At 71.3% G+C, this 55,607-nt stretch carries 51 protein-coding genes and 3 pseudogenes (2 of these 54 running past the window's edge); 22 read left to right on the top strand and 32 right to left on the bottom strand.

The window, feature by feature from the left end:
• Both A6A29_RS08090 and A6A29_RS08085 read right to left on the bottom strand, forming a co-directional pair.
• A protein-coding gene (locus tag A6A29_RS08090) for a sugar ABC transporter substrate-binding protein (protein WP_073719283.1) crosses the window boundary here: on the bottom strand, window positions 1-832 show its 5' portion. 167 nt of this gene lie to the left of the window's left edge; only the first 832 of its 999 coding nucleotides appear in the window; its start codon is at window positions 830-832; its stop codon lies off the left edge, out of view.
• Between the two features lie 218 nt (window positions 833-1,050).
• Window positions 1,051-1,809: a GntR family transcriptional regulator gene (locus A6A29_RS08085; protein WP_073719282.1), complete on the bottom strand. Its 759-nt coding sequence runs from the start codon at window positions 1,807-1,809 to the stop codon at window positions 1,051-1,053.
• Window positions 1,810-1,930: 121 nt separating this feature from the next.
• On the opposite strand from A6A29_RS08085, the gene A6A29_RS08080 reads away from it, so the two are divergent.
• Complete coding sequence (locus tag A6A29_RS08080) at window positions 1,931-2,944, top strand: Gfo/Idh/MocA family protein (RefSeq protein WP_073719281.1); 1,014 nt, start codon at window positions 1,931-1,933, stop codon at window positions 2,942-2,944.
• A 110-nt stretch (window positions 2,945-3,054) separates the two neighbouring features.
• Here the strand turns inward: A6A29_RS08080 and A6A29_RS08075 are convergent, their stop codons facing one another.
• The 4 genes from A6A29_RS08075 to A6A29_RS08060 all read right to left on the bottom strand — a co-directional run bounded on the left by A6A29_RS08075 (window position 3,055) and on the right by A6A29_RS08060 (window position 7,610).
• Window positions 3,055-4,251 (bottom strand): cytochrome P450 family protein, encoded by a 1,197-nt coding sequence (locus A6A29_RS08075; RefSeq protein ID WP_073719280.1) that lies wholly within the window; start codon window positions 4,249-4,251, stop codon window positions 3,055-3,057.
• A 136-nt stretch (window positions 4,252-4,387) separates the two neighbouring features.
• Window positions 4,388-5,560 carry a cytochrome P450 family protein gene (locus tag A6A29_RS08070; protein WP_073719279.1) on the bottom strand — a complete coding sequence of 391 codons (1,173 nt, stop codon included), beginning with the start codon at window positions 5,558-5,560 and terminating at the stop codon, window positions 4,388-4,390.
• Window positions 5,561-5,587: 27 nt separating this feature from the next.
• Window positions 5,588-6,319 carry a response regulator transcription factor gene (locus A6A29_RS08065; RefSeq protein WP_073719367.1) on the bottom strand — a complete coding sequence of 244 codons (732 nt, stop codon included), beginning with the start codon at window positions 6,317-6,319 and terminating at the stop codon, window positions 5,588-5,590.
• 70 nt (window positions 6,320-6,389) lie between these two features.
• Window positions 6,390-7,610: a sensor histidine kinase gene (locus A6A29_RS08060; protein WP_073719278.1), complete on the bottom strand. Its 1,221-nt coding sequence runs from the start codon at window positions 7,608-7,610 to the stop codon at window positions 6,390-6,392.
• Window positions 7,611-7,755: 145 nt separating this feature from the next.
• Here A6A29_RS08060 and A6A29_RS08055 point away from each other — a divergent pair, with 145 nt between their 5' ends.
• Entirely contained in the window at window positions 7,756-7,959 is a 204-nt protein-coding gene (locus tag A6A29_RS08055) for a hypothetical protein (RefSeq protein WP_073719277.1), read from the top strand.
• Window positions 7,960-8,023: 64 nt separating this feature from the next.
• Here A6A29_RS08055 and A6A29_RS08050 read toward each other — a convergent pair.
• A pseudogene (locus tag A6A29_RS08050) lies at window positions 8,024-8,952 on the bottom strand (DMT family transporter).
• A gap of 193 nt (window positions 8,953-9,145) precedes the next feature.
• Here A6A29_RS08050 and A6A29_RS08045 point away from each other — a divergent pair.
• A complete protein-coding gene (locus A6A29_RS08045; RefSeq protein ID WP_241838375.1) occupies window positions 9,146-9,853 on the top strand; it encodes a TetR/AcrR family transcriptional regulator in 708 nt (235 codons plus the stop codon).
• 9 nt (window positions 9,854-9,862) lie between these two features.
• On the opposite strand, the gene A6A29_RS08040 is transcribed toward A6A29_RS08045, so the two are convergent.
• A complete protein-coding gene (locus tag A6A29_RS08040; protein ID WP_073719276.1) occupies window positions 9,863-10,486 on the bottom strand; it encodes a dihydrofolate reductase family protein in 624 nt (207 codons plus the stop codon).
• A gap of 281 nt (window positions 10,487-10,767) precedes the next feature.
• Here A6A29_RS08040 and A6A29_RS08035 point away from each other — a divergent pair, with 281 nt between their 5' ends.
• Window positions 10,768-11,529 (top strand): SDR family NAD(P)-dependent oxidoreductase, encoded by a 762-nt coding sequence (locus tag A6A29_RS08035; protein WP_073719275.1) that lies wholly within the window; start codon window positions 10,768-10,770, stop codon window positions 11,527-11,529.
• A 481-nt stretch (window positions 11,530-12,010) separates the two neighbouring features.
• Window positions 12,011-12,226 (top strand): annotated as a pseudogene (locus tag A6A29_RS46310) (aldo/keto reductase); the annotation flags it as partial.
• Window positions 12,227-12,241: 15 nt separating this feature from the next.
• Here the strand turns inward: A6A29_RS46310 and A6A29_RS08025 are convergent.
• The 3 genes from A6A29_RS08025 to allB form a co-directional block, all read right to left on the bottom strand.
• Window positions 12,242-12,571, bottom strand: a complete 330-nt coding sequence (locus A6A29_RS08025; protein ID WP_073719273.1) for a putative quinol monooxygenase — start codon at window positions 12,569-12,571, stop codon at window positions 12,242-12,244.
• A 132-nt stretch (window positions 12,572-12,703) separates the two neighbouring features.
• A complete protein-coding gene (gene alc, locus A6A29_RS08020) occupies window positions 12,704-13,831 on the bottom strand; it encodes an allantoicase (protein ID WP_073719272.1) in 1,128 nt (375 codons plus the stop codon).
• A gap of 2 nt (window positions 13,832-13,833) precedes the next feature.
• Entirely contained in the window at window positions 13,834-15,177 is a 1,344-nt protein-coding gene (gene allB, locus A6A29_RS08015) for an allantoinase AllB (protein WP_073719271.1), read from the bottom strand.
• A gap of 301 nt (window positions 15,178-15,478) precedes the next feature.
• Between allB and A6A29_RS08010 the strand changes: the two genes are divergently transcribed.
• A complete protein-coding gene (locus A6A29_RS08010; protein ID WP_073719270.1) occupies window positions 15,479-16,279 on the top strand; it encodes an IclR family transcriptional regulator in 801 nt (266 codons plus the stop codon).
• Between the two features lie 171 nt (window positions 16,280-16,450).
• On the opposite strand, the gene A6A29_RS08005 is transcribed toward A6A29_RS08010, so the two are convergent.
• Together A6A29_RS08005 and A6A29_RS08000 are read right to left on the bottom strand one after the other, a co-directional pair.
• Entirely contained in the window at window positions 16,451-17,143 is a 693-nt protein-coding gene (locus A6A29_RS08005; RefSeq protein ID WP_073719269.1) for an ABC transporter ATP-binding protein, read from the bottom strand.
• Window positions 17,140-18,228, bottom strand: a complete 1,089-nt coding sequence (locus tag A6A29_RS08000; RefSeq protein WP_073719268.1) for an ABC transporter permease — start codon at window positions 18,226-18,228, stop codon at window positions 17,140-17,142. The genes A6A29_RS08005 and A6A29_RS08000 overlap by 4 nt, the downstream gene beginning before the upstream one ends.
• A 110-nt stretch (window positions 18,229-18,338) precedes the next feature.
• On the opposite strand from A6A29_RS08000, the gene A6A29_RS07995 reads away from it, so the two are divergent.
• Window positions 18,339-19,541 (top strand): sensor histidine kinase, encoded by a 1,203-nt coding sequence (locus A6A29_RS07995; RefSeq protein WP_073719267.1) that lies wholly within the window; start codon window positions 18,339-18,341, stop codon window positions 19,539-19,541.
• Window positions 19,538-20,194, top strand: a complete 657-nt coding sequence (locus A6A29_RS07990) for a response regulator (RefSeq protein ID WP_073719266.1) — start codon at window positions 19,538-19,540, stop codon at window positions 20,192-20,194. The genes A6A29_RS07995 and A6A29_RS07990 overlap by 4 nt, the downstream gene beginning before the upstream one ends.
• Before the next feature lie 137 nt (window positions 20,195-20,331).
• Here the strand turns inward: A6A29_RS07990 and A6A29_RS07985 are convergent, their stop codons facing one another.
• Window positions 20,332-20,646, bottom strand: a complete 315-nt coding sequence (locus A6A29_RS07985) for a DUF5955 family protein (RefSeq protein WP_073719265.1) — start codon at window positions 20,644-20,646, stop codon at window positions 20,332-20,334.
• 190 nt (window positions 20,647-20,836) lie between these two features.
• Here A6A29_RS07985 and A6A29_RS07980 point away from each other — a divergent pair, with 190 nt between their 5' ends.
• Together A6A29_RS07980 and aceB are read left to right on the top strand one after the other, a co-directional pair.
• Complete coding sequence (locus A6A29_RS07980) at window positions 20,837-21,442, top strand: nucleotidyltransferase family protein (RefSeq protein WP_073719264.1); 606 nt, start codon at window positions 20,837-20,839, stop codon at window positions 21,440-21,442.
• Between the two features lie 245 nt (window positions 21,443-21,687).
• Window positions 21,688-23,307: a malate synthase A gene (aceB, locus tag A6A29_RS07975; protein WP_073719263.1), complete on the top strand. Its 1,620-nt coding sequence runs from the start codon at window positions 21,688-21,690 to the stop codon at window positions 23,305-23,307.
• Window positions 23,308-23,447: 140 nt separating this feature from the next.
• Here aceB and A6A29_RS07970 read toward each other — a convergent pair whose 3' ends face one another.
• Window positions 23,448-24,722: an extracellular solute-binding protein gene (locus A6A29_RS07970; RefSeq protein ID WP_241838374.1), complete on the bottom strand. Its 1,275-nt coding sequence runs from the start codon at window positions 24,720-24,722 to the stop codon at window positions 23,448-23,450.
• Window positions 24,723-24,829: 107 nt separating this feature from the next.
• Between A6A29_RS07970 and A6A29_RS07965 the strand changes: the two genes are divergently transcribed.
• A complete protein-coding gene (locus A6A29_RS07965) occupies window positions 24,830-25,459 on the top strand; it encodes a TetR/AcrR family transcriptional regulator (RefSeq protein WP_073719261.1) in 630 nt (209 codons plus the stop codon).
• 105 nt (window positions 25,460-25,564) lie between these two features.
• Here the strand turns inward: A6A29_RS07965 and A6A29_RS07960 are convergent, their stop codons facing one another.
• From A6A29_RS07960 to A6A29_RS07950, 3 genes are all read right to left on the bottom strand, one after another.
• Entirely contained in the window at window positions 25,565-27,085 is a 1,521-nt protein-coding gene (locus A6A29_RS07960; RefSeq protein WP_073719260.1) for a YfcC family protein, read from the bottom strand.
• The gene (locus tag A6A29_RS07955) at window positions 27,082-28,434 is read right to left on the bottom strand and encodes a M20/M25/M40 family metallo-hydrolase (protein WP_073719259.1); all 1,353 of its coding nucleotides are present in this window, start codon (window positions 28,432-28,434) and stop codon (window positions 27,082-27,084) included. The genes A6A29_RS07960 and A6A29_RS07955 overlap by 4 nt, the downstream gene beginning before the upstream one ends.
• A gap of 90 nt (window positions 28,435-28,524) precedes the next feature.
• Window positions 28,525-29,517: a fibronectin type III domain-containing protein gene (locus A6A29_RS07950; protein WP_073719258.1), complete on the bottom strand. Its 993-nt coding sequence runs from the start codon at window positions 29,515-29,517 to the stop codon at window positions 28,525-28,527.
• Between the two features lie 195 nt (window positions 29,518-29,712).
• Between A6A29_RS07950 and A6A29_RS07945 the strand changes: the two genes are divergently transcribed.
• Window positions 29,713-30,324, top strand: a complete 612-nt coding sequence (locus A6A29_RS07945) for a TIGR03086 family metal-binding protein (RefSeq protein WP_073719365.1) — start codon at window positions 29,713-29,715, stop codon at window positions 30,322-30,324.
• Window positions 30,325-30,326: 2 nt separating this feature from the next.
• On the opposite strand, the gene A6A29_RS07940 is transcribed toward A6A29_RS07945, so the two are convergent.
• Together A6A29_RS07940 and A6A29_RS07935 are read right to left on the bottom strand one after the other, a co-directional pair.
• Entirely contained in the window at window positions 30,327-32,510 is a 2,184-nt protein-coding gene (locus A6A29_RS07940) for a hypothetical protein (RefSeq protein ID WP_241838373.1), read from the bottom strand.
• 106 nt (window positions 32,511-32,616) lie between these two features.
• Window positions 32,617-33,300, bottom strand: coding sequence for an alpha/beta fold hydrolase (locus A6A29_RS07935; protein WP_073719256.1), 684 nt, complete (start codon window positions 33,298-33,300; stop codon window positions 32,617-32,619).
• A 65-nt stretch (window positions 33,301-33,365) separates the two neighbouring features.
• Between A6A29_RS07935 and A6A29_RS07930 the strand changes: the two genes are divergently transcribed.
• The 3 genes from A6A29_RS07930 (at window position 33,366) to A6A29_RS07920 (ending at window position 35,784) form a co-directional block, all read left to right on the top strand.
• A complete protein-coding gene (locus A6A29_RS07930; protein ID WP_274535791.1) occupies window positions 33,366-34,175 on the top strand; it encodes a chitosanase in 810 nt (269 codons plus the stop codon).
• A gap of 199 nt (window positions 34,176-34,374) precedes the next feature.
• On the top strand, window positions 34,375-34,680 hold the full coding sequence (locus A6A29_RS07925) for an SH3 domain-containing protein (RefSeq protein ID WP_241838372.1): 306 nt from the start codon (window positions 34,375-34,377) through the stop codon (window positions 34,678-34,680).
• A 210-nt stretch (window positions 34,681-34,890) separates the two neighbouring features.
• Window positions 34,891-35,784 (top strand): chitosanase, encoded by an 894-nt coding sequence (locus A6A29_RS07920; RefSeq protein ID WP_073719255.1) that lies wholly within the window; start codon window positions 34,891-34,893, stop codon window positions 35,782-35,784.
• Window positions 35,785-35,927: 143 nt separating this feature from the next.
• Here the strand turns inward: A6A29_RS07920 and A6A29_RS07915 are convergent, their stop codons facing one another.
• The 9 genes and pseudogenes from A6A29_RS07915 to A6A29_RS42940 all read right to left on the bottom strand — a co-directional run.
• Window positions 35,928-37,346, bottom strand: coding sequence for a nucleobase:cation symporter-2 family protein (locus tag A6A29_RS07915; RefSeq protein ID WP_107468161.1), 1,419 nt, complete (start codon window positions 37,344-37,346; stop codon window positions 35,928-35,930).
• A gap of 376 nt (window positions 37,347-37,722) precedes the next feature.
• Entirely contained in the window at window positions 37,723-39,111 is a 1,389-nt protein-coding gene (locus A6A29_RS07910) for an 8-oxoguanine deaminase (protein WP_073719253.1), read from the bottom strand.
• Window positions 39,112-39,156: 45 nt separating this feature from the next.
• Window positions 39,157-40,557 carry a nucleobase:cation symporter-2 family protein gene (locus tag A6A29_RS07905; protein ID WP_073719252.1) on the bottom strand — a complete coding sequence of 467 codons (1,401 nt, stop codon included), beginning with the start codon at window positions 40,555-40,557 and terminating at the stop codon, window positions 39,157-39,159.
• A gap of 68 nt (window positions 40,558-40,625) precedes the next feature.
• Window positions 40,626-41,549, bottom strand: coding sequence for a factor-independent urate hydroxylase (gene pucL, locus A6A29_RS07900; protein ID WP_073719251.1), 924 nt, complete (start codon window positions 41,547-41,549; stop codon window positions 40,626-40,628).
• A 5-nt stretch (window positions 41,550-41,554) separates the two neighbouring features.
• Window positions 41,555-41,944, bottom strand: coding sequence for a hydroxyisourate hydrolase (uraH, locus tag A6A29_RS07895; protein WP_073719250.1), 390 nt, complete (start codon window positions 41,942-41,944; stop codon window positions 41,555-41,557).
• Between the two features lie 20 nt (window positions 41,945-41,964).
• Window positions 41,965-42,471 (bottom strand): 2-oxo-4-hydroxy-4-carboxy-5-ureidoimidazoline decarboxylase, encoded by a 507-nt coding sequence (uraD, locus tag A6A29_RS07890; RefSeq protein WP_073719249.1) that lies wholly within the window; start codon window positions 42,469-42,471, stop codon window positions 41,965-41,967.
• 155 nt (window positions 42,472-42,626) lie between these two features.
• Window positions 42,627-43,028: a helix-turn-helix domain-containing protein gene (locus A6A29_RS07885; protein WP_073719248.1), complete on the bottom strand. Its 402-nt coding sequence runs from the start codon at window positions 43,026-43,028 to the stop codon at window positions 42,627-42,629.
• Complete coding sequence (locus A6A29_RS07880; RefSeq protein WP_073719362.1) at window positions 43,025-43,276, bottom strand: hypothetical protein; 252 nt, start codon at window positions 43,274-43,276, stop codon at window positions 43,025-43,027. The genes A6A29_RS07885 and A6A29_RS07880 overlap by 4 nt, the downstream gene beginning before the upstream one ends.
• Window positions 43,277-43,386: 110 nt before the next feature.
• A pseudogene (locus A6A29_RS42940) lies at window positions 43,387-43,723 on the bottom strand (lactonase family protein); the annotation flags it as partial.
• 189 nt (window positions 43,724-43,912) lie between these two features.
• Between A6A29_RS42940 and A6A29_RS07865 the strand changes: the two are divergent.
• The 3 genes from A6A29_RS07865 to A6A29_RS07855 all read left to right on the top strand — a co-directional run bounded on the left by A6A29_RS07865 (window position 43,913) and on the right by A6A29_RS07855 (window position 47,325).
• The gene (locus A6A29_RS07865; RefSeq protein WP_073719246.1) at window positions 43,913-44,734 is read left to right on the top strand and encodes a TIM barrel protein; all 822 of its coding nucleotides are present in this window, start codon (window positions 43,913-43,915) and stop codon (window positions 44,732-44,734) included.
• Window positions 44,735-44,783: 49 nt separating this feature from the next.
• Window positions 44,784-45,677 carry a 2-hydroxy-3-oxopropionate reductase gene (locus A6A29_RS07860; RefSeq protein WP_073719245.1) on the top strand — a complete coding sequence of 298 codons (894 nt, stop codon included), beginning with the start codon at window positions 44,784-44,786 and terminating at the stop codon, window positions 45,675-45,677.
• Window positions 45,678-45,867: 190 nt separating this feature from the next.
• On the top strand, window positions 45,868-47,325 hold the full coding sequence (locus A6A29_RS07855) for a catalase (RefSeq protein WP_073719244.1): 1,458 nt from the start codon (window positions 45,868-45,870) through the stop codon (window positions 47,323-47,325).
• Between the two features lie 738 nt (window positions 47,326-48,063).
• On the opposite strand, the gene gcl is transcribed toward A6A29_RS07855, so the two are convergent.
• Window positions 48,064-49,848 carry a glyoxylate carboligase gene (gene gcl, locus A6A29_RS07850; RefSeq protein WP_073719243.1) on the bottom strand — a complete coding sequence of 595 codons (1,785 nt, stop codon included), beginning with the start codon at window positions 49,846-49,848 and terminating at the stop codon, window positions 48,064-48,066.
• A gap of 260 nt (window positions 49,849-50,108) precedes the next feature.
• On the opposite strand from gcl, the gene A6A29_RS07845 reads away from it, so the two are divergent.
• The 3 genes from A6A29_RS07845 to A6A29_RS07835 all read left to right on the top strand — a co-directional run bounded on the left by A6A29_RS07845 (window position 50,109) and on the right by A6A29_RS07835 (window position 51,841).
• Window positions 50,109-50,861, top strand: coding sequence for a hypothetical protein (locus A6A29_RS07845; protein ID WP_073719242.1), 753 nt, complete (start codon window positions 50,109-50,111; stop codon window positions 50,859-50,861).
• 100 nt (window positions 50,862-50,961) lie between these two features.
• A complete protein-coding gene (locus tag A6A29_RS07840; protein WP_073719241.1) occupies window positions 50,962-51,480 on the top strand; it encodes a GNAT family N-acetyltransferase in 519 nt (172 codons plus the stop codon).
• Window positions 51,481-51,610: 130 nt separating this feature from the next.
• Window positions 51,611-51,841: a hypothetical protein gene (locus A6A29_RS07835; protein ID WP_073719240.1), complete on the top strand. Its 231-nt coding sequence runs from the start codon at window positions 51,611-51,613 to the stop codon at window positions 51,839-51,841.
• A 63-nt stretch (window positions 51,842-51,904) separates the two neighbouring features.
• On the opposite strand, the gene A6A29_RS07830 is transcribed toward A6A29_RS07835, so the two are convergent.
• Both A6A29_RS07830 and A6A29_RS07825 read right to left on the bottom strand, forming a co-directional pair.
• On the bottom strand, window positions 51,905-53,512 hold the full coding sequence (locus A6A29_RS07830) for an AMP-binding protein (RefSeq protein ID WP_073719239.1): 1,608 nt from the start codon (window positions 53,510-53,512) through the stop codon (window positions 51,905-51,907).
• Window positions 53,509-55,230 (bottom strand): AMP-binding protein, encoded by a 1,722-nt coding sequence (locus A6A29_RS07825; protein ID WP_073719238.1) that lies wholly within the window; start codon window positions 55,228-55,230, stop codon window positions 53,509-53,511. Before A6A29_RS07825 ends, A6A29_RS07830 begins: the two co-directional genes overlap by 4 nt.
• 110 nt (window positions 55,231-55,340) lie before the next feature.
• Here A6A29_RS07825 and A6A29_RS07820 point away from each other — a divergent pair, with 110 nt between their 5' ends.
• A protein-coding gene (locus tag A6A29_RS07820) for a response regulator transcription factor (RefSeq protein ID WP_073719237.1) crosses the window boundary here: on the top strand, window positions 55,341-55,607 show its start. It continues 576 nt past the right edge of the window; 267 of the gene's 843 nt are visible here — the first part of the coding sequence; the start codon lies at window positions 55,341-55,343; its stop codon lies beyond the right edge, outside the window.

Genomic DNA, 55,607 nt, shown 5'->3' with positions numbered 1-55,607 from the left:
CGACGGCGAAGCCGACCTCCTCGGCCTTGAGGCGCCCGACCACTTCGGCGTTGAGGTCGAAGGTGTCGACCTCCGCGGTGGAACCGGAGCCCTTCTTGGCCTTGACGGAGGCGGCGGCGAAGGGGGCGCCGAGGGTGACGATCGCGTCGATGCCCGTGTCCGCCTGGAGCTTGGCCTCGATGGAGGAGGTGGCGGCGGGCATGTTGGTGCCTTCGACGTTGAGGTTCTCGACGGTCCCGCCGAAGGTCTTGGCCACTCCGGCGCAGCGCTCTTCGAGTGACACGTTGCCCTGTTCGTGGATGACGCAGACGGCCTTCTTCCGGCCGCGCGCGTTCAGCTCGCTGCCGACGGCCTCGCCCGCCACGGCCTCGTCCTGCCCGATGTGGCCCAGTGCGCCGACCTCGGTGGAGAACCGTGCCCCGGAGTTGATCGTGACGACGGGGATGCCCGCTCTCACGGCCTTGGCGACGACGGCCTTGACCGCTTCGGGTTTGGCGAGGGTGACGACGATGCCGTCGACCTTCTGGTCGATGGCGGCCTGGACGAGCTGGGCCTGTTCCCTGCCCTCCTTGTTCGCGGAGTACAGGAATTCGACGTTGTCCTTGGCCGCGGCCTGTTCGGCACCGTTCTGGACGATGTCCCAGAAGGTGTCGCCCTCCCCCGAGTGCGTCACCATCGCGATCTTCATCCGGGGCGTGGAGACCGTCCTGCCGCCGCCCCCGCCGCCGCTGCCGGAGGTGTCCTCGGAGTTCTTTCCGCCGGAGCCGCTGCATCCGGCGACGGTGAGGGCGACTGCGGCGATCAGGACTGCTGCCGTGCGAGTCGTACGCAAGGTGGGTCCGCCTTCTCTCCCCGGCCGCCGGAGTGCGGCTGGAGGAGTTCTAGCGGCGTTGTATGACCACCGTCAATAGTTGGTCCGAACATGACACCGGGCTACGGAGCCGAGCGGGCCGGGCCAGACAGGTCCGGCCTGGTCTGGTCTGGTCGGCCTGGTCGGGTCTGGTCGGCCTGGTCGGGCCGGGTCGGTCGGATCGGTCGGGTCGGTCGCGGTCAGGAGCGTACGAGCAGCTGGAACTCGAACGCGTACCGCGCGGCCCGGTAGACGTGCGAGCCGAACTCGACCGTCCGGCCGGTGTCGTCGAAGGTGGTCCGCTCCATCGTGAGCAGCGGCGCGCCCGTCGCCTCGTGGAGTTCGTCGGCCTCCCGCGCGGTGGCGGCGCGCGCGCCGATGGACTGGCGGGCGCTGTGCAGGGTGATGCCCGACAGGCGCATCATCCGGTACAGCCCGGTGGCCTCCAACTGCTCGGTACCGAGGGCGAGCAGGCCCGGGGGCAGGTGGTTGCGCAGCAGTGCCACCGGCTCGTCGTGCGCGTACCGCAGCCGCTCGACGAGGTGGACCTCGCTGCCCTCCGCGACGCCGAGGGCGGCGGCGACCTCGGCACCGGCGGGTTCGAGGGTGTTGCGCAGGACGCGGGTCGCGGGGCGCTGACCGGCCGCCTCCAGGTCGTCGTAGAGCGAGCTGAGCTCCAGCGGACGCCGGACCTTGCTGTGCACGATCTGGGTACCGACGCCCCGGCGGCGCACCATCAGCCCCTTGTCCACGAGCGACTGGATCGCCTGGCGCACGGTGGGCCGGGACAGGCCGAGGCGGGAGGCGAGCTCGATCTCGTTGCCGAGCAGGGTGCCGGGGGCCAGCCGGCCCTGTTCGACGGCCGCCTCCAGTTGTTGCGCCAGCTGGAAGTAGAGCGGCACCGGGCTGGTGCGGTCCACGCTCAGCGGGAGCGGCTGGTCGGTTCCTCGTTCGGTCACGGGCCGAGCGTAGTTCGATTGTCCGGACAAAACCATGGTGGCCGGTGCAGCGGGAGAACGGTCCCTCATTTGTCAGGACAAACGCTTGACATGACGAAGGGGCGAACGTCACCTTTAGGCCATGCGCATCGGACTGATCGGAACGGGACGTATCGGCAGTTTCCATGCGGAGACGCTGAGCCGTCACTCCGCCGTGGACTCACTGGTGGTGGCGGACGCCGATCGGGACCGGGCGGCCGGGGTCGCCGCGCGGACCGGGGCCGGAGCCGTCGCGGTGGACGAGATGTTCGCCTCCGGCGCGGACGGCGGTGTCGACGCGCTGGTGATCGCCTCGGCGACCTCCGCCCACGCGGGTCTCATCGAACGGGCCGCCCGCGCCGGGCTCCCCGCGTTCTGCGAGAAGCCGATCGCCCTCGATCTGCCCGGCACCCTGGGTGCCCTGGCGGCGGTCGAATCGGCGGGATCCGTACTCCAGCTGGGATTCATGCGGCGCTTCGACGCGGGGTTCGCCGCGGCCCGCGCCGCCGTACGGGAGGGGCGGCTCGGGCGGCTGCACACCGTGCGCGCGATCACCTCGGACGCGGCGCCGCCGCCCGCCGCCTATCTCCCGCTCTCCGGCGGCCTGTACCGGGACTGCCTGGTCCATGACTTCGACATGCTGCGGTGGGTGACGGGCCGCGAGGTGACCGAGGTGTACGCCATGGGGTCGGACGCCGGGCCCGCGATGTTCCGCGAGGCGGGCGATGTCGACACGGCCGCGGTCCTGCTGACCCTGGACGACGGGACGCTCGCCACGGCCACGGCCACCCGGTGCAACGGCGCCGGATACGACGTACGGATGGAACTGGCGGGCGAACGCGATCAGCTCGCGGTCGGCCTCGACGACCGCACCCCGCTCACCTCGGCGGAACCGCAGGGCCCCGCCGCCCCGCCGAAGCCCTGGCCGGGTTTCCTGGAACGGTTCGCGCCGGCGTACGAGGCGGAGCTGGACGCGTTCCTCAAGGTGGCGCGGGGGGAGCTGGCCAATCCGTGCGACGGGCGGGAGGCGCTGCACGCGCTGCGGATCGCGGAGGCGTGCGAGGTGTCACGCCGCGAACGCCGGCCGGTGAGCCTGCGGGAGATCCCCGGGGACTGACCGACCGGCGTCCGCGGGCCGTCACCTACGGCGGGCCGTCACCCGCCCGCCCGGCGTCACCCGCCCGCCCGGCGCCGCCGGGCCGGGGGCCCCGCACACAGGGCGGGCCGTCACCAGGCCACCGGCAGGGTGAGCGGCCCCCGCATCAGCATCCCGGTACGCCAGCTCAGCGTCGCCGGGTCCGCGGCCAGCCGCAGGTCCGGGCAGCGCTCCAGCAGCGACCTGATGGCGATCCGGGCCTCGATACGGGCCAGCGGCGCGCCCAGGCAGTAGTGGATGCCATGGCCGAACGCGACATGGCCGCGGGCGTCCCGCGTGATGTCGAAGCGGTCCGCCTCCGCGTACCGGGCGGGGTCGCGGTTGGCGTCCGACATCGCCACGAGGACCAGCTCCCCGCCGCCCGGTATGACCGTGCCGCCGACCTCGATCGGCTCGGTGGTGAAGCGGTACGTGGGGGTCTCGACGGGTCCCTCGAAGCGCAGGATCTCCTCGACCGCGTTGTCGATGAGGCCGAAGTCCGCGCGCAGAGCCTTCAGTTGATCCGGATAGGCGAGCAGATTGTGTATGCCGTTGGTGATGAGGTTGACGGTGGTCTCGTGCCCCGCGATGAGCAGCAGCCAGGCCATGCCCATCAGCTCGTCACCGGAGAGCCGGTCACCGTCGCCGTCCGACGTGTGGATCAGCGCGCTGATCAGGTCGTCGCCCGGCTGCTCGCGCTTGCCGGCCAGGAGCCGGGTCATATAGGCGGTCATCTCCGCCGTCGCGTTGGCGCGGGACTCGGCCGCGGCGGCCGAGAAGGCGAGGTTGGACCACTCCCGGAACGCCGTCCGGTCCAGGAACGGCACCCCCAGCAGTTCGCAGATGACGGACATCGGCAGCGGGAAGGACAGCCCCTCCACGAGGTCGGCGCTCCGGCCCTCCGGTGCGAGCATCGCGTCCAGGAGCTCGTCCGTCATCTCCTGGATACGCGGCGCGAGTGCTTCCATGCGACGCGGGGTGAACTCCTTGGTCACCAGCTTTCTCAGCCGGGTGTGGTCGGGCGCGTCGCTGCTGAGCATGGTGGTACCGGCGGAGACCTTGGACACGCCCAGCGCGGGCGAGGCGTTCTGCCACTGCTTGGACAGGCGCTGGTCGGCGAGGAGTTCGCGCCCCACGTCGTAGCCGACGACGAGCCAGGCAGGAGTGCCCTCGGGTATGCGGACCCGGTGGACGGGTCCCCGGGCCCGCAGTCGCGCGTACACGGGGTAGGGGTCGCGAACGAAGTCCTCGCCGAGTGCGGCGAGGTCAACCATGGCTTCGGTGGTCAACACGGTTCCTTTCCGTATGACATGGCGATTGGCTGCACGAATTGCTTGGCAATTGGCTTGGCAATTGGCTTGGCGGATGATCTGGTGGATGGCTTACCTGATCGCACGGGCCGTGGGCGGCGCGTACGGGGCGACGTCACCAGCGCACCGGCAGCCGCCGCACACCCCGCAGCAGCAGGCCGGGCACCCACTCGGGCTCCCCGCCGTCCGGGTCGCGTGCGAGGCCGGGGCAGCGCTCCAGCAGTGCCCGGATCGCGATCCGGGCCTCCATCCGGGCCAGCGGCGCGCCCAGGCAGAAGTGCACCCCGTGTCCGAAGGCCAGATGTCCCTGGGTGTCGCGGCGGATGTCGAAGGTGTCCGGGTCCGGGAACCGGCCGGGGTCACGGCCGCCGGAGCCCAGCGCCACGACCACCACTTCGTCCGCCGGGATGACGGTGGAGCCGATCGTCACCGGTTCGCGGGTGAACCGCAGCGTGGCCGTCTCCACCGGGCCGTCGTACCGCAGCGTCTCCTCGATCGCACCGTCGATCAGACCGGGGTCGGCCCGGAGCAGGGCCAGTTGTGCCGGATGGTCGAGCAGTGCCCGTACCCCGTTGGAGATCAGATTGACCGTCGTCTCGTGGCCCGCGACGAGCAACAGGAAGGCCATGCCCACCAGTTCGTCGGGCGACAGCCCGTCGCCGCCCTCGTCGCGCGCCCGGATCAGCGCGCTCATCAGGTCGTCGCCCGGCGAGCATCGCTTGTCCTCGATGAGTTCGACCAGATAGTCGCCCATGGCGCCGACCGCGTCGTCCTCCTTCTGCTCCGGGGTCGGCGAGACGACTCCGTTCGACAGCAGGCGAAAGGCGTCCCGGTCCAGGTCCGGCACCCCGAGCAGCTCGCAGATGACGGTCATCGGCAGCGGAAAGGCGAGCGTGTCGATGAGATCGGCGCTGCCGGTGGCGGGCATCGCGTCGAGCAGTTCCGCGGTGATCTCCTCGACGCGCGGGCGCAGCGCCTCGATCCGCCGGGAGGTGAACTCACGGGCGACGAGCCTGCGCAGCCGGGTGTGCCGGGGTGCGTCCAGCTCCAGCATGTTCGTGCTGATCGCGCTGTCCCCGTCCGGCCAACGCCCCGTCGGCCGCCAGTCCTTGTTGAAGCGCGGGTCCGCGAGGGCCGCCCGGCCCTCGTCGTACCCGACGATCAGCCACGCCCGTTCGAGTTGATCGGTGCGAATGGCGTGCACGGGCCCCTCGACGCGCAGTTTCGCGTAGTACGGATACGGATTCGCCATGAAGTCCGGCACATCACGCAGATCGATCACGGACATGGTCCGCCCCCTTCAGGTCCGGTCCGGTCAGCGTATGCCGACCCCGTCCCCACCGTTCTCGTCGAGCAGCCCGGCGTCGTGCACCAACAGTGCGATCTGGACACGGTTGTTGAGGTCGAGTTTGGCGAGAATCCGGGACACGTGCGTCTTCACGGTGGCCACGCTCAGATACAGCGATCCCGCGATCTCCGCGTTGGACCCGCCGCTTCCGACGGCGAGGGCGACCTCGCGTTCCCGCTCGGCCAGATCGTCGAACCGCCTGCGCGCCCGGTCCGCGCGGCTGCCGCGGTCGTCCGGTGCGCCGCCCGCGGCACGTTTCATCAACTGCCGTGTGACAGCGGGCGAGAGGACCGGATCACCGGCGGCCACCCGCCGGACCGACTCGACGATCTGCGCGGGCGGGGTGTCTTTCAGGACAAATCCCGCGGCTCCCGCGCGAATGGCCCGCAGTACCTGTTCATCGGCGTGGAAGGTGGTCAGGACGACGACCTCGGGGGCCGAGGGGCGGCGGCGGAGCTCCTCGGTCGCGGTGAGCCCGTCCATGCCGGGCATCCGGATGTCCATCAGCACCACATCGGGGCGCAGCCGGTCGATCAGTGCGGCGACCTCGTGGCCGTCGGCGCCCTCCCCCACGATGTCGATGTCGTCGGCGCCGCCGAGCATCAGCGTGAGCCCGGCCCGGACGAGCGGGTCGTCGTCGACGATGAGCAGCCGGACCGGTTGCGCCACCGGGGGCGTGGGAGACATCGGGGTGTTCATGAGGGCCACCGTAGCCAGCTCCGGCGGCGGTCCCGCACACAGCCCGCGGCCGCTCCCCGCGGTCGCGGCATCACGCGGCGGGCCACGGCAGTCGGGCGCGGACGGCGAACCCGCCGTCGGCCTCGTGCCCATGGTCCAGGTGGCCACCGGTGAGCGTGGCGCGTTCGGTGAGCCCGATGAGCCCCTGTCCGGAGCCGGGCACCCGCTCGAAGGGTTCGGTGGGGGCCGGGTTGCGGACTTCGATCGTGAGCCCCTCGCCCGGCCCGCCGGTCACGGTGACGGTGACCTCGGCGCCCGGCGCGTGCTTGCGCGCGTTGGTGAGGCACTCCTGCGCGATGCGGTAGACGGTGCGGCCGGTGGCCGCGGGGGCGGTGGCGGGGTCGGCCACCCGGTTGTCGAGGGTGACCTTCATTCCGGCCGGCCGGGACTCGGCGATCAGGGCGTCCAGGGTGACGAGGGTGGGCTGCGGCCGGTGGCTCTCGTCGCCCTCCCCGGGCGCTCGGAGTACGCCGATGATCTCGCGGAGGTCCTGGAGCGCCTCGTGGGCGCTGTCCCGGATGACTCCGGCGGCCCGGCCGACCTCGGCCGGGGGTGCGTCGGGCCGGAATTCGAGTGCTCCGGCGTGCACGCTGAGCAGGGTCAGCCGGTGGGCGAGGACATCGTGCATTTCGCGGGCGATGGCCTCGCGGGCCAGCCGCTGGGCCTGTTCCGCGCGCAGTTCGGCCTCGGCCTCCGCCCGGCGCGCCCGTTCCCGCAGGGTGACGACGAGCTGACGTCTGAACCGTACGACCATGCCCCAGCTGAGCACCAGCAGGGTGAGCAGCACGCCGATGATCGTCGAGGCGAGGTAGGAGGTCTCCGGGTCCGGGCGCAGATAGGGCTGCAGCGGAGCCACGGCGAGGGCGAGGGCGCCGACGACCGCGGTGGGTCTGAACGGCCGGTGCACGGCCAGGCTGAACAGGGCGACCAGCAGGGCGCCCGCCGCGACCGGCTCCACGATGCCGACGGCGATCATGGCCACCGCCAGCCCGACGGGCCAGCGCCGCCGCACCCAGAGGGCGCAGCACGCGGCCGCGCCGATCAGCGAGTCCACGAAGACGACCGTGTCCGGCGTGGTGTGGTCGGCGTCGATCGCGCCGACCACGAGCATGCCGACGAACGCGGCGCACAGGAAGGCCGCGATGTCGACGGCCCAGTCCCGCACGGTGCGGCGTGACCGTGCCCGGTCGTCGGGCAGCTCTGATTCGGCCATCGCCGACGGCAGCAGCCAGCGGTACTCGGTGCGGGTCATATCGATAAATCTATGCGGGTGAGCGGCCCCGACGGGCCTGCCGGGGGCAGGAAGCGACCAAAGTCGTACGGTCCGCGACTTTCGGCGCGCGGGCGACGACCGGTGGCCGACGCGGGGGCGGTGGCACGGGCGGGAGGCTCGGCCCATGAAGAAAATCGTCGAAACGGTCGGGTTCCTCGTCTTCGCCCAGGGCGCCGCCGGGCTCCTCTACGAATGGACCGGCTGGTTCCGGCTGTGGACGGTGGTGCGGCGGCTCGACTTCATGAGCGAGTACGGGGTGTTCGTCAATATCGTGCTGGTGGTGACGGGGGCCGCGGTGATGATCGCGGCGGACTCGATCAGGACATGACCCCGGACGGCGCCCACGGCCGCATCCCGGATGCCGTGGCACACCGCGCCTCGGGCACGAGCGGTCAGGAGGCGGCCGGTGCTCCCTCCGCGCTGCGCCGTCCCCACGCCGTGCCGGCCAGCACCAGCAGCGCGCCGGACAGACCGAGGACACCGAGCCGCTCGCCGCCGATCGTGATGCCCACGGCGGCGGCCCACAGCGGCTCCGTACCGAGCAGCAGGCTGACGCGGGAGGGCGAGGTGCGGCGTACGGACCACATCTGCACGAAGAACGCGAAGAGCGTACAGAACACGGACAGGAAGATCAGCCCGGCCCACTCCCGGGCACCGAAGTCCGCCGCGACGACCAGGGCGCGGAACCGGTGCCCGGAACAGCGGCGAGGACGGCGAAGACCGCGACGGCGCCGCCGAGCTGGACGGTGGTCAGGGAGAGGGAATCCGCTTCCTGGACCGCCTTGATACGGGCCATGGCCAGGACATGGACGGTCCGGGCGAGAGCGGCCAGCAGCATCAGGAGGTCACCGGTCGACGGGCTGGTGAACCCGCCCCCCTGGGTCAGGAGCACCACACCCGCGACGGAGAGCCCCGCCGCGGCAAGGAAGTGGGCGGGCGGCCTGACCCGGGTCACCGCGGCCTCGGCGAGCGGGGTGAAGATCATCGTGAGGCTGATGATCAGTCCCGCGTTGGTCGCCGAGGTGTGCACCACTCCATAGGTCTCCAGCAGGAAGATCCCGCTGAGCACGAGGCCGAGCAGCCCGGCACCGCGCCACTGCCCGGCGCTCAGCGCCCGCAGCCCCCGCCACCCGGCGACGGCCAGGACCGGCAGCACGATCGCGAAGCGCAGGACGAGGACGGCGACGACGGTGTGGGTCGTGGTGATGCCCTTGGCCGCGAGATAGCTGGCGCCCCAGACGACGGCGACCAGCAGTACGGGCAGGTCGGTGAGCCAGGCGCGGCGCGGCGGCGCGAGGACGGGCACGGCGACAGAGGACACCTGATTCTCCTGGTTCTCCACAGCGGGAAACGATGTGGAGACCTCGCCAGCTCACACGCGGAGCGGTCACGGTACCGGGCGGGAACCGCCGACGGGAACACCATTCTCAGCGGCCGGTCTCCTGGACCGGGCGCCCCTACCGGTGGCGCTCCTAGAATGACGCCTCCCGCCCTTCGACGCACGGAGTTGGCACATGACTGGATCGCGGCCGGACGATCGGCCCGAGCAGACCGGACGGGCCGGACAGACCGAGCGGACCCTCCCGACCGGGCAGACCGAGCGGACCGGGAAGGAGAGCGGGACCCGGCAGCTGATTCTCGGGCGCGCGGCGGCGGTCGCCTCGACACAGGGCCTGGCGGGAATCTCGCTCAGAGGGCTGGCCACGGACCTGAAACTGAGCACGAGCGGCGTGTTCGCCCTCTTCGGCTCTCAGGAGGAGCTTCAACTCGCCACCGTCCAGAACGCCGTCACGATCTACGTCGACCATGTACTGAAACCCGCCAGGGCCTTACCGGCCGGTCTGGGGCGCTTATGGCGGCTGTGCGAGAGCTGGATCGCCTACTCCCGGGGGCGGGTGTTTCCCGGCGGCTGCTTCTTCTACTCCACCATCGCCGAATTCGACGCCCTGGAGGGCCGGGTGCACGACGCACTGGTGTCCGCGCAGACCGGCTGGGTCACCTTCGTCGAGCAGACGGTCGAGGAGGCCCGCGCCCTCGGCGAACTCGCCGAGGACACGGACGTCTCCCAACTGGCCTTCGAGATCATCGCGTTCCTCGAACTGGCCAACGCGGAGTCGGTGCTGCACGACAACACGATCGGCTACACGAAGGCGGCGCGGGCGATCCTCGGACGCCTGCGCGCCTGCGCGACGGACGAGTCCCTGCTGCCGCCGCCACCCTGACGCAACGGCTCACTCGTCGAGGGCGAACGATCCGTAGCGCGCCCGGCCACCGGGGCGGTAGGTGTGGATCGCGACGCCGGTGGAGGTCGTGCGTGCGGCCGTCAGTTCGAACGCGGTCGGCAGTGCACCCTCCGCGAAGAGGCGGCGACCGGTGCCGAGGACGACGGGGAAGAACAGCAGGTTGTACTCGTCGATGAGATCGAGTGCCATCAGCTCCTGGGCGAGCCGGACGCTGCCGTGGATCTGGAGCTCACCGTCCCCGATCCGCTCCTTCAGACCGGTCACCTCGGCCGCGAGGTCCCCGTCGACAACAGTGGTGTGCTCCCACTTCGGGTCCTTGAGCGTCGAGGAGACGACGTACTTCGGCAGCCCGTTGAGCCGGGCCGCCACCGGGTCCCCCTCATCGGTGACCTTGGGCCAGTGCGCCGCGAAGATGTCATACGTGCGCCGTCCGAGCAGGAAGGCCACCGGGCGCTCGAACACCTCGCTGATGAACTGGCCCATGCTTTCGTCCGCGAACGGCACGATCCAGCCTCCCTGCCCGAAGCCGCCGCCCCTGTCCTCGTCGGGGCCTCCAGGTCCCTGGATGACTCCGTCGAGCGTCAGGAAAGTGGTGAGAGTCAGTTTGGCCATGCCCGTGCTCCTTCTGATCGCGCACCGGGCCCCGTCGACAGGGCCGGCGCCTGCTCACTCATGACCCCACTCTCGCCCGTAACTCATCGGCTCACCTGTCGAGCGGAGCGAAGGGGTCCGTACCCGCGTACCGGCGCGCTTCCAAAGTGGCTGTCCGTTTCCCGCCGGTGTCCGGGCCGCCGGAGGACTTTCCTTGTCCTTGTCGCCGCAGGACGTGGTCAACACGACGTCGTGGTCTGCGCGACGCCACTCCCCTATCGCCCATCGGCAAGGAATCCCGCATGTCCAGCACCACCGGCTCCACTGACATCACCACCACCAGGACCGCGCTCGTCACCGGCGGCAGCCGCGGCATCGGCGCCGCCACCGCCCTGCGGCTCGCGCAGGAAGGAGTCGACGTGGCCGTGACGTACGTACAGGACGAGGAGGCGGCCCTGGCGGTCGTCCGGAAGATCGAGGGCTACGGGCGCCGGGGGATCGCCCTGCGCTGCGACGCGGCGGACGCCGAGGCCGCCGCCGAAGCCGTGAACCGTGCGGCGGACGCACTGGGACGGCTCGACATCCTCGTCAACAACGCGGGCATCGGCGTCCTCGGCCCCATCGCCACGCTCAGCACGGCGGACGTCGACCGGGTGCTGGCCGTGAACGTACGCGCGGTGTTCCTCGCCTGCCGGACCGCTGCCGAGCGGCTGGCCGACGGGGGCCGTGTCATCACCGTCGGCACGGCTCTCAGCCGGTACGCGGGCGGCCCCGGCGGCACGCTCTACGCGATGAGCAAGTCCGCGCTGTCCGGTCTCACCAAGCCGCTCGCCAGGGAACTCGGACCGCGCGGCATCACGGTGAACCTGATCCAGCCCGGTCCGGTCGACACGGACCTGAATCCGGCCGACGGCCCGTTCGCCGAGGGCCAGCGCTCGGCGACCGCGCTCGCCCGGTTCGGCACGACGGATGAAGTCGCCTCCCTGATCGCCTACTTGGCGAGCTCCGAGGCGGGGTACGTCACCGGGACCGAGGTCGTGGTGGACGGCGGCCACGCGGCCTGACGGGCTCGGGCGCCTTCCGTACCGGGCGCGGCCCCGGCCCGCGCCCGGTACGGAAGGCATGTGCGCCGCTGCTCATCACCCACGACCTCGCGGCCGCCGAGCGGATCGCCGACCGGCCCGGACCGTGCGCCATGCGGACCCGGGCGCCGCGCGGACCTCGGCGCGATCCGGACCCCGGCCTTCCGTCAGCGGCCGGGGTCCGCTCCCGTCGCAGATCGCACACATCGCTGGTCTCCGCGTGGATCAGCCGCGGTCCTGACCCCCATGCGCTCACCTCGCCATGCCGCACATGCCCCGTTCCGGTACCCGCCCTACCCTGGTCAGGGACGGAAGCCGAACGGGAAGAGAGATCATGACGCGGACTCCGGCCCGCCCCCTGAACGACGGCCGCACCCTCCCCGCGGTCGGCCTCGGTACCTGGCTGCTGGACGACGACGCCGCCGAGAAGGCGGTGGCCGGGGCCCTGGGCCTCGGCCACCGGCTCGCCGCCGCCCACGGGGTGACCCCCGGCCAGGTGGTGCTCCGCTGGCACACCCAGCTCGGTGCGGTGCCGATCCCGAAGTCGGCGGACCCCGGCCGGCAGCGCGAGAACCTGGACCTGTTCGGGTTCGAGCTGACGCCCCGGGAGATGGCACGGGTCGCCGCCGGTCCGCAGCGGCGGTTCGGCGGCGACCCCGATGTGCACGAGGAGTTCTGAGCCTCCCCGGAAGGGTCAGCGGTTGCGCGGGGTGACCTCCGCCATCCGCGACCAGCCGTCGCCCGGCACCTCGACGTTGATGATCTCCGGAACCTCGGCGACCAGCTCCGACATCGTCTCGATCGCCGCCGTGAAGTGATCGGACTTCACGTGCATCGCACCGGCGTCCGCGTCGGCGAAGGCTTCCAGCAGCACGAACTGGTTCGGGTTCTCGACGCTGAAGGACCACTCGAAGAACACGTTGCCCGGTTCCGAGCGGGTGGCGACGGTGAACTCCTCCAGCGCGGGAAGCCAGTTGTCGCGCTCGGCGACGAGGACGGTGAACTTGACGGCGATGAAGATCATGGCAACTCCTGGTCGGGACGTCCGAGAGTGCGGCGCCGCGCCCCACGGGCACCTCGCCGCACCTCGACCAGGGTGACACAAGCCCTCGTATCCGGACTCATCGGGCACACCGGAGCACCGGACGGCTGATGCTCAGCCGCCCAGCTCCTCGTGCCGGGCGGCCAGCCGGGCCGCCCCCTCCTCGGTGAGGGAGCCGAAGAGCCGCAGCCGGGAGATGCCGCCGTCGGGGAAGATGTCGATCCGGACGCGGGTGCCCCGGACGGCTTGGTCCAGGACGAAGCGGTGGTTGGTGTCGGGCTGGAGCCGGGTCCTGGGCAGGATCTCGGTCCACTCGCCGTCGCCGTCGTCCCCGTCCTGGACCGAAAGGCTCGCCCAGCCCGCCGAGTTGCCCTTGAGACAGGCGGTGTCGATCTCCACGGCCCGGATCTCCGCCCGGGCGGCGAGCGCGTAGCGGATCCAGTCGTTGCCCTTGTCGCGCCGGCGCCGGGTCTCCCAGCCGTCGTCCATCTTGCGGGAGCGGCCCGGCTGGATGGTGTGGGTGGCCGGGGAGTAGAAGCGGTCGGAGGCGTCCTCGACCTGCCCGCCGTTCTCCAGGGCCGCGAGGTCGAAGGTGCCGAGGGCGGCCAGCCAGGCGGGGTCCGGGGCGACTTCGCCGTACACGCGGAGCCGGGCGATTCCGCCGTCCGGGTGCTGGTTGACCCGCAGGTGGGTGAAGCGGGCTCCGGCGTCGACCGCGAACCCGTTGGCGGCGTGGCCGCCGACGGCCGTACGGGGAACGAGCGTTGTCCACTTCACGTCGGGGGCGAGCAGTTCCCCGGGGGACGGGGAACCGGCGACGGAGGCCGCTTCGACGGAGACCGCCTGCGGGTAGTTGCCGCGGAAGTGGGCGGTGTCGACGACGATCCCCCGGACGACACCGGGCGCGCCGAGCCGCACCAGTGCCCAGTCGTGGTCCTCGTCGGTGGGGTGCGGCTCCGCGGCGCTCACGCCGCGCCGGCGGCGGGTCTCCCAGCCGTCCATGATCTTGCCCTTGTGCCCGAAGTGCTCCGGGTCGAACTCGGCGGGCTCCGGCTTCAGCAGATTCTCGCGCTCGGCGAAGAACTCGTCGTTGGCGGCGATCACTCCGGCGCCGAGCCGCCGGTCGGCGAGGTCGACGAGATGGCTGAAGGGGAAGTCGGCGGTGCGGTGGTCGGCGTACGGGTCGCCGCCCGCGTAGGGGCTCGCGTCGCCGGTGAAGTGCGGTATCGCCGCGTCCGTCATGGTCAGTGGGTCCTTTCCAGGAGGCGGCCGGTGGGTTCGGCGAGTACGCCGTCCGCCGCTATGCGGACACCACGCAGCCAGGTGGACTTCACGACGCCGTGCAAGGCCCTGCCCGCGTAGGCGGTGACCTGGTTGCGGTGGAAGAGTTCGGCCGGGTCGACGGTGAAGGTCTCCTCGGGGGCGAGGACGGCGAAGTCGGCGTCGCGTCCGGCCTCGATGGCGCCCTTGCGGGTCAGTCCGGCCAGGGCCGCGGGGGCCGCCGACATCCAGCGGGCCACGTCGTCGAGGGAGTGGCCACGCCTGCGGGCCTCGCTCCAGATGGCGGGCAGGCCGAGCTGGAGGGAGGAGATGCCGCCCCACGCGGAGGCGAAGTCGGGAGTCTTCAGCTCGGTGGTGCAGGGCGAGTGGTCGGAGACGATGCAGTCGATGGTGCCGTCGGCGAGCCCGTCCCACAGCGCGTCCTGGTTGGCGGCCTCCCGGATGGGCGGGCAGCACTTGAACTCCGTTGCCCCGTCCGGGACTTCCTCGGCCGTGAGGGTGAGGAAGTGCGGGCAGGACTCGACCGTGACGCGCACGCCCTCGCGCTTGGCGGCGGCGATGAGCGGCAGGGCGTCGCTGGAGGAGAGGTGCAGGACGTGGATACGGGCGTTCAGCCGCTCGGCCTGGGCGATCAGGGTCTCGATCGCGGTGTTCTCGGCGTCGCGCGGGCGGGAGGCGAGGAAGTCGGCGTACGCGGGGCCGCCTCGCTGCGGCGCGGCGGCCAGCTGGTGCGGGTCCTCGGCGTGGACGATGAGCAGACCGCCGAATCCGGCGATCTCGGCCATGGAGCAGGCCAGTTGCTCCTGGTCCAGCTCCGGGAACTCCTCGACGCCCGAGGGCGACAGGAAGCACTTGAAGCCGAAGACCCCGGCCTCGTACAGCGGTCGCAGGTCATTGGTGTTGGACGGGATCGCGCCGCCCCAGAAGCCGGTGTCGATGTGCGCCTTGGGGGCGGCGACCCGCTGCTTGACGCGCAGGTGGTCGACGGTGGTGGTCGGCGGGAGGGAGTTGAGCGGCATGTCCAGGAGGGTGGTGATGCCGCCCGCCGCGGCTGCCCGGGTGGCGGTGAAGAAGCCTTCCCACTCCGTGCGGCCGGGGTCGTTCACATGGACGTGCGTGTCGACGAGTCCGGGCAGCAGGACATCGTCGCCGAAGTCCTCCAGCCGGGCGCCGGCGGGCGGCTCGGCGTCGTACGGCAGGACCGCCTCGATCGTCCCACCGGCGACGGCGACCGACGCGGGGCGCGTGCCATCGGGGGTGACGACGCGCGTCGAGCGCAGTATCAGGTTCACGTCCGGACCGGACACCCGTGCTCCTCACTCAAGAATTCAACGAACTGTTGAAGGAGTCTTCACTCGGGAATCCGCTCCGTCAAGACCCCGCTCGCCCCGTCGCCCCTACTGGAGATTTCCACAAAGTAGAAGGAAAATTTCGGAGGGCGGAACGTAGCATGGAACAACGGCGCCCTCGCCGCACCTCGGGCCCGAACGTCGGCACCAGGACAAAACAGGCTCTGACCGGCAAGGACGCCGCACCGGGAGCAGTGGGCCGATCGGGAACAGCCCGGTAGGCTGCTGCCTTGCCTTCCGCTTCGAAAGGACCGTTGACGTGCCGTCGTCCCACGCCAGCACATCCGACTCCAAGCCCACCGGTTCCAGCGGTGGGGTGCAGTCCCTTGAGCGCGCCTTCGATCTGCTGGAACGGATGGCCGACGCCGGGGGCGAGGTCGGGCTGAGCGAGCTCTCCGCGAGCAGCGGGCTTCCGCTGCCCACCATTCACCGGCTGATGCGCACGCTGGTCGTCTGTGGCTACGTACGCCAGCAGCCCAATCGCCGCTACGCGCTCGGCCCGCGCCTGATCCGGCTCGGCGAGTCCGCGTCCCGGCTGCTCGGTACCTGGGCCCGCCCGTACCTCCAGCGCCTGGTCGAGGAGACCGGCGAGACCGCGAACATGGCGCTGCTCGACGGCGACGAGATCGTGTACGTCGCCCAGGTGCCCTCCAAGCACTCGATGCGCATGTTCACCGAGGTGGGCCGCCGGGTGCTCCCCCACTCCACGGGGGTGGGCAAGGCGCTGCTCGCGAACACGCCCGCCGACGAGGTACGGGCGCTGCTCGCGCGCACCGGGATGCCGGCCGCCACCGAGAAGACGATCACCACCGCCGACGGCTTCCTCGAAGCGCTGGAGCAGGTGCGCAGGGCCGGTTACGCGGTGGACGACAACGAGCAGGAGATCGGGGTCCGCTGCCTGGCGGTGTCCGTGCCCAACTCCCCCACCTCGGCCGCGATCTCCATCTCGGGCCCGGCGGGACGGGTGACGGAGACGGCGACGGAGCGGATCGTGCCGATCCTCCAGCAGGTCGCGAAGGAACTCTCGACGGCGCTGGCGAGCAGCGGCTCGGCCGGCTGAGACCGGGAACCCGGGCCGGGCCCGGGTTCCCGGTCCGCCGGAGAACGGCCGGTCCCTGCCCAAGGCGGCCGGTCCCGCCCGGAACCGCCGGTCCTTGCCAGGCGGCCGGTCCCCGCCAGCAACCGCCGGGCCTTCCCTGCCGGTCCCCGCCCCGCAACGGCCGGTCCCCGCTCAGACGGCGGGCACGGCGGGCACCCGCGCGGTCAGCCGCCCGTCGTCCATCGCCACCGTCCGGTCCGTCCGGTCCAGGTGCGCCCGGTCGTGCGTGACCAGCACCGTGGCCGTGGACCGTTCCCGGGTCAGGGCCGTCAGCAGATCGAGCACGGCCGCGCCCCGTTCGTGGTCGAGTGCGCTGGTCGGCTCGTCGACGAGCAGGACCGCCGGGTCGTTCATCAGGGCACGGGCGATATTGACCCGCTGGCGCTGACCGCCCGACAGTTGGTGCGGGCGGCGGTGCGCCTGATCGGCGAGTCCGACCGCGTCGAGCAGTTCGAGGGCGCGGCCACGGGCGGTCCGCGCCGCCCGGCCCGACAGATGCGTCATCACCTGGAGCTGTTCGGCGGCGGTCAGTGAGGGCAGCAGGTTGGGCTGCTGGAAGACGATCCCGATCCGCTCCCGGCGCAGGGCCGCCAGATCGGCGCGGCCGAGTCCCTCGATCCGGGTGCCGGCGACGACGACCCGGCCCTCGTCCGGGGTGACCAGGGTGGCGGCCACCGCGAGCAGGCTGGACTTCCCGGAACCGGAGGGCCCGACGACCGCGGTGAGCGAGCCCGCGGGAACCTCCAGCGAGACCCGGTCCAGTGCGGTGAGCCTGCCGTCGCCGTCCGGGTAGGTGAGGGTGACATCGGACAGGGTGAGGGTCATCGGGCACTCCCGAGCGCGGTGAGCGGGTCGACGGCGGTGATCCGCCGGATGGACAGGGCCGCCCCGAGCGCGCCGAGGACGATCATGACGGCCGCCGGTACGAGGACGGTCGAGGCGTCCAGGACGAACGGCACGGCACCCCCGCTGATCAGGGCGCCGACGCCGGCGGCGAGCGCGGTGCCCAGTCCCGTACCGAGGGCGAGCATCACGACGGCCTGCCCGAGCGCGTCCCGCAGCAGATACGGGGTCGAGGCGCCGAGCGCCTTCAGTACGGCCACATCGCCGCCGCGCTGGATCGTCCAGACGGTGAAGAAGGCGCCGATGACCAGGGCGGAGATGGCGAAGAGGAACCCGCGCATCAGCTGGAGGGAGCCGTTCTCGGCCTGGTAGGACCCGATCGCGGTGAGGGAACCGTCGAGGGTGAGCGTGCTGGTGCCCGCCGCCTCGTCCCCGGCCGCCAGGTCGGCGCCACCCGTCGTGGTCAGGGCGATGACCGTGGCCGCTTCGTCCGGTCCGCGCCCGTCGTGCCCGATCCGCTGCCAGTCGTCGAGAGAGGCCCAGACGACGGGCGTATGGCTGTACGAGGCGTCTCCCGCGACGGCGGCGACGGTCTCGTCCATGCCGCCGATCCTGATCCGGTCACCCGCTCCGGCGCCGAGGTCCTCGGCGGCCCGCTCGGAGAGGACCACCTCTCCCGGGGCGACGCGGGCTCCGGGGGGCGCGAGCCCACCGGACGGCTCGACACCGAAGACCGACACGGCGGCCGTACGGTCGCCGGGGGCGGCGGCGTTCAGGGTCCGGATGCCCAGGGGCTGCGCGGCGGTGACACCGGGCCGCCCGGCCCAGCTCCGCCAGGCCGGCTCCCGGACGGTCGAATCGGTGAAGGACACCGACCGGCCGTCGGGCGGCGCGGCGAACGCGAGGTGGTCGGCGTTCAGCCCGGTGACGGCCGAGGTGTTCTCCCGGGCGAGCCCGGCCGTCAGACCGGACAGCAGGCCCACGAGCAGCGTGATCAGCACCACCACCGAGCCCATGAGCGCGAACCGGCCCTTGGCGAACCGTAGATCTCTCCATGCGACGAACATGGCTCCAGCCTCGGGCCGCGGGCCCGGGGAAACATCGCGCGGTGGAGGGGCCAGACATCAACCTTTCGATTGACCGGCCACACACGGAGCGCGTCTACGCTGGACGGACCATGGATTCGCCCACCCCCACCCCGGTCGCCGCCGCCCTCAAGCTGTGCCTGCACGCGCTGCTGCTGGGGCTGCTCGTGCTCGCCGCGGCCCGCGCGCTCGGTGACCCGGCCGCACACGCCCCGGCGGTCGTCGTCATGGCGGCGGTGATGGCCGCGGTGTACGCGGCGGGCGTCCTGGCCCCCGGCGTACAGCCCCGGACCCGGGCCGCCGCGCTCTGGCTGGCCGCGCTCGGCGCGGTGTGGGTGGCGCTGCTCGCACTGTCGCCGGACGCCCTGTGGGTGGCCTTCCCGCTCTACTTCCTCCAGCTCCATCTGCTGCCGTCGCGCTGGGGGCCGGCCGCCGTCACGGTCACCGCCGGGGCCGCGATCACCAGTTTTGTGGTGCACGAGCAGGCGATCAACCCCGGCGCGTTCATCGGGCCGCTGCTCGGGGCGGCGGTCGCGGTCGCCACCGTGTTCGGATACGAGGCCCTGTTCCGGGAGAGCGAGCGGCGCCGCGAGCTGATCGAGGAGCTGGTCTCCACCCGGGCGGAACTGGCCGGGGCGGAACGTACCGCGGGCACGCTGGCCGAGCGGGAACGGCTGGCCCGGGAGATCCACGACACCCTCGCCCAGGGGCTCTCCAGCATTCAGCTGCTGCTGCGGGCCGCCGAGCGCTCGCTGCCGTCGGACGCACCGGCCGCGGCCCATGTGCGCCGGGCCCGCGAGGCCGCCCAGGACAATCTGGCCGAGGCCCGCTCCTTCGTCCGCGCACTGACGCCGCCGGACCTGGAGCACGGTTCGCTCGCGGCCGCCCTTGAGCGGCTGTGCGCACGCACCACGTCGCCCGGTCTCACGGTGCGGTTCGCGGTCAGCGGCACCCCGGTGGAACTGCCCACCCCGTACGAGGTGGCGCTGCTGCGTACCGCGCAGTCGGCACTGGCCAACACGGTGCGGCACGCGCACGCCGGGCGGGCGGAGATCACGCTCAGTTTCATGGACACCTCGCTCTCCCTGGACGTCGTCGACGACGGCAGCGGCTTCGACCTCGCGGCGGGAGGGCCCGACGAGGCGGGGAACAGCGGTTTCGGGCTGCCCGCGATGCGGGCGAGGGCCCGCTCGCTGGGCGGCACGCTGAGTGTGGAATCGGCTCCCGGACAGGGCACGGCGGTGGCCGTCACACTGCCCCTTCCCCTCCCGGGCGAGGAGGCACGGGCCGCGTGAACGACGAAGGACGACGCCGCACGGGCGACCCGATCAGGCTGCTGCTCGCCGACGACCATCCGGTGGTACGGGCGGGGCTGCGCGCCGTGCTCGACACCGAGCCGGATTTCCGGGTCGTCGCCGAGGCGGCCACCGCGGAGCGGGCCGTCGCCCTCACCGCGGCGGGCGGCTTCGACGTCGTGCTGATGGACCTGCAGTTCGGCCCCGGGATGCACGGCGCGCAGGCCACCGCCGCGATCACCGCGGCAGCCGGAGCGCCCCGGGTACTGATCCTCACCACGTACGACTCGGACGCCGACATCCTGGCCGCCGTCGAGGCGGGCGCGAGTGGGTATCTGCTCAAGGACGCCCCGCCGGAGGAACTGGCCGCGGCGGTACGCACGGCGGCGGCCGGCCGCTCGGCGCTCGCCCCGGCGGTCGCCCACCGGCTGATGGACCGTATGCGCACCCCGGCGGAGGCACTGACCAAGCGGGAGCTGGAAGTGCTCCAGTTGCTGGGCGAGGGGCTGTCCAACCAGCAGATCAGCAAGAAGCTGTTCCTGAGCCAGGCGACCGTGAAGTCCCATCTGGTGCACATCTACGCCAAGCTGGGCGTCGACTCACGCACCTCGGCGGTCGCGGCGGCGACGGCCCGCCGCCTGATCCGCCGCTGATCCCCCCGGGCGCGCGAACGTGCCGCCGCCTCGGCACACGTACGCACGGCTGCTCCGTCCCGTACACGTCACGGGCCGCAGGGCGCGTACGCACGATCCCCCCGGCACGTACGCGTCACGGGATACCGAGCCCCGCGTCAGCGGCGGGGCGGCTCCCCGAACAGGTCCACCGCGTTCCGTACGTCCCGCAGTCCGGCGGCCAGCGCGCTCACCGAGCCGATCGCCCCCGCGATCAGCAGCAGCGAGCGGCGCAGCCGGGGAATCTCCGGCGTGCCGCTGATCGCCATGGCGTCCAGCGCCGCCAACTCGTCCTCGGCGATGCCCCGGTCCGAGAACTCCGAGGGATGTCCGGCCAGTTCGCGGCGGAGCCGGGAGACGGCCGTGCGCAGCTCCGCCACTCTCGGGTCCTCGGTGCTGCCGGTCACCCGCTTCTGCCCCACGCTTCGCAACAAAGCACTCCCCCTCACACGTCTTTGTGCCGGTGTTTCGACCAGGACCCGGACCGTGGTCAAGTGCCTGGGGTTGCCCGCAAGTTAACGCCATCAGAGGTGGCCCGCGCCACTCGAAGGACAGAATTCGGGGTTACCCCTGAGGGTGACATTTCTTTCGCCTGTGCGAACCGCACGGTGGTATTCAGGGGCCATGGCTCCTACTGATGAGAACCCTGTGGTCGCTGGGGTGCTGCTCGCCGCAGGTGGCGGCCGGCGGCTCGGCGGCCGGCCCAAGGCCCTGCTCGAACACCGCGGCCGTCCCCTGGTCGAGCACGCCGTGCGGGCCCTGCGCGACGGTGGCTGCGGCCCGCTGCACGTGGTCCTGGGCGCGGCTGCCGACGAGGCGCGGGCCCGCGCCGATCTGACGGGGTGCGTGGTGACGGTCAACCCGGAGTGGGAGGAGGGCATGGGTACCTCGCTCCGGGCGGGGCTGGCCGCTCTCGCCGGTACGGGTGCGGACGCGGCACTCGTCCTTCTGGTGGACCAGCCGGGCATCGGCGCGGAGGCGGTGGCGCGGGTGCGGTCGGCGTACCGGTCCCGGGCGGGCCTGGCGGCCGCCTCGTACGCCGGGGAGCGCGGCCATCCGGTGCTCTTCGGGGCGGCCCGGTGGGCGGATGTCGGAGCAGCGGCGGTGGGCGACCGGGGGGCCCGGACGTATCTGCGGGCGCACCGCGATGCGATCACGCTCGTCGAGTGTTCCGATGTGGCTCAGGCGTACGACATCGACACCGTGGAGGATCTGACCCGCCTGGAGTGATCGGTCCGTATGCGCGCTGGCACACTGCGCCGCCGGGCGGGCACTTCTGTCGACCCGGAGAATCTCGACATCAACAAACCATTGAACTTCCACCATGAGGAAACTACTATCCACTGGTCAGAAGCCCTCTGTACCCCGGACGGCGCCCACGGCCGTATCCCGGAGCCATGGCACGCCGTGCCTCTCAGGCGACCCGGCGGCCCATGAGACGCCGCCCGCACCGCCCGCTGAAGGAGTGACAGCTCATGTCCGCACCAGCGCCGTCCCCGCTGGCCATCGTCGATGCCGAGCCCCTGCCCCGGCAGGAAGAGGTCCTGACCGACGCGGCCCTCGCGTTCGTGGCCGAGCTGCACCGGCAGTTCACCCCGCGCCGTGACAAGCTGCTCGCCCGGCGCGGCGAGCGCCGCGCCGAGATCGCCCGTACCTCCACGCTGGACTTCCTGCCCGAGACGGCGGCGGTCCGCGCGGACGAATCCTGGAAGGTCGCCCCGGCCCCGGCCGCGCTCAACGACCGCCGGGTGGAGATCACCGGTCCGACCGACCGCAAGATGACCATCAACGCCCTCAACTCGGGTGCGAAGGTCTGGCTCGCCGACTTCGAGGACGCGTCCGCCCCCACGTGGGAGAACGTGGTCCTCGGCCAGCTGAATCTGATCGACGCCTACACCCGCGCCATCGACTTCACCGACCCGAAGTCGGGCAAGTCGTACGCCCTCAGGCCCGCCGGCGAACTCGCGACGGTCGTCACCCGCCCGCGCGGATGGCACCTGAACGAGCGTCACCTCCAGCTCGACGGCACCCCGGTGCCCGGCGCACTGGTCGACTTCGGCCTCTACTTCTTCCACAACGCCCAGCGCCTCATCGACCTGGGCAAGGGGCCGTACTTCTATCTGCCGAAGACGGAGTCGCACCTGGAGGCCCGCCTCTGGAACGACATCTTCGTCTTCGCCCAGGACTACGTCGGCATCCCGCAGGGCACGGTCCGTGCGACCGTCCTGATCGAGACGATCACCGCGGCGTACGAGATGGAGGAGATCCTCTACGAGCTGCGCGACCACGCCTCCGGGCTGAACGCGGGCCGCTGGGACTACCTGTTCTCCATCGTCAAGAACTTCCGTGACGGCGGGACGAAGTTCGTCCTCCCGGACCGCAACGCGGTCACGATGACCGCCCCGTTCATGCGGGCGTACACCGAACTCCTCGTCCGCACCTGCCACAAGCGCGGGGCGCACGCCATCGGCGGCATGGCGGCGTTCATCCCGTCCCGCCGCGACGCCGAGGTCAACAAGGTCGCCTTCGAGAAGGTCAAGGCGGACAAGGACCGCGAGGCCCACGACGGCTTCGACGGCTCCTGGGTCGCCCACCCCGACCTGGTCCCCATCGCCATGGCCTCCTTCGACGCGGTCCTGGGCGAGAACCCGAACCAGAAGGAGCGGCTGCGCGAGGACGTCTCGGTGGCGGCGGGCGACCTGATCGCGATCGACACCCTCGACGCCAGCCCCACGTACGACGGCCTGCGCAACGCCGTCGCGGTCGGCATCCGGTACATCGAGGCGTGGCTGCGCGGCATGGGCGCGGTCGCCATCTTCAACCTGATGGAGGACGCCGCCACCGCCGAGATCTCGCGCTCGCAGATCTGGCAGTGGATCAACGCGGACGTGGTCTTCGAGAACGGCGAGCACGCCACGGCGGAGCTTGCCCGCAAGATCGCGGCCGAGGAACTCGACGCGATCCGCCAGGAGGTCGGCGAGAGCGCCTTCGCCGCGGGCAAGTGGCAGCAGGCCCACGACCTGCTGCTCCAGGTCTCCCTGGACCAGGACTACGCGGACTTCCTCACCCTCCCCGCGTACGAGCAGCTGGCCTGACCCGAGCCACAGCTGCCCGCCCGCACCGCCCCCGGTACCGCACAGCACCGGGGGCGGTGCGGGCGGCGCGCACGGCGGAGGGCGGGTCCCGGCGGACGGCTGCCCCCGGCCGTCCGGACGAAGCAGCCATCGGACAGCCCTCAGCGCACCTCGGCCGCCTCCGCCTTGGCCGCCGCGTCGTCCAGCGACTTGAGCACCACCGCCGGGTCACCGCCGCTCAGTACCGCCCGGCCCACGTCCCTGCGTATCGCGCCGCGCACCTCGGGCCAGGACCGCATGTTCACCGGCGCGAAACGGGCCTGCGGCAGCTGGTCGATGAAGGGCCACAGCGGACGGGTGGCCGACTCCTCGCGCACCGCGTCGGACGCGGTGTACGTCACGGGCAGCGCGGACTGGCCGCCGCCGTAGGCCGCCGCCGACTGGCCGCTGTACAGGAAGTCGAGGAAGGCACCGCACTCCTTGCGGTGGCCGTTGCGCTTGAACGCCATCAGCCAGTCGCTCAGGCCGATCGGTGCGGGGCTGCCGCCGTCCCTCGCGGGGAACGCGGCGTGCGCGTACGGGAGTTTGGCCTGGTCGGCCGCGCCCATCAGTACGGGGTGGGCGACCATCATCCCGATGTCGCCGCGCAGGAACCGCTCGTACGCCTTGGTCCGGTCGAGCTTCTCGGGTGCCGCGCCCGCCAGGTCCTCGGCGACCAGTTCGTCGCGCAGCCAGGCCAGGGCGTCGATGTTGGACTGTGTCTCGAAGTCGTAGCCCACGAGGTCCGTGAAGCCGCCGCCCGCCGCGAGCATCCAGGACAGGGCCTCGTCCTCGGCCGCCTCGGGTCCCAGCTGGAGGCCGTACGGCGTCTTCACACCGATCCCCTTGAGCGCGGCGGCGGCCGAGCGCAGTTCGGCCCACGATGTGGGAGCGTCCCCGACGCGCGCTCGCCGGAAGAGCTCCTTGTTGTAGAAGAGCCGGGGCGTACTGGCCAGGAACGGGAACCCGTAGAGCTCCCGGTCGACCGTACCCGCGTCGGCGAAGGACCGGATGAAGTCGGCCTGCGTCGAGATGCTGAACAGCTCGCTCGCGGTGTAGAGCAGATCGTCCTCGCCGTAGGGGGCGAAGATGTTCGACTGCGCGATATCGGGTTCCCGGCCGTCCGCGACCCGCTGCGCGAGCCTCTTGTCGATCTTGTTGTACGGGACCCGCTCCAGCGCGACCTCGATGTCGGGATGCTTCTTCCGGAACGCCGCGATCACGCTGTCCCACTGGTCTCCCAGCGAGGCACCCACGCTCTCGTCGTAGCTGGCCACGAGAAGGTCGAGCGTCGCGCCGGAACCGGCGTCGCAGCCGGCGAGGCCGAATCCGGCCGTAGCACCGGCGAGGCCGGCTGTCTGGAGAAGAAACCGCCGCCGACGCACCGCTGTTGCCACCTTTTTGCTCGTACCGCAACGCCTTGAGTGACAGATTGTGTCATACAGGCAATCTCTGCCGATCAAGCGAGGTCGGCCGGCGGCACGGTGGGCATAACCTGCCTCGCATGCAAGGTGCTTCGTTGACAGAGCGGCGCAAAGCCGCGACCCGGTGGGACATCGCCCGTACCGCGGCCGCCCTCTTCGTGGAGAACGGCCTGCGGGCCACCCGCGCCGAGGACATCGCCCGTGCGGCGGGCATCGCCCCGCGCACCCTCTACCGCTACTGCGCGACCAAGGAGGAGGCCGTCGCCCCGCTGTTCGCCGTGGGTTCCCAGCAGTGGGTGGAGGCCGTGCGCGACGCCCCGCACACCCTGTCCCTGCCCGATGCGCTGCGGTACGCGGCGGCGCGGACGCTGGCCGCCGCTCCCGGTGACACGCAGGGCACGGAGTCCCTGGAGTGGGTGCGTTCCCTCTTGAGGATGGCCGCGGACAGCCCGGCGCTCCGGTCGGTGTGGAACGACGCGTGCCGCGAGTCGGAAGCCACGCTGGCCACCGTGCTCGCGGCGCGGGCCGGCCTCCCGGCCGACGCGGGCACCCTGGACATCCGGCTGACGGCCGCCACCGCCGGAGCGGCGGTGCGCGTGGCGGTGGAGACCTGGGCGGCGAGCGACGCCCCGGCGACGGGACCGGAGGGGCCCGCCGCGCTGGCGGAGCGCTGTCTGGCGTCGACGGCGGGCGCGTCGAGGAGCGTCTGAGAGGGCTTGCCTCTCGCGTTCACCTCACTTCACCGCGCCCCGCCACGTCGCGCCCGTTCACCGTGCCCCGCACCGCGCCACTTCACCGTGCCCCGCCGCACGGCCTCAGGTCCACACCGCCCCCAGCGCCACGAACCCGCTGATCAGCACGGACAGGATCGCCAGCAACGGCCAGACGAAGCGCAGGTACTTGTCGTAGCCCACCTTCGCCAGGGCCACCCCTCCGATGGTGACGGCCGTGGTCGGCACCCACAGGTTCATCCAGCCGCTCGCCGACTGCCAGGCCGTCACGACGAGCGCCCGCGAGACGCCCGCGAAGTCGGCGAGCGGGGCCAGGATCGGCATGGCGAGGGTGGCGTGGCCGGAGGTCGACGGGATCAGGAAGGCCAGCGGCAGGTTGACGATGAAGACGAAGACCGCGAAGACGGCCGAGGACGTGCCCGAGACCAGCCCCTCGATGGAGTGCAGCACGGTGTCGGTGATCTGCGAGTTGTTCATGATGACCGTGACACCGCGGGCCAGCACGATGACCAGCGCGGGCGAGATGAAGTCCGCCGCACCCTGGATGATCGTCGCGCTGACCTTCTGCTCGCCGAAACGCGCCACGGCACCGATGATCACGGCCGCGACCAGGAAGAGCGCCGCCAGCTCCGGGAAGGACCAGCCGAGTTCGAAGCCGTACGCGGTGGCGTCGCCGGTGATGGCGCTGGACCACGGCACCACCGAGAAGATCATGAAGGTGAAGACCAGGGCGACCAGCACCAGGACCGTCCTGTGGAGGGGGGTCAGGTCAGGGGGCTCGCCCGCGTCCGCCGCCGTGTGGTCGCGGTCGCCGGGCAGGAAGCCGGAGAGCGAGCGGCCGGGGTCCTTGCGGACCCGCCGCGCGTACCGGATGACATAGGCGACGGTCACCGCGGTCAGCACGACCCACATGACGGCGCGCAGCACGATGCCGTCGCCGAGCGAGATGTCGGCCGCGGACGAGGCGACCCCGGTCGCGAACGGGTTGACCGTGGAGCACAGCACCCCGATGCCCGCGCCGAGGATGATCGTGCCGGTGGCCACCATCCGGTCGTAGCCGAGGGCCAGCATCAGCGGCACGATCAGACCGTAGAAGCCGAGGGTCTCCTCCGCGAACCCCTCCACCGTGCCCAGCAGCGCGAAGACCAGCATCACACCCGCGATGAGCAGCGCGCCCCGGTCGCGGAGCCGGTGGGCGAGACGGCCGATGCCCCGGTCCAGGGCGCCGGTGGCGAACACCATCGTGATGAACGCGCCGATCGCGAGGACGAAGAGGAACACCCCCGCGCTGCCGTACAGTTCGCCGGCCAGGTCCGGGCCGACCCGGCCGGTCCTCTCGTCCTGCACGCCGTAGAGGCCGTTGACCGGGGAGAGGAAGAGGTCGTTGAGACGGTCGGTGAAGCTCTGGTCGGACGGGACCCGGTGGTACGTGCCCTGGACCGGCGCACCGTCCTTGTCGCGGTCGTAGGCGCCGGAGGGGATCAGAAAGGCCAGTGCCCAGACCGCCAGGGTGACGAGGGCGAGAATGGTCAGGGCGCTGGGGAAGACGAACTTCTTCCCGGCCGGGGGCTTCTCCTCCGGGGCGGTCCGGGTGTCCGTGCTCACGCGGCGCTCCCGCCGCCGTGCGCTGCGGCGAACTCCCGCAGGAACGCGGCCTCGGCGATCACCGCCGACCGCAGCTCCGAGAACAGCACCCGCTCGTTGGGCGCGTGCAGGTTGCACATGCTGTCCTGGGCGCCGAAGAGCAGTACCTCCGCGCCGGGCACCGCCCTGGACAGCCCGTTGACCAGGGGGATCGAGCCGCCGCTGGCGACGAACGCGGGTGGTGCCCCCCAGCCCTCGCGCAGCGCGGTGAGGGCGGCGCGGTAGGCGGGGCCACCGGTCGCGGGCTCGAAGCCGGGGCCGGTGTCGCCCGGGGTGACGGTGAGCGGAATTCCGAACGGGCGCAATGACTCCAGATGGGTGACGAGCAGGCCCTGCGCCTCCCGGGGATCCTGCTCGGGGTGGAAACGGAGGTTCAGCTTTGCCCTGGCGTAGGGGACGACCGCGGAGGCAGCGTGGTCGACGCTCGGGGCGTCGATGCCGATGACGGTGATGGCCGGTCCGCTCCAGAGGCGTTCACCGAGGCTGCCGGAGCCGATGAGCCCGATGCCGTCCTGGACCCCGGCGAGGCCGCGGAACTCCTCCTCGGTGTAGGTGGTGCCCTTCCACTCCTCGCGGCGCAGCCCCTCGACGGCCACGTCGCCGTGCACGTCGTGGAGCGTGGCGAGGGCCTTGAGCAGGGCGAGCAGGGCGTCCGGGGCCGCGCCGCCGAACTCGCCGCTGTGGCGGGGTTCGGCGAGGGTACGGACCTCGACGACGACCTCCGAGGCGCCTCGCAGACCCGTGGTGAGCGTGGGGCTGCCGGGGCGGAGGTTGCCCATGTCGGCGATGACCATGGCATCGCAGGCGAACCGGTCCGGGTCGGTGGGCGGGTAGTCGTCGAAGGCGCTGCCGTACTCCTCCTGCCCCTCCAGGACGATCTTCAGCCCGACCGGGGGCCTGCCCCCGTACGCCCTCAGTACGCCCAGGTGGACGAGGATGTTGGACTTGTCGTCGGCGATGCCGCGGGCCCGCAGGCCGCCCTCGACCGCGGTGGGTTCGAAGGGCGGTGACAGCCACAGGCTCTCGTCACCCGGCGGCTGTACGTCGTAGTGGCCGTAGAGCAGCACGGTCGGGGCGCCGGGGGACGGCGGCGGGACCTCGGCGACGATGACCGGCGCGGTGTCGGGGAGGTCGAGCCGGTCGATGTGCTTGACGCCCGCGCCGCGCAGCAGGTCCACGAGGAGGTCATGGGCCTGCCGCACGGGCTCGGGCGGGAAGCCGGGAAAGGCGATCGACGGAATGGCGGTCAGCCGTTCCAGATCCGCGACGAGCCCGTCCATCAGTGCGTCGACCCTGGAGCTCAGGTCCATCGTTCCACCCCTGTTCCTCATGGTGCTCAGTACTGAGGTTCCGGGATCAATGGACCATATGGGGCGGGCTCCCGCATGCCTGAGGAACGGTCAGTCCCCGAGGATGACGGTGCGCTGGGCGGAGAAGTCACCCCACGTGCCGTCCGGGAGCTTGGCGCGCAGCTTGACCGAGTAGCGGGTTCCGGCCGGGTCGGCGAGCGTCAGCCGGTAGGTCGCGCGCCCCTGGGGCGGGGTGCCGCCCCAGACGATGGTGGTGGTCATCTTCCCGTTGAGGTAGAGCTGGTACGCGGGGATCTCGCCGCCCGTCTCGGGCTGGTCCCAGGACAGGTCGACGGCGAACTCGCCGCCCTCGGCCGCGGTGGTGGTGCGAAGACCGGTGGGGGCGGTGCTCGCGGGGGCGCCGGGGGCGGTGGCGGTGGTGAGGTCGAGGGCGTTGCTGTCCGGCGAGGACTTGTCGGAGGCGTCGCGGGCCCGGACGGTGAAGGTGTAGACGGTGCCGGGGCGCAGCCCGGTGAGCCGGGCCGTGGTGGCGGTGCCCGGCACACTGTGGATCCGGGAGTCCTCCTGGTAGATGTCGTACGAGGTGACGCCCACGTCGTCCGTGGAGCCGCCCCAGGCCAGGGTGGCGGCGCGACTGCCGTCGGCGGTGCCGCGCAGCTTCACCGGGGCGGTCGGCGCCCGGTCGTCCCTCGGCGGGGTGGGCTGGGTGGTGACGGGTACGGCGGGGCTCGGCTCGGAGAGGTTCCCGGCGGCGTCGCGGGCCCGGACGGTGAACGTGTAGGCGGTCGAGGCCGTCAGCCCGTCGACGTCGATCATCCGCTTGGCCGCCGGTACGGACTTCACCTTCGTGCCCTTGCGGTAGATCTCGTAGCCGGTGATCGCCTTGTTGTCGGAGGCGGGCTCCCACATGACGTGCACCGATGTGGCACTGCTGGCCTGCGCGGTCACGTCTCGTGGGGTGGTCGGTTTCTGCGTGTCCGCTTCTGCGGCGCCGCCGCACGCGGTGAGTGTGGCGAGGAGCAGGGCGGCGGAACAGGCCAACGCGGCAGGTGCGTGGGGGCGTTGCACGGTCTTGCCTTCCATCCGGACAGCAATGGTCCAGACCTGTATGCCATGGTGCGGGGGTCGCCGACAAGGGGGTGGAGAGGAACGTTCCGCAATGTGCCGGTGTGCACCGCACCAGGAGGAACAGCGGGCGGGACGGTTGAGGACGATGAGTTCCGGGGACGGTTGAGGGCGACGAGTTTCACGGCCCCGGACAGTCGGAACGGTGTGTTCATGGACAGCAGTACCGCCCCCGCCCTCGATCTCGAACCGGCCGCCCGGCAGATCGCCGCGCTGCTCGACTCCATCGAGGACCGCCGGCTGGCCGGACCGACCCCCTGCCCCGACTACGCGGTACGGGAACTGCTCGCCCATGTGGTCGGGCTGACGACCGCCTTCCGCGACGCGGCACACAAGGATCTCGGGCCGACGACCGAGGTCTCCCCCGGAACGGCGCCCCTGGTGCTCGGCGACGACTGGCGCGAGGTGCTGCCGCCGCTGCTCGACGAGCTGGTGGCGGCCTGGCGCTCGCCCGCCGCCTGGGAGGGCATGACGCGGGCGGGCGGTGTGGATCTGCCCGCTCCGGTGGCCGCCGCTGTCGCGCTCAACGAGTTGGTCGTCCACGGCTGGGACCTGGCCAGGTCGACCGGGCAGCCGTACCGGGCGGACGAGGCGAATCTGCGCTCCTGCCAGGCGCTGCTGACGCCCGTCGAGGACAACCCGGACGCCGGAGCGATCTTCGGCCCGCCGGTCCCGGTGCCGCCCGACGCTCCGCTCGTGGACCGGGTGATCGCACTCAGCGGCCGCCGCCCCGACTGGCAGCCGGACCGGCGGCCGGAGGACTGACGTCAGCCGGTGATCGCGGACCCCGCCACCGCGTCGCCGCCCAGCACCCGCAACGCCGCACGGGCCTGGTCACGTACCCGTTCGTCGGCGGTGACCGCGCTGAGCACTCCGGACACCCTCAGCCTCAGGTCCTGCTCGGCCAGCCGGGCCAGCCGCGCACGGGCGCCCTCGCCGACCGCCTCCGGTCCGAGGGCGATCAGGGCCTCCACCGCCTCGACCGGGGCGGTTCCGCACTCCGCCGCATCCAGCAGCAGACCTGCCGCCCGGTGCGCGTCGAGCCTCCCGGGGGCGATGGCGAGCAGGGCGAGCACCGCACCCGGCACCTGCTCCGGATCCGCCAGCAGCGCCTCCAGCGCGGGAACGAGCGGCCCGCCCGCCGCACCCGGGCCGAGCCCGGCGGCGACCCTCGTCGCGTGGACGAACGCCCAGCGGGTCCAGGTCATTTCGGTATCCGTGAGCACCCCGGCCAGCACCGGCACGGCCTCCGCCATGTCGCCGGTGATGCGGTGCAGGGCTGCGGCGATGTCGATGTCCGCCTGCATCTCGGGGATGATGCGGTGCGCGTCGGGGGCGTTGAACGCGGCCCGCAGCGCCGGAACGAGCCCTGCGGCGGCCGGTCCCAGCCCGGCGGCGGCGACCGCGGCCTCGCGTATCCCGTTGCGGTCCTCCGCGAGCCGGTCGGCCACGGCGGTCAGCAGCGGAGCGTCCTCCCCCGTCAGCGCGTGCAGGGCCCGCGCGGCCTCGAAGCGGTCCTCCACCCGGCCGGAGCGGGCCGCCGTACGCAGCAGCTCACCCACGTCCTCCCGGCGTTCGGGCGGGCAGAGGGCGACCAGCACCTTGGGCACCAGCTGCGGGAACCTGGGCAGCGCGGCGCACAGTTCGGGTACGGCCCCGGCCGCGTCCGCGCCCCAGGACTCCAGCAGTGCCGCCAGCCGGAACGGGCCGTTGCCACCGGGCTCCAGCGTGCCGAGCCACTGGCGGAGCGACGCGAGCAGTTCGGCGTCGTACGGCAGGACCGGTGCGGCCCCGAAGGATCCGCCACATGCCGCACCGAGTGCGCGCGGCCGCTCCGCCGGATTCCGGGCGAGGAGCGGCGCGGCCCGTGCCGGATCCACCACGACCAGGACTTCGAGGGCACGGTCGGCCTCCGCTCCTTCGCCCTGGGCGAGCCGGGCCAGCATGCCCGCCGCCGGGGCCGCGAGTTCCCCGAGAAGCTTCAGGGCAGGCAGCACGGCCGGGACATGGGCGGCCCGGGGGCCGGTGGCCAGGGCGAGCAGGGGCGCGGCCAGCCGGTGCGGTGCGCTGCGGGAGAGCCGGCAGGCGACCTCGGCCGCCCACACCGCTTCGCCGCAGGCCTCGGGAGACCCGTCGGACAGTGCGGCGTCGAGCAGCGCGAAAACCGCGTCGCGGTCCTCGTCCGTGTCCCGGAGCAGCAGGGACTCGGTGATGTAGTGCAGGGGTTCGCTGCGGTCCTGGTCGAGCCGTTCCGCGACGAGCCCGTCGGCGGGGAGCAGCGACAGCATCGCCTCGTGGTGGCCGGGGCCCCAGGGAAGTCCGGCGTCCACGCAGGCCAGCAGTGCCGCGATCCGCAGCTCCCCCGGATGGTCCGGGCCCATCGCCTGCATCGCCGCGGGCGCCGTGCCCGCCGGGTCCAGATGCGCCAGGGCGAACAGCAGCTCGGCGCGTACGAGCGGGACCTCCTCCACGGCGGCCCGTTCGCGGAGCACCGGCAGCGCCCGCCCGGCCGCTCCGGTCATCGCGGCGGCCCAGACGGCGCACTGCCGTACTTCGGGAACGTCGGAGGCGGCCGAGTCGAGCAGCAGGGGAAGCTGGTCGACGACGGCACGGCGACAGGCCGCCTCGTCGCTCTCACCCGCCCCGTCGCCGTCGTCGAATTCCGTCCCGCCCTCCGCGATACCGCCGAGGAGGGCCAGCAGGTCCACCGTCCGTACGCCCCCGGCGGCCAGCCGGGCCAGGAACGGCACCGCCTTCGCGGACGCCTCGTACACCGAGCCCTGGTGGAGGATGCTCGCGTACAGGTCGCCGAGCGCTTCGTCCGCCTCGTCCTTGTCGTCCCCCACGAGCGCCCGCAGCCGGTCGGGCACATCGTCGGCGCTGCCGTAGGCGTGCTCATAGGCGGCCCAGGGCTGCGCGTCGAGGTCGTCGAAGAACGTCACAAGATCCATGGCGCCGATCATGGCACCGGGGACTGACAGCGCCCCGTGCCCTCGGCCCCGGCGTACGCCACCGGACCGGCGGGGAACCGGCCGGCCGACGCGTGGGGCCGCCGGGTCAGCTCGTGAAGAACTCCGTGATCTGCTGGGCGACCTGGTCGGCCCGGGTCTCGTGCACCCGGTGGCCGCCCGGAACGGTGATCAGCCGGCAGTCCGGGATCAGGGACGCCATGTCGGGCAGGCGCTCCTGCGGCATCGCGCTCTCCGGGCCGCCCGAGATGAGCATCGTCGGCGCGACGATCTCGCCGAGGCCCTCCGCCCACTCCGGGTCGGGGTCGGCCACCTGGGCCCGGACGGCGGGCACCGCGTTCTCGTCGTAGTCCACGGGCCCCTCGGGGCGCCCGACCGGTCCCGGATCGCCCGGCCACGGCGCGGGGGTCTCCACCAGCACCAGCCGCTCCACCCGGTCGGAGTGCTCCTGGGCCAGCAGCTGGGCGACGACCCCGCCCATGCCGTGACCGACCAGACCGACCCGGTCGAGCTCCAGCTCGTCCAGGAAACCGAGCACGTCGTCGCGCATCAGGTCCAGGCCGTACTCGTCCGGCCAGTCGCTCTCCCCGTGCCCGCGCAGATCCAGGGCGAACACCCGCCACTCCTCGCCGAGCAGGCTCCCGGCCGCCTCCCAGTTCGCGGCGGAGCCGCCGAGCCCGTGCAGCAGGACGACCGGCGAGCCGAACGGGTCGCCCCAGGTCCGGTACGCCAGCCGCACATCGCCGACATCCACAACAGACTGATCTTCCATGCCCCTGACGCTACAGCCGCGGGGCACCCTCCGGCGCCCGGCCCCCGGCCTGGCAGGCTCGGCACGTGAAGCGCATACTCCGCACCCTGCTCGCGCCCGTCCTGGCGACCGCTGTCCTGACCGGCTGCACCGGATCGGAGCCGGCCACCGAGGACGCCGGGCTCCGTGATCCGGCGAAGAAACGGATCGCCATGCAACTGGTCTCCAGCGCCGAGAACTCCTCGCTGGACTGGCGGGCGCAGTACGCGTACATCGAGGACATCGACGACGGCCGCGGCTACACGGCGGGCATCATCGGCTTCTGTTCCGGCACCGGCGACCTGCGCGACGTCGTGGAGCGGTACACGGCGGCGCGCCCCGGAAATCCGCTGGAACGGTTCCTGCCCGCGCTGCACACCGTGGAGGGCAGCGCCTCGCACGCGGGGCTCGGGCGGCCGTTCACCGATGCCTGGGCGAAGGCGGCGGACGACCCGCAGTTCCGTTCGGCGCAGGACGGGGAGCGCGACCGCGCGTACTTCGACCCGGCGGTGGAGCGGGCGCGGGGCGACGGGCTCGGCGCGCTCGGGCAGTTCATCTACTACGACGCCTATGTGATGCACGGCGCCGGTGACACCGACGGCGAGGACGGCTTCACCACGATCCGCCGAAAGGCGCTCTCGACGGCCCGGCCGCCCTCGAAGGGCGGCGACGAGAAGGCGTATCTGGACGCCTTCCTCGACGCGCGGGTGGCCGCCATGCGCCAGGAGGCCGCCCACAGCGACACCAGCCGGGTGGAGACCGCCCAGCGGGTGTTCGTACGCGAAGGCAAACTTGGGCTGGAGACACCGTTGCGGTGGAAGGTGTACGGCGACAGCTACCGCGTCGACGGCGGCTGAACCATGGCCGCCGGGCGCGTGGAGTAGCTGCCGGCGTTCGGCGTGCGCCGGTTGTGACACCGGATGAGCTGTGTGTTCTTCCGACCGCGTGGGTGACGCGCCCACCCGTGACCCCGGGGCGGGTCGTCCCGTCGAGGGGGCCAAAGGCGCGCACACGGGCGTGCCCCGGAGCGTCAGGATGTACAGGATGCTGAAGAAGATGTTGCTGACCGCAATGGTCCTGGGTGCGGGCCTCGGCCTGGCCGCGGGCCCCTCCGCCCAGGCCGGGACCGCCCCCGCCGCCGTCCGGACCGCACCGTCCGTCCAGGCGCCGTCGCAGGTCTGCACGGTCAACGACAACGGGGTGAACTTCCGCGGCGGTCCGGGGACCGGCTACGCGGTGCTCGGCACGGTGAACCGGGGCCAGAACCTCGACGCCCGGGGCCAGGAGGGCAGCTGGGTCATGGGTGACTTGTGGGGCGGGCCGACCGGGGTCTGGATCCACGTGGCCTATCTCAACTGCTGAGCGCGGTCTGCCACCGGCCCCGCACCGCGCGTTCCCCGCGCGGAGCGGGGCCTTTCCGCGTCCGGACCCCCAAGGGCCCGGCGTACGCCTGCCCGTGAAGCCGCACGGCTCTCAACTCACTTGCGTTGAAGGGGTGTACGCCACACCTATCACCCTGATAGTAAAGCTTCCTAACAGAACTCCGGAACGGCGAACTCCCCTGGAGGACAGGTGCACAACCCCCATCTCGGCACCGTACGTCGCACCACTCGGCTCACCCGCCCCGTCGGCATCGCCGCCGTGGCGCTCGGGCTGGCTCTCACCGCCATCCCCGTCGCCGCCCACGCGGGCGACGCCCCCGCGCAGCCTTCGGCCGACCGGCCCGCGCAGGCCGCGCAGCCGCTGAAGGCCGCCGCGAGCGGGCTCGACGACCCGGCGAAGAAGGAGATCGCCATGCAGTTGGTCTCCAGCGCCGAGAACTCCTCGCTGGACTGGAAGTCGCAGTACAAGTACATCGAGGACATCGACGACGACCGCGGCTACACGGCGGGCATCATCGGCTTCTGTTCCGGCACCGGCGACATGCTCGATCTGGTCGAGCTGTACACCGAGCGCAAGCCCGGCAACGTCCTGGCGAAGTACCTGCCCGCCCTGCGCAAGGTGGACGGCACCCCCTCGCACAACGGTCTCGACCCGAACTTCACCAAGGACTGGGTGAAGGCGGCGTCCGACTCGGCGTTCAAGCAGGCGCAGAACGACGAGCGCGACCGGGTGTACTTCAACCCGGCGGTCAAGCAGGGCAAGACCGACGGCATCGGCACGCTGGGCCAGTTCGCGTACTACGACGCCATCGTGATGCACGGCGACGGCTCCGACAGCACCAGCTTCAGTTCCATCCGCAAGCGGGCCCTCGCGAAGGCCAAGCCGCCGTCGCAGGGCGGCAACGAGACGACGTACCTCAACGCCTTCCTCGACGCCCGGGTCTGGGCGATGCAGCAGGAGGAGGCCCACTCGGACACCAGCCGGGTCGACACCGCCCAGCGCGTGTTCCTGAAGAAGGGCAACCTCAACCTCGACCCGCCGCTCGACTGGAAGGTGTACGGGGACAGCTTCCACATCGGCTGACCGGCAACCGCCCCTGACGGGACCGGACCGGACCCGCGCCGGACCTGACGGGACCGGACCTCCGCCGACCCCGTCAACACCTGTGGCGCGCAGGGCGACCCCCGCGAGGGCCGCCCTGCGCGCCGCAGTGCTCCAACGGTCGCTCAGTGGACGCCCGCCCCGGCCGCCGCCGGAACCACGTGCTCACCGCTCCGGGTCTCCTCCTCCATCCCCTCGGGCTTGCGGCCCAAGTGGTTGAAGGCCAGGTTGAGCAGGATCGCCACGACACAACCGGTGGAGATGCCCGAGTCCAGGACGACCAGCAGATCCTGGGGGAAGGCGTGGTAGAACTGCGGCGCGGCGATCGGTATCAGGCCTATGCCCACGGCGGCGGCCACGATCAGCGCGTTCTCGCCCTTCTCCAGCGCGGCGGTGGCCAGCGTCTGGATGCCGCTCGCCGCGACCGAGCCGAACAGCACGATGCCGGCGCCGCCGAGCACCGGCAGCGGAACCAGCGCGATGACGGACGCGGCCACCGGCACCAGGCCGAGCAGGATGAGAATGCCGCCGCCCGCCGCGACGACGAACCGGCTGCGGACCTTGGTCATCGCGACCAGGCCGATGTTCTGGGCGAAGGCACTGCACATGAAACCGTTGAACAGTGGGCTGATGGCGCTGCCCAGGGTGTCGGCGCGCAGACCGCCCTCGATGGTCCGCTCGTCCGCCGGCCGGCCGACGATCTTCCCGAGGGCCAGCATGTCCGCGGTGGACTCGGTCATGCAGACCAGCATGACGATGCACATCGAGATGATCGCCGCGATCTCGAACTGCGGGGCGCCGAAGTGGAACGGCGTGGGGAATCCCACCAGTTCGGCGTCCTTGATGGCGCCGAAGTCGGTGATGCCGACAGGGATGGCGATCAGGGTCCCGATGACCAGGCCGAGCAGGATCGCGATCTGCTGGAGGAACCCGCGCAGCAGTTTGCGCAGCGCCAGCACGATCAGGAGCGTGCCCGCGGCCATGGTGATGTTGGTCATCGAACCGTAGTCGTCGGCCGTGGCGTTGCCGCCCTGGGACCAGTTGAAGGCGACCGGCAGCAGCGAGACACCGATCAGGGTGATGACGGTGCCGGTGACGACGGGCGGGAAGAACCTGACCAACTTGCCGAAGTACGGGGCGAGTACGAAGCCGAGCACGCTCGCGACGATGATCGCGCCGAAGATCACGGCGATCCCGTCGTGGCCCCGGTCCTTGCCTATCGCCACCATCGGGGTCACCCCGGCGAAGGAGACGCCGTTGACGAACGGCAGCCGGGCGCCGATGCGCCAGAAGCCGAGGGTCTGCAGGAGGGTGGCTATGCCGGCGGTGAACAGGCTCGCCCCCATCAGGAAGGCGGTCTCCTTGGCGGTGAGACCCACGGCGGGCCCCACGATCATGGGCGGGGCCACCACTCCGGCGTACATCGCGGCCACGTGCTGGAGGCCGCTGGTGAACATCTTCAGGGGTGGGAGTGTTTCGTCGACCGGGTGCTTCCGGTCGGATCCAGCGACTGCGTCCTTGCGAAACCTGGGCTTGGCGGCCACAGCAGTTCCTCCAGTCGGGTACACGTCGTCGGGGACGTGGGTGTCAGGGAGGTGGGGCGACGTGGTGCGGCGGTGCGGCTCTCACAGGCGGTGCGGCTCCGCACAGGTGGTGCGGCTCCGCACAGGAGGGTGCGGCCCGCACAGGTGGTGTGCGGGCCTCACGCCCGGTGCGGGCGTTGCCCAAGGTGCGGGCGCTCAGGGGGGGTACCGGCGGGGGTGTCTTGAGGTCGTGCGGGCAGCGTTCATCACCGGTCCGCGGGGCGCGCACATGGGGTGTGCGCCCCGCGGACCGGCTGCCGTGGACCCCGCTCGGGTCCACGGCGGCCGGCCGAGGGCCGTCCCCCTCGGCCGGCCGGTCGGGGGATTTCGCGGAGCGTCAGGCTCCGGCGGCGATCCGCGCGAGGCGCCTGGCCTCGTCGCGGGTGGCGCGGGCGATCGCGTCCTCGTCCACCGTGATCAGGTGGTTGCCCTCGACGACCGGCTTGCCGTCGACGAGGGAGAGGGTTACGGGAGCCGCGGCGCCGAAGACGAGTGCGGTCACCGGGTCGGCGATGGAGGCGTGGGCCAGGGTGTCCAGCTTCCAGAGCACCAGGTCGGCCAGCTTGCCGACCTCCAGCGAGCCGATCTGACCGGCCCTGCCCAGGACCTGGGCGCCACCGTACGTACCCAGGCGCAGTGCCTGACGGGCGTTCAGGGCCTTCTCGCGGTGGGCGCCGAGGCGGTTGATGAGCAGGGCGTTGCGCAGCTCGGTGTGGAGTTCGCCGGACTCGTTGGAGGCGGTGCCGTCGACGCCGAGGCCGACCGGGACGCCCGCGGCGAGCATGTCGGGGACCCGGGCGATGCCCGCGGCGAGGCGGGCGTTGGAGGACGGGCAGTGGGCGACGCCCGTTCCCGTGCGGGCGAAGGCGGCGATGTCGGAGTCGTTCATGTGGACGCAGTGCGCCATCCACACATCGTCGCCGAGCCAGCCGGTCGATTCGAAGTAGTCGGTCGGGCCCATCCCGAACAGTTCCTTGCAGAACTGCTCCTCCTCGACGGTCTCCGAACCGTGGGTGTGCAGCCGTACACCGCGACGGCGGGCCAACTCGGCTCCCTGCCGCATCAGTTCGGTCGACACGGAGAACGGTGAGCAGGGCGCGACGGCGATCTGGGTCATCGAGCCGAACGAGGCGTCGTGGTGCGCGTCGATGGTCGCCTCGGTGGCGGTGAGCGCGCCCTCCAGGGTCTCGACCGCGAAGTCCGGCGGCAGCCCGCCGTCCTTCTCGCTGCGGTCCATGGAGCCGCGGGCGAGGGTGAAGCGTACGCCCATGTCGCGGGCGGCGCCGATGATGGCGCCGGAGAGGTCGCCGGAGCCCTCGGGGTAGACGTAGTGGTGGTCCATCGCGGTGGTGACACCGCCCCTGGCCATCATCGCGAGGGACCCCTGTGCGGCGGCGCGGGCCATCGGCTCGTCGATGCGCGCCCAGGTCGGGTACAGCGCGACGAGCCAGTCGAAGAGGTTGTGGTCGGTCGCCAGGCCGCGGGTGATCCACTGGTAGAAGTGGTGATGGGTGTTGACCAGTCCGGGCGTCACGAGATGCCCGGTGCCGTCGACGCGGCGTATGACATCGGCGAGACCCTCCGGTGCCCTGCCCGCGCCGATGGACTCGATGCGGTTGCCCGCCACGACGATGTACCCCGAGGCGTACTCGGTGTCGTGGGTGTCGACGGTCGCGATCGAACAGTTCTCGATGACGATGCGCTGAGGGTCTGCCGAAGCTGCCATGATGCTTCCTTCTTCTCTCATCGGCGATGCGGGCACGGCAGGACCCTAGGAGGATTTGAGTGCCACAGCGCTGCGGCTGTGGGTGCCGAGATGGTGGAAGAACAGGTTGAGCAGGACCGCGACCAGCGCTCCGGCACTGATTCCGGAGCCGAGCACGGTCTGCGCCCAGGAGGGGAATCCCGCGTAGAAGGCGGGCGCGGCGAGCGGGATGATGCCCGCGCCGAGCGCCACCGCGACCAGGATGATGTTGGAGCTGTCGTCGAGGCCGGCTTCGGAGAGCGTACGGATGCCGCTCACCGCGATCGAGCCGAACAGGACGATGCCGGCGCCGCCGAGTACGGGCATCGGGACGAGCGAGACGACCGCGCCGAGGACGGGGAAGGCGCCCAGGACGAGCAGGGCACCGCCCGCGGTCGCCACGACGTAGCGGCTGCGCACCCCGGTCAGCGAGACGACGCCGACGTTCTGTGCGAAGGCGCTGGTCGGGAAGGCTCCGAAGACGGGGCCGAGGAGGGTGGCGATGCCGTCGGTGCGCAGTCCGCGGGTGAGGGTGCGGCCGTCGGTGCGCCGGTCGCAGATCTCGCCGAGGGCCAGCATGCCGGCGGAGGACTCCGTCATCAGGACCAGCATGACGATGCACAGGGACAGGATCGCGGCGGGCCGGAACTCGGGGGCACCGAAGACGAAGGGGGTGGGGAGGGCGGCGAGCGGTGCGGACTTCAGCGCGGAGAAATCGGCGAGTCCGAACGGGATCGCCGCCAGAGTTCCGACCAACATGCCCATGAGCAGGGCGACTTGCTTGATGAAGCCGCGCCCGAAGCGCTGGATGAGCAGGATGACGGTCAGAGTGAAGGCGGCGAGGGCCAGATACTTCATGGCCCCGAAGTCGGCGGCGCTCTTGTCGCCGCCCTGCGCCCAGGCGACGGGTACCGGCATCAGGGTGACGCCGATGAGGGTGATGACGACGCCGGTGACGAGCGGCGGGAAGAACCGCAGCAGTCTTCCGAAGAACGGCCCGACGGCCAGGCAGAAGACTCCGGCGACGAGCACCGCCCCGTAGATCGCGGGAAGTTGGTGCCCGGGGGCGCTGGTCTCGGCGATGGCGAGCATCGGCGCGATCCCGGCGGAGGAGGCGGCGTTGACGAACGGCAGCCGGTTTCCGGCGAAGGCTCCGATACCGAGGGTCTGCAGGATGGTGGCGAGTCCGGCGATGAGCAGACTCGCCGCGATCAGCCGGGTCATGCCGGCCGGGTCCAGGCCGACGGCCTGGCCGATGATCAGTGGAGGGGTGACGACGCCCGCGTACATGGCGGCGATGTGCTGAAGTGCGGCGGGGACGAGCCGCGAGGGGGGAAGCTTCTCGTCCACCGGGTGAACTGCCTTACCGGCAGCGGTCGGTGGGGCGGAACATGGGCCTTCTGCCGGCCCCGTTGCAGGCTGTGCCATGGGTGTTCCCTCCGGGACGTCCCGCCCCCGCCCGGCCGTGGGCGGGCGGCGGCGGGCTCAGTTCCGCGTCAGAGGTTGGTCATGTCGACCGGGATCTTCGGCGCTGTGCCGTCCCGGAGCACGGTGGCCTCGATCAGGCCGTACGGCCGGTCCGCCGCGAAGTAGACCTCATGGTCGTTCTTGAGGCCGAACGGCTCAAGGTCCACCAGGAAGTGGTGTTTGTTGGGCAGCGAGAAGCGGATCTCGTCGATCTCGCTGCGGCTGTTGATGATGCGCGAACCCATCTGGTACAGGGTCTGCTGGAGGGAGAGGGAGTACGTCTCGGCGAATGCCTGGAGCATGTGCTTGCGCGCCTGCTCGTAGGACTTCTCCCAGTTCGGCATCCGCTGCTCGTCGCTGGTCCAGTTGTACCGCCACTTGGCGGACACCTCGGTCGCGAGGATGCGGTCGTACGCCTCCTTGAGCGTCGTGTACTGGTCCTTGACGTAGCCCCAGAACTCGGAGTTGGTCGAGTTCATCACCGTGAGGTCCTTGAGACCGGAGATGATCTCCCAGTTCTCGCCGTCGTAGGTGATCTGGGTGGTGCGGGTCTCCTGGCCCTTGCGGACGAAGGAGTGCTTGACCTCGTCGGCGCCGATGAACCGGGAGTTGCCGTCGGAGGTCGCGATGCGCTCCCAGGCGTACTCCTCGATCCTGATCCGCGCGACCTTGATCGGGCCCTGCGAGGTCACGAAGTGCCGGGCGAGGTGGATGCCGAACTGTTCGGCGGACTCTATGCCGTGCTCCTTGGCGAACGCGTACACCGTGTTCTTGGTGGTGTCGGTCGGCAGGACATGGGCGTTGGAGCCGGAGTAGTGCACATCGTCCATGTCGCCGGAAAGGGCGACCGAGACGTTCAGGTCCTTGATGTGGTGGGTGTCGCCGTCCCGCGTGATCCTGACGACGCGGTTCTCTGCTTTGCCGTACTGGTTCTGGCCGAGAATCGTGGGCATGTCTGCTAGCTCCCTCGGTAAACGGAGTAGCCGAACGGGTTGAGCAGCAGCGGTACGTGATAGTGCTCGCCCGGCACGACGGCGAACGCGATCGCCACCTCCGGGAAGAACGCACCGCTGTCCCTTACGCGGGGGGCGTCCTGCTGCGCCTCGGCTTGCTTCTTGGAAAAGTACGTCCCGGTGTCGCATACGAGACGTACGTGGGTGGTGCCCTCCGGCAGTGCCGGCAGGTCCTTGCAGCGCCCGTCGGCATCGGTGGCGGACGCGCCGAGCGTCACGTACTCCGCGCCGGCGCCACTGCGGGCGGCGAGGGATACGGCGACGGACGCGGCCGGACGGCCGATGCTGGTGTCCAGGATGTGCGTGGACACCGATGCGGTGGTGTCGGTACTCAAGACCGTCACTCTCCTTGTTCTCAAGAGTCCTGTACGAGACGGGCCAGCCGGATGCGGTTGATCTTGCCCAGTTCGGTGCGCACGTTCTCACGCTCCCGCTCGGGCGGGTTCCCGATCCGGGTCCTGACGGCGTCGCGCATCTGTTCACCGGTGGCACCGGTGGCGCAGATCAGGAAGACATGTCCGAAGCGCTCCTGATAGGCCAGGTTCAGTTCGAGCATCTCGGTCTTGAGCTCCTCGGAGGCGCCGGCCATCCCCCGCTGTTCACGGGAGGAGGTCGGGTCCCCGGGCTTCGGGCGGCCGATCGGCGGATGACCGGCCATCGCCTCGGCCAGATCCGCGGCGGTGAGCTCGGCCATGGCGGCGTCGCTCGCGGCGAAGAGGGCGTCGGCTGTGGCGTACGGGCGCCGGGAGAGGATGGCCCTCCCCCAGGCGGCGCCGGCGCACACCTCGTGCAGCGCGGCGGTGGCCTCGCTGTCCGCCAGGGTGTTGAACCGGGCCAGGCCCGGTGTGGAGCTCGAAGTCACGGGAGCCTCCGTGGCTGTTTTTCGCTGTGCGTCGTACGGGCTGCGGATAGCTAACGCCCTCGACAACATCACGTCAACACTTTGTTGAAATATCGCGAACGAAGAAAGCCGCCGTCCCGGCATCCGGACGGCGGCTTTCCTCGGCGTTCGCTCAACTACTCACCCTTGGCGGCATTTTCCCTGTTCAGGTAGTTGTAGACCGTGAAGCGGCTGACCCCCAGGGCACCCGCCACGGTCTCCACCCCATGGCGCACGGTGAAGGCACCACGTGCCTCCAGAGTCCGTACGACGGACTGCTTCGCCCGACGGTCCAGGTCGGCGAGCGGCATCCCGTGCCGTCGCTCCATCGCGGCGAGGATGTGGTCGAGCGAGTCGGAGAGCTGGGGCAGACGGACCGCGATGACGTCCTGCCCCTCCCAGGCCAGCACCACATCGTCGGCCTGCGCCTGCTCGGGCCCCAGCAGCTCGGCGCCCATGGCGTCGACGAGCGGCTTCACCGCGGCGATCAGGGGGTGATCCACCGGGTCCAGAGGGGGGTGATCCGCCGAGGTGGTCACTGTGCGCCCTCCCCGATCACATTGACCTGGAGCGAGACCCGGGTGGCGCCCGAGGCCAGGGCCTTGCGCAGCAGGGAGTCCACCGCGGTGAGCACCTGGTCCGCTCCCCCTTCGGCCGTGTTCCCGAACGGGCCGACGTCCACGGCGTCGAGTTCGGCGGTCTGGATGACCTCGCGGGCCACCACCGCGTGAGCGGGCGCCTCGTCGAGATCGAAGGGCTCGGTGGTGAACTCCACCCTCAAGCGCACTGTGCCTCCCTGATGTCCTCGCGTGTGCTCGCCGCGGACGTACTCCTGCGCGGCTCGGCCATGACCATAACCCGCTGGTGACCGGCCGGGGCGGGCGGTCACCGGCGACGTCAGAGCGGCAGCACGCAGACCGCGACCGGGGCCGCCACCGGCCGGCCCGCGCCGCTCAGAGCACCGTCGGCCCGGTCCACCCGGAAGACGGTGACGGTGGACGAGCGCTGATCGGCGGCGAAGAGCAGGGCGCCGTCCGGGGAGAAGGCGGTCCGACGGGGGAAGTCGCCGCCGACGGGCACGGTGTCCAGCAGCCGGAGCGCCGCCCCGCCCTGCTCGACGGTGGCGCGGCCCGGCCCCCGGTTTCAGCGCCGCGGGGGAGACCTCGGTGAGCGTTCCGGCGGTCGTGTCCAGGCGGTACGTGTGCACGGTGTCGTTGCCCAGGTCGACGGCGAGGGGCGCTGCTTCGGATGCGTCAGCCACCCTGGCCCGCCCCGACGCCGACGGCAAGGGGCCCCGGCACCGGCCGGGCGCGCCGTCGGCCGCGAATTTCGGGCACCCCCTTGACAGCCTCGACACCCGCCGGGCAATCTTCCGTTAAGCAGAAACTAACTTCCGCAATACGGAAGGAGCGCCGAACCCCTCATGGGATACCCGGACCAGCGCTTCGATGTGAACCTTTCGATCCTCTTCACGGAACTCCCGCTCCTGGAGCGCCCCGCGGCAGCCGCCGCGGCAGGCTTCACGGCGGTCGAGCTGTGGTGGCCCTGGATCGAGACCCCCACCCCGCCGCAGGCGGAACTCGACGCCCTCAAGAAGGCGCTCGACGATGCCGGCACCCAGCTGGTGGGGCTGAACCTCTACGCCGGACAGCTGCCCGGCCCCGACCGCGGCGCGCTCTCCGTGCCCGGCGCCGAGTCGGACCGCTTCCGCGCCAATATCGAGGTGGCGGCGGCGTTCGCCGCCTCGGTCGGCTGCACCGCGCTCAACGCGCTGTACGGCAACCGTGTCGACGGCGTGGACCCCGCCGTCCAGGACGAACTCGCCCTGGAGAACCTGGTACTGGCCGCCCGCGCGGCCGACCGGATCGGGGCGGTCCTGCTGATCGAGACCCTGAACAAGCCGGAGTCGCCGCGCTATCCGCTGGTGAGCGCACCGGCCGGGATCGAGATCGTCGACAGGGTCAACGCGGCGACGGGCCTCGGGAACGCGAAGTTCCTGCTGGACCTCTACCACCTGTCGATGAACGGCGAGGACCTGAGCCAGGTGATCAAGACGTACGCCGGGAAGACCGGCCACGTCCAGATCGCCGACAACCCCGGTCGCGGCGCGCCGGGCACCGGCTCGCTCCCGCTAGAGCGGCTCCTCGACGAGCTGACCGAGGCCGGCTACGCGGGACAGGTCGGCCTGGAGTACAAGCCGGGCGACCGTCCCAGCGCCAAGTCCTTCGGGTGGCTCCCCCGGTAGGGGCGGTCGAACTCCCTCACGTACACCCGTTTTTCAGGAAGGCACCCTCATGAGCAACAACCTCCCCAAGGTTGCGTGGATCGGGCTCGGCATCATGGGCTCTCCCATGTCCGAGAACCTGGTCAAGGCCGGCTACGACGTCACCGGGTACACCCTGGAGCAGGACAAGATCGACCGCCTGGTCGCGGCCGGCGGCAAGGGCGCCTCCTCGATCGCCGACGCGGTCGCGGACGCCGATGTCGTCATCACGATGGTGCCCGCCTCCCCGCAGGTCGAGGCCATCGCGTACGGCCCCGAGGGCATCCTGGAGAACGCGAAGCGTGGCGCGCTGCTGATCGACATGTCCTCGATCACCCCGCAGACCTCCGTGGACCTCGCGAAGAACGCCCTGGACAAGGGAGTTCGCGTACTGGACGCCCCGGTGTCCGGCGGCGAGGCGGGCGCCGTCGAGGCCGTTCTGTCGATCATGGTCGGCGGCGAGAAGGCCGACTTCGACACGGCCCGGCCCCTGCTCGAAGCGCTGGGCAGGACGATCGTGCTCTGCGGCCCGCACGGGTCCGGCCAGACCGTGAAGGCAGCCAACCAGCTGATCGTCGCGGTCAACATCCAGGCGTGCGCCGAGGCCGTGGTCTTCCTGGAGAAGTCCGGCGTCGACCTCGCCGCCGCGCTCGACGTCCTCAACGGCGGACTGGCCGGATCGACCGTACTGACCCGCAAGAAGGACAACTTCCTCAAGCGCGACTTCGCACCGGGCTTCCGGATCGATCTGCACCACAAGGACATGGGCATCGTCACGGACGCCGCCCGCAATGTCGGTGCCGCGCTGCCCGTCGGCGCCGTCGTCGCCCAACTGGTCGCCTCCCTGCGCGCGCAGGGCGACGGCGGCCTGGACCACTCGGCCCTGCTGCGCTCCGTCGAGCGCCTCTCCGGCTCGCAGGTCTGACACCCGGCCCCGCCACGGGGCCCCATGAACTCCGGGTCGCGGTGGCGCTGACACCTGTCCTGTCGCGCCCAGGCGCCGCCGCGACCCGGAACCTCACACTTCACTTTCAACAAACTGTTGACGCGTCGTTCATGCCGAATCTACGCTCCTCAAGCCGTCAGCAGCTCCGTACGGAAGGTCATCCCGACATATGGCTAAGCGTGTGCTCACGACCGAGTCAGGCGCCCCGGTCGCCGACAACCAGAACTCCGCCACCGCCGGCGTCGGTGGACCGATCCTCCTCCAGGACCAGCACCTCCTGGAGAAACTCGCCCGCTTCAACCGTGAGCGCATCCCGGAGCGCGTGGTGCACGCCCGCGGCTCCGGCGCCTACGGCTACTTCGAGGTGACCGACGACGTCACCGGCTTCACCCGCGCCGACTTCCTCTCCGAAGTGGGCCGCCGCACCGAGACGTTCATACGTTTCTCCACTGTGGCCGACTCGCTGGGCGGCGCCGACGCCGTCCGCGACCCGCGCGGCTTCGCCCTCAAGTTCTATACGGGCGAGGGTAATTACGACCTTGTCGGCAACAACACCCCGGTGTTCTTCATCAAGGACCCGATCAAGTTCCCCGACTTCATCCACTCGCAGAAGCGCGACCCGTTCACGGGCAAGCAGGAACCGGACAACGTCTGGGACTTCTGGGCGCACGCCCCCGAGGCGACGCACCAGGTCACCTGGCTGATGGGCGACCGCGGCATCCCCGCCTCGTACCGTCATATGAACGGCTACGGCTCGCACACCTACCAGTGGACGAACGCCCAGGGCGAAGCCTTCTTCGTCAAGTACCACTTCAAGACCAACCAGGGCGTGCGCTCCCTCGCCGCCGACCAGGCCGCGGAACTCGTCGGCAAGGACGCCAACTCGCACCAGACGGACCTGCTCCAGGCCATCGAGCGCGGCGTCAACCCGTCCTGGACGCTGCATGTGCAGGTCATGCCGGCCGCCGAAGCCGCGGACTACCGCTTCAACCCGTTCGACCTCACCAAGGTGTGGCCGCACAGCGACTACCCGCTCCAGCGGGTCGGCCGGCTCGTCCTGGACCGCAACCCGGACAACGTCTTCGCCGAGGTCGAGCAGGCCGCGTTCTCCCCGAACAACTTCGTGCCCGGCATCGGCCCCTCCCCGGACAAGATGCTCCAGGGCCGGCTGTTCGCCTACGCGGACGCGCACCGCTACCGGCTGGGCGTCAACCACACCCACCTCCCGGTCAACGCGCCCCGGACGGCCACCGCGGACAACTACGGCCGCGACGGTCTGATGGCCACCCGCAACGGCTCGCGCCACGACAAGAACTACGAGCCCAACTCGTACGACGGTCCGGCGCAGACCGGCGCGGCGCTCGCCGCACCGCTCGCCGTCCAGGGCTGGACCGGCACCCATGAGGCGCCCGCCCACACCAAGGACGACGACTTCTTCCAGGCGGGCGAGCTGTTCCGGCTGATGTCCGAGGACGAGAAGGGCAGGCTGGTCGCCAACATCGCCGGGGGTCTCTCGCAGGTCACCCGTGACGATGTGATCGAGAAGAACCTCGCCCACTTCCGCGCCGCCGACGCCGATTACGGCAAGCGCGTGGAGGAGGCCGTCCGCGCCCTGCGCGAGGACTGAGCCTCTCCCCCCATGAACCCTGCCCGCGCCGCGCACCCGGATGAGGGGTCCGCACGGCGCGGGCAGGACGAGGCCGCGGTCGCCGAGCGATGCCAGTGCGGTGGTGACGGGCGCGGGGTCCGCCTTCTGACCTGAAGGAGGCGGGGTTCCGGGCCGATCGCCGGCGCCGCGGTCCCTGTCGGGGCCTGTGCTGTCGAGGGCACGGAGTACGGGTACGTCCCGTGCTCCGTGCCCTTTCTTTGTGTCCTCAAGCGCCGGACGGGCTGGGTTGGGGGCCTGGCCCGATCGCCGGACGGGGTTGGGGTAGGGGCCTGGCCCGATCGCCGGACGGGGCTGGGCGGGGTGGCTCCGTGCCGTGGTTACCGGTTCCGTCCTCAAGCGCCGGACGGGCTGGAATGGGCTCTGCGTCCTCAAGCGGTGGACCGGACGGGCTGGAATGGGCGCTTGGCCCGATCGCCGGACGGGGTTGGGAGGGTGCTCCGGGCCCTGCGGCTACCGGTTCAAGCGCCGGACGGGCTGGGGTGGGCCCTGCGTCCTCAAGCAGTGGACCGGACGGGCTGGAATGGGCGCCTGGTCCGATCGCCGGACTGGCTGGAATGGGCGCTTGGTCCGACCGCCGGACCGGCTGGAATGGGCTCTGCGTCCTCAAGCGGCTGGACGAGCATGGGTCGGGTCCGGGCATGGGGAGGGCCCCTCCCCCGGGCTTCGGGAGGAGGGGCCCTTCTGGTTCCGGCGTGGTCAGGACACCGCCAGGGGGCGGATCGCGGTGGGTGCGTGGCCCGGCTCCGTCGCGATGTCCTCGAACTCGTTGACCGACGCGATGTCCGTACCGCTCATCGCGATGTTCGTGACCCGCTCCAGGATCGCCTCGACGACCACCGGCACCCGGAACTCCGCGGCCAGCTTCTTCGCCTCCTCGAAGGCGGGCAGCAGCTGGTCCGGCTCGGTGACCCGGATCGCCTTGCAGCCGAGGCCCTCGACGACCTTGACGTGGTCGACGCCGTAGACACCGAGCTCGGGCGAGTTGAGGTTCTCGAACTCCAGGTTGACCTGGAAGTCGATGTCGAAGTTGCGCTGGGCCTGGCGGATGAGGCCCAGGTAGGAGTTGTTCACCAGGACGTGGACGTACGGGATGCGGTGCTGCGCGCCGACGGCCAGCTCCTCCAGCATGAACTGGAAGTCGTAGTCGCCCGAGAGCGCGACCACGGTGCCGTCCGGGTCCGCGGTGGCGACGCCCAGCGCGGCCGGGATGGTCCAGCCGAGCGGACCGGCCTGACCGCAGTTGATCCAGTGGCGCGGCTTGAAGACGTGCAGCATCTGGGCGCCGGCGATCTGGGAGAGCCCGATGGTGGTGACGTAGCGGGTCTCGGGGCCGAAGGCCCGGTTCATCTCCTCGTACACGCGCTGCGGCTTGAGCGGCACGTTGTCGAAGTGGGTCCGGCGCTGCAGCGTGGCCCTGCGCTCCTGCGTGGAGGCGGCCCAGGCCGAACGGTCCTTGAGCGTGCCCGCGGCCTTCAGCTCGCGTGCCACCTCGACGAAGAGTTCCAGCGCGGCCCTGGCGTCGGAGGCGATGCCGAGGTCGGGGGCGAAGATCTTGCCGAGCTGGGTGGGCTCGATATCGACGTGGACGAACGTACGGCCCCGCGTGTAGACGTCCAGCTTGCCGGTGTGACGGTTCGCCCAGCGGTTGCCGATGCCGAGGACGAAGTCGGACTCCAGGAAGTTCGCGTTGCCGTAGCGGTGCGAGGTCTGGAGGCCGACCATGCCGGCGTTCAGCTCGTGGTCGTCGGGGAGGATGCCCCAGCCCATCAGGGTCGGGACGACCGGGACGCCGGTCAGCTCGGCGAACTCCACCAGGAGCGCGGAGGCGTCGGCGTTGATGATGCCGCCGCCCGCGACGAGCAGCGGACGCTCGGAGGCGTTCAGCATCTCGATGGCCCGCTCGATCTGCCTGCGGGTCGCGGCGGGCTTGTGCACCGGCAGCGGCTCGTACAGCTCGGGGTCGAACTCGATCTCGGTGAGCTGCACATCGATCGGCAGGTCGATGAGGACCGGACCGGGACGGCCCGTGCGCATCAGGTGGAAGGCCTGCTGGAAGACGCCGGGTACCTGCGCGGCCTCCAGCACCGTGGTGGCGGCCTTGGTGACCGGCTTGGCGATCGACGCGATGTCGACGGCCTGGAAGTCCTCCTTGTGCAGGACCGCGGTCGGGGCCTGGCCGGTGATGCAGAGGATCGGGATGGAGTCGGCGATGGCGGAGTACAGACCGGTGATCATGTCGGTGCCCGCCGGGCCCGACGTACCGATGCAGACGCCGATGTTCCCCGCCTCGGCGCGGGTGTACCCCTCCGCCATGTGGGAGGCGCCCTCGACGTGACGGGCCAGGGTGTGGTGGATGCCGCCGGACGCCTTGAGTGCCGCGTAGAACGGGTTGATCGCCGCACCCGGCACACCGAACGCGTTGCTGACGCCTTCGCGCTTGAGGATCTCAACTGCCGCTCGGGCAGCGGTCATACGAGGCATTGAGTGCTCCTGCTCGGGCTGGGTGGAGTCGGGCTCTGTCGCGCCACCTGAGAGCGCCAATTCCGTATTACGGAAGTTTAGTTCTGCTATACGGAAGCAATCTAAAACGCGGTGCGTCAGCCGTCAAGGGAGCGCGGGACCACCGGACCCCACGAAGTACGGCGATTCCCTCCCCAGGGCCTCGCTCTTGGTGGACGATGACCGTGACGAAGGGCCACGGAACGCGATCGCCCCGCAGGGCGTACCGGAGGGAGACGGCCATGGAGTCCGTGCCGGCACGGTGTCCCGCCTGTGGCCGCGGCCACGCGTACGTCGCACCGGCCTACCCCTGCCCGTGCGGCGCCCCGACCGCCCCGCCGCTGCTGCGCGGTGCCCCGGCCGAACCGCTCACGCACCGCACCTGGGACGACGACTGGGTGACGGTGCGCTGCGCCGGGTGCGGACGCCTGGACCAGTGGCCGCAGCCGGAACTGTGCTGCCCGTGCGGGACGGTGCTGCGCGTTCCGGTCCGCCCGGTCACGGCCGCGCGTACGGACACCCCGGCGCCCGGCACCGATGCCGCCGCACCCCCCGACAGGACCGAAGCGGTCGGCCCCTCCCACATCCCGCTGCCCCGCACGGCCGCCCATCCGCGGCCGTCCTTCCACCCGATGGCGATCCGCACCGGCCGTGACGCGGTGAGCGCCGCCGCCCGGTATCTGACATGGCTGGGCTACCGCGAGATCACACAGCCCCCGGAGCGGCCCGCGTCCCGGATCGACCTGCGGGCGGCGGGGGTCGTCGCCCAGGTCGACGCGGGCACCCGGCCGGCCACGCCACGCGACGTGGAGTGCCTCTGGCTGAACGCCCTGAGCGCTTCGGCGGCGGGCGTGTTCTTTTCCATGGCCGGCTACACCGAGGACGCCGGGGCGCGCGCGGACGGCCTGGGCATTCCGCTCTTCGTCCTGGACCCCACCGGGACACCGCAACCGGTGAACAGCCCCGCGGACGAACTGATCAGCACCGGCGCCTGAACCCGCCCGAGCGGTTCCGCCAGGACCGGACAACGGACAACAGATACCGGATACCGGTCGCCGCATACCGGCGACCGGCGTCACTCGCCATACTGGGCGCATGCGTATCCGCCCCGCCAGACGCGCCGACCTCCCCCTGCTCCAGGACATCGAGCGCGCCGCAGGCGAACCGTTCCGCAGCCTCGGCATGGCCTCCGTCGCCGACGACGACCCGCCGCCCCTCACCTTGTTGGAGAGCTACCGGCGGGCCGGGCGCTGCTGGGTCGCCACCGATCCCCTGGAGACCGCCGACGACCGCCCGGCCGGCTATCTGATCGCCGACCCCGTCGACGGCGCCTTCCACATCGAACAGGTCTCGGTCGACCCGGCCGCCGCCCGTCGCGGCATCGGCCGCGCCCTCATCGACCACCTCGCCGCATGGGCGGCCGAACGGCAGCCGGCGCCGCTCACCCTGACCACCTTCACCGATGTCCCGTGGAACGCCCCGTACTACGCACGCATCGGCTTCCGGACCCTCAGGGAGAGCGAACTCACCGATGGGCTCCGCAAGATCCGGGCGGAGGAGGCGGAACACGGCCTGGACCGCTGGCCACGGGTCTGCATGCGCCGCGAGCCCTGAGAGGCAGGTCCGCAGCGCCGCGGACCCTGAGGCGGGTCCGCATGCGACGCGAACCCGGAAATTCCGGGCGCGCCAACTCCGGGCGCGCACCGAGGGGGTCGCTGTCAGTGGCGGCAAGTAAGCTGAGCGCATGGTCTTAACTCCACGGCGCTCCCTACCCTCCGGCCCGGCCCTGCCCGCTTCCCCGTCCATCGACGAGGCCAGCCAGGCCGACCAGGCCAACGAAGCCATTCGCGCGCTCGTCGACGCCGGAGCCGGTCAGGACTGGTCGTCCGTGGAGTCGGCGAAGTACGAGGTGCTGCTGATCGAGTGGGCGGCCGCGACCCGGACCGCGGGCCCCGACGTCATCGAGGCCGCCTGATCCACCGGGACGGGACGGCCGCGCACCGGCACCGCCCGCGCCACGGCCCGCCCGTGACCTCCCTCAGCGGCCGAAGGTCTCGCGCAGCTCGATCTTTCGGACCTTCCCGCTCACCGTCATCGGGAAGGACTCCAGAATCCTGAGCGCGCGCGGGATCTTGTAGTGCGCGAGCTGCTCACGGCAGTACGCGGTGATCTCCTCCAGCGTCGGCGGATCGGCCGGGTCGCGGGGGATGACACAGGCCAGGATCTCCTCGCCGTACCTCTCGTCCGGCACCCCCACCACCTGTACGTCGGCGATCTTGGGATGACCGTAGAGGAACTCCTCGATCTCCCTCGGGTACACATTCTCGCCGCCCCGGATGATCATGTCCTTGATCCGGCCGACGATCTGGACATAGCCGTCCTCGCGCATCACCGCGAGGTCCCCGGTGTGCATCCAGCGGCCCGCGTCGATCACCTCGGCCGTCCGGTCGGGCTGTTCCCAGTAGCCCAGCATCACGCTGTAGCCACGGGTGCGCAGTTCGCCGGCCTCACCCCGCGGCAGGGTCACCCCGCTCACCGGGTCGACCACCTTGACCTCGATGTGCGGCAGCACCCGCCCGACCGTGCCGGTGCGGCGGTCCAGGTCGTCGTCGCGGCGGGTCTGGGTGGAGACCGGGGAGGTCTCCGTCATCCCGTAGCAGATGGACACCTCGTCCATGTGCATCTCGGCGACGACGCGCTTCATCACCTCGACCGGGCAGGGGGACCCGGCCATGATTCCGGTGCGCAGCGAGGAGAGGTCGTACGAGGCGAAGTCGGGGAGGTCGAGCTCGGCGATGAACATCGTGGGGACGCCGTAGAGCGAGGTGCAGCGCTCCCGCTGGACCGCCGTGAGAACGGCGGTGGGTTCGAAGGACGGGCCGGGGATCACGATGCAGGCGCCGTGCGAGGTGATGCCGAGGTTGCCCATCACCATGCCGAAGCAGTGGTAGAAGGGCACCGGCAGACAGACCCGGTCCTGCTCGGTGTAGGCGACCAGCTCCCCGACGAAGTACCCGTTGTTGAGGATGTTGTGATGGGAGAGCGTGGCGCCCTTGGGGAAGCCGGTGGTGCCCGAGGTGTACTGGATGTTGATCGGGTCGTCGCAGGACAACTCGGCTTCACGGGAGGCCAGTTGGCCGGAGGTGACGGAGTGCGCGGCGGCCGTCAGTTCGGTCCAGGACGGGTCGTCGATGTAGTGGACGGCGCGCAGGGAGGGGCAGTTGCCGCGGACCTGGCCGACGAGCGCGCGGTAGTCGCTGGTGCGGTGGGCGAGCGAGGCGACCAGCAGGGAGATGCCGGACTGGTTGAGGACGAACTCCAGCTCGTGCGCCCGGTAGGCGGGGTTGATGTTGACCATGACGGCGCCGATGCGGGCCGTCGCGTACTGGACGAGCACCCACTCCGGGCAGTTGACCGCCCAGATCCCGACCCGGTCGCCCTTGGCCACGCCGGACGCCATGAGGGCGCGGGCCAGTTCCTGGACGTCGGCACCGAATTCGGCGTACGTCCAGCGCCGCCCGGACGCCACGTCGACCAGGGCCTCGCGCGAGCCGAACGCCTCGACGGCCCGGTCGAGGTTGCGGCCGATGGTGTCGCCGAGCAGCGCGGTGGTCCCGGTGCCGTGCGCGTAGGACGGTTCGCTCATCGCAGGTCCCCCTCGTCGAACTCGGTGCCGGTCCCGGCGGCGGTGCGCTCGCGGAGCTCGATGCGGCGGATCTTGCCCGAGACGGTCTTCGGCAGTTCGGCGAACTCCAGCCGGCGGATGCGCTTGTACGGGGCGAGGACCGACCTGGAGTGCGCGAACAGCACCCTGGCCGTCTCCGGTCCGGGCTCCCACCCTTCGGCCAGCACGATGTACGCCTTCGGCACGGCGAGCCGGACCGGGTCGGGGGCGGGCACGACGGCGGCCTCGGCGACCGCTTCGTGCTCCAGCAGCGCGCTCTCCAGCTCGAACGGCGAGATCTTGTAGTCGGAGGCCTTGAAGACGTCGTCGGCGCGGCCGATGTATGTGATGTAGCCGTCCTCGTCGCGGGCGCCGATGTCGCCGGTGCGGTAGTAGCCGCCCGCCATCGCCTCGGCGGTACGGTCCGGGTCGCCGTGGTACCCGGTCATCAGACCGACGGGGTGGGCCGAGAGGTCGAGGGAGATCTCGCCCTCGGTGGCACCGGCCTCGCCGCTGACCGGGTCGAGGAGTTCGACCTTGAAGCCGGGGCTGGGCCGCCCCATGGATCCGGCCTTCAGAAGCTGGCCGGGGGTGTTGGCGACCTGGACGGCGGTCTCGGTCTGGCCGAAGCCGTCGCGGATGGTGACGCCCCACTCGCGGCGCACCGTCTCGATGACCTCGGGGTTGAGCGGCTCGCCCGCCGCCACGACCTCGCGCGGCGGCGTCTTCAGCTGGGAGAGGTCGGCCTGGATGAGCATCCGCCAGACGGTGGGCGGCGCGCAGAAGCTGGTGACGGCCGAGCGGTCCATCTCCGCCATCAGCCGGGCCGCGTCGAAGCGGGTGTAGTTGAAGATGAAGACGGTGGCCTCGGCGCTCCACGGGGCGAAGAGGTTCGACCAGGCGTGCTTGGCCCAGCCGGGCGAGGAGATGTTCAGATGCACATCGCCGGGCTTGAGGCCGATCCAGTACATCGTCGACAAGTGGCCCACGGGGTAGGAGACATGGGTGTGCTCGACCAGCTTGGGGCGGGCGGTGGTGCCGGAGGTGAAGTAGAGCATCAGCGGTTCGTCGGCGTCGGTCTCCCGGTCCGGCGTGAAGGTCGTGGGCAGGGTGTCGGCACCCGCGTACGACAGCCATCCCTCGATGCCGCCGCCCTCGCTCCCGTCCGCGCTCCCGCCCCCGCTCCCGTCCGCGCCGCCGACGGCGAGCCGGGTGTAGTCGCCGGGCACCTCGTCGAACTTCGCGGTGTCCGCCCCCCGCACGAGCACATGGCGGACCCGGCCGCGTTCGACGCGGTCGCGCAGGTCGACGGGGCCCAGCAGCGGGGTGGCCGGGATGACGACGGCACGCAGCTTCATCGCGGCCAGCGCCGTCTCCCACAGCTCGACCTGATTGCCGAGCATCACGAGGATGCGGTCGCCCTCGCGGACGCCCTGGGCCCTGAGCCAGTTCGCGGCCTGGTTGGAGCGGGCGGACATCCGGGCGAACGACACCTCGGTGCGCCGCCCGTCCTCCTCCACGATGTGCAGGGCGGTGCGGTCGTTGTTCTCGGCGATGACGTCGAACCAGTCGAGCGCCCAGTTGAAGTTCTCGGACCGGGGCCAGCGGAAACCCTCGTATGCCTTCGCGTAGTCCTCGCGGTGCTCCAGCAGAAAGTCCCGGGCGGCCCGGAACGTCTCCGTCGCACTGGTTGCCGACATGTGCCCTCCTCATTGCGGACCGGACCGGTCACTTAACATCATGTAAACAGTGACCCAGGTCTCACTACCCCCGGACGGGGGTGGAACGAACAGGGCGGAGCGACGTCACCATGCCCGAACCGGTCGAAGCGGTCGAGATGCAAGCCGCGCTGCTGAGGCTGCGCCGCTCAAGTGGGCTTCCGGTGGCCTTCGGCGGGCTGCTGTCCGATGCGCGCCACGCCCGGATCGTGGAGCTGAACGGGGCGCAGACCACCGCGCTGCGCGGTCTGGTCATCTCGGCGGGCAGCGGGCTCGGCGGCAAATCGATCGCGTTGTCACGGCCGTGCGCGGTGACGGACTACGCCTCCTCGCGCCACATCAGCCACGAGTACGACACG

This window comes from Streptomyces sp. TSRI0281 (assembly GCF_001905125.1).
Taxonomy (GTDB): Bacteria; Actinomycetota; Actinomycetes; order Streptomycetales; family Streptomycetaceae; genus Streptomyces.
Note: the sequence above shows the minus strand (reverse complement) of the source record. Positions and strands in the feature narration are given on the sequence as shown.

Bases quoted from the DNA above. Each gene is read 5' to 3' on its own strand.
- A6A29_RS08080 (WP_073719281.1), top strand. From the start codon at position 1,931: ATGCGCATCGGACTGATCGGAACGGGACGTATCGGCAGTTTCCATGCG.
- A6A29_RS08070 (WP_073719279.1), bottom strand. From the start codon at position 5,560: ATGTCCGTGATCGATCTGCGTGATGTGCCGGACTTCATGGCGAATCCG.
- A6A29_RS08065 (WP_073719367.1), bottom strand. From the start codon at position 6,319: ATGAACACCCCGATGTCTCCCACGCCCCCGGTGGCGCAACCGGTCCGG.
- A6A29_RS08060 (WP_073719278.1), bottom strand. From the start codon at position 7,610: ATGACCCGCACCGAGTACCGCTGGCTGCTGCCGTCGGCGATGGCCGAA.
- A6A29_RS08055 (WP_073719277.1), top strand. From the start codon at position 7,756: ATGAAGAAAATCGTCGAAACGGTCGGGTTCCTCGTCTTCGCCCAGGGC.
- A6A29_RS08045 (WP_241838375.1), top strand. From the start codon at position 9,146: ATGACTGGATCGCGGCCGGACGATCGGCCCGAGCAGACCGGACGGGCC.
- A6A29_RS08040 (WP_073719276.1), bottom strand. From the start codon at position 10,486: ATGGCCAAACTGACTCTCACCACTTTCCTGACGCTCGACGGAGTCATC.
- A6A29_RS08035 (WP_073719275.1), top strand. From the start codon at position 10,768: ATGTCCAGCACCACCGGCTCCACTGACATCACCACCACCAGGACCGCG.
- A6A29_RS08025 (WP_073719273.1), bottom strand. From the start codon at position 12,571: ATGATCTTCATCGCCGTCAAGTTCACCGTCCTCGTCGCCGAGCGCGAC.
- alc (WP_073719272.1), bottom strand. From the start codon at position 13,831: ATGACGGACGCGGCGATACCGCACTTCACCGGCGACGCGAGCCCCTAC.
- A6A29_RS08005 (WP_073719269.1), bottom strand. From the start codon at position 17,143: ATGACCCTCACCCTGTCCGATGTCACCCTCACCTACCCGGACGGCGAC.
- A6A29_RS08000 (WP_073719268.1), bottom strand. From the start codon at position 18,228: ATGTTCGTCGCATGGAGAGATCTACGGTTCGCCAAGGGCCGGTTCGCG.
- A6A29_RS07995 (WP_073719267.1), top strand. From the start codon at position 18,339: ATGGATTCGCCCACCCCCACCCCGGTCGCCGCCGCCCTCAAGCTGTGC.
- A6A29_RS07980 (WP_073719264.1), top strand. From the start codon at position 20,837: ATGGCTCCTACTGATGAGAACCCTGTGGTCGCTGGGGTGCTGCTCGCC.
- aceB (WP_073719263.1), top strand. From the start codon at position 21,688: ATGTCCGCACCAGCGCCGTCCCCGCTGGCCATCGTCGATGCCGAGCCC.
- A6A29_RS07965 (WP_073719261.1), top strand. From the start codon at position 24,830: ATGCAAGGTGCTTCGTTGACAGAGCGGCGCAAAGCCGCGACCCGGTGG.
- A6A29_RS07955 (WP_073719259.1), bottom strand. From the start codon at position 28,434: ATGGACCTGAGCTCCAGGGTCGACGCACTGATGGACGGGCTCGTCGCG.
- A6A29_RS07950 (WP_073719258.1), bottom strand. From the start codon at position 29,517: ATGGAAGGCAAGACCGTGCAACGCCCCCACGCACCTGCCGCGTTGGCC.
- A6A29_RS07945 (WP_073719365.1), top strand. From the start codon at position 29,713: ATGGACAGCAGTACCGCCCCCGCCCTCGATCTCGAACCGGCCGCCCGG.
- A6A29_RS07940 (WP_241838373.1), bottom strand. From the start codon at position 32,510: ATGGATCTTGTGACGTTCTTCGACGACCTCGACGCGCAGCCCTGGGCC.
- A6A29_RS07935 (WP_073719256.1), bottom strand. From the start codon at position 33,300: ATGGAAGATCAGTCTGTTGTGGATGTCGGCGATGTGCGGCTGGCGTAC.
- A6A29_RS07925 (WP_241838372.1), top strand. From the start codon at position 34,375: ATGTTGCTGACCGCAATGGTCCTGGGTGCGGGCCTCGGCCTGGCCGCG.
- A6A29_RS07910 (WP_073719253.1), bottom strand. From the start codon at position 39,111: ATGGCAGCTTCGGCAGACCCTCAGCGCATCGTCATCGAGAACTGTTCG.
- A6A29_RS07905 (WP_073719252.1), bottom strand. From the start codon at position 40,557: ATGGCACAGCCTGCAACGGGGCCGGCAGAAGGCCCATGTTCCGCCCCA.
- pucL (WP_073719251.1), bottom strand. From the start codon at position 41,549: ATGCCCACGATTCTCGGCCAGAACCAGTACGGCAAAGCAGAGAACCGC.
- A6A29_RS07865 (WP_073719246.1), top strand. From the start codon at position 43,913: ATGGGATACCCGGACCAGCGCTTCGATGTGAACCTTTCGATCCTCTTC.
- A6A29_RS07860 (WP_073719245.1), top strand. From the start codon at position 44,784: ATGAGCAACAACCTCCCCAAGGTTGCGTGGATCGGGCTCGGCATCATG.
- A6A29_RS07855 (WP_073719244.1), top strand. From the start codon at position 45,868: ATGGCTAAGCGTGTGCTCACGACCGAGTCAGGCGCCCCGGTCGCCGAC.
- gcl (WP_073719243.1), bottom strand. From the start codon at position 49,848: ATGCCTCGTATGACCGCTGCCCGAGCGGCAGTTGAGATCCTCAAGCGC.
- A6A29_RS07845 (WP_073719242.1), top strand. From the start codon at position 50,109: ATGGAGTCCGTGCCGGCACGGTGTCCCGCCTGTGGCCGCGGCCACGCG.
- A6A29_RS07840 (WP_073719241.1), top strand. From the start codon at position 50,962: ATGCGTATCCGCCCCGCCAGACGCGCCGACCTCCCCCTGCTCCAGGAC.
- A6A29_RS07835 (WP_073719240.1), top strand. From the start codon at position 51,611: ATGGTCTTAACTCCACGGCGCTCCCTACCCTCCGGCCCGGCCCTGCCC.
- A6A29_RS07830 (WP_073719239.1), bottom strand. From the start codon at position 53,512: ATGAGCGAACCGTCCTACGCGCACGGCACCGGGACCACCGCGCTGCTC.
- A6A29_RS07825 (WP_073719238.1), bottom strand. From the start codon at position 55,230: ATGTCGGCAACCAGTGCGACGGAGACGTTCCGGGCCGCCCGGGACTTT.